This window comes from Acinetobacter sp. T_3_1 (assembly GCF_025377055.1).
GTDB classification, from domain to species: Bacteria; Pseudomonadota; Gammaproteobacteria; order Pseudomonadales; family Moraxellaceae; genus Acinetobacter; species Acinetobacter kookii.
Genome location: NZ_JACHVD010000003.1, coordinates 1 through 57,671, shown reverse-complemented (window position 1 = coordinate 57,671; position 57,671 = coordinate 1). Strand labels below are relative to the sequence as shown.

54 protein-coding genes, 8 tRNA genes, 1 other RNA gene, 1 pseudogene and 1 riboswitch are annotated in these 57,671 nt (G+C 43.9%); of the genes and pseudogenes, 41 read left to right on the top strand and 23 right to left on the bottom strand.

The window, feature by feature from the left end; translation table 11 throughout:
* Positions 1–468: 468 nt before the first annotated feature.
* Together H4I94_RS05160 and H4I94_RS05155 are read left to right on the top strand one after the other, a co-directional pair.
* Positions 469–2,094 (top strand): NAD+ synthase, encoded by a 1,626-nt coding sequence (locus H4I94_RS05160; RefSeq protein ID WP_261182053.1) that lies wholly within the window; start codon positions 469–471, stop codon positions 2,092–2,094.
* Positions 2,087–3,112 carry a hypothetical protein gene (locus tag H4I94_RS05155; protein ID WP_261182051.1) on the top strand — a complete coding sequence of 342 codons (1,026 nt, stop codon included), beginning with the start codon at positions 2,087–2,089 and terminating at the stop codon, positions 3,110–3,112. Before H4I94_RS05160 ends, H4I94_RS05155 begins: the two co-directional genes overlap by 8 nt.
* Positions 3,113–3,237: 125 nt before the next feature.
* On the opposite strand, the gene H4I94_RS05150 is transcribed toward H4I94_RS05155, so the two are convergent.
* Positions 3,238–3,314, bottom strand: a tRNA-Met gene (locus H4I94_RS05150).
* A 324-nt stretch (positions 3,315–3,638) separates the two neighbouring features.
* On the opposite strand from H4I94_RS05150, the gene H4I94_RS05145 reads away from it, so the two are divergent.
* The gene (locus H4I94_RS05145; RefSeq protein ID WP_261182050.1) at positions 3,639–4,046 is read left to right on the top strand and encodes a hypothetical protein; all 408 of its coding nucleotides are present in this window, start codon (positions 3,639–3,641) and stop codon (positions 4,044–4,046) included.
* A 211-nt stretch (positions 4,047–4,257) separates the two neighbouring features.
* Here H4I94_RS05145 and H4I94_RS05140 read toward each other — a convergent pair.
* From H4I94_RS05140 to coaD, 4 genes are all read right to left on the bottom strand, one after another.
* Positions 4,258–4,334, bottom strand: a tRNA-Met gene (locus H4I94_RS05140).
* A 72-nt stretch (positions 4,335–4,406) separates the two neighbouring features.
* Positions 4,407–4,790: RNase P RNA component class A (rnpB, locus tag H4I94_RS05135), an RNA gene on the bottom strand.
* Between the two features lie 26 nt (positions 4,791–4,816).
* Positions 4,817–5,080 (bottom strand): YfhL family 4Fe-4S dicluster ferredoxin, encoded by a 264-nt coding sequence (locus tag H4I94_RS05130; RefSeq protein ID WP_261182049.1) that lies wholly within the window; start codon positions 5,078–5,080, stop codon positions 4,817–4,819.
* Between the two features lies 1 nt (position 5,081).
* Entirely contained in the window at positions 5,082–5,573 is a 492-nt protein-coding gene (gene coaD, locus H4I94_RS05125) for a pantetheine-phosphate adenylyltransferase (protein WP_092819719.1), read from the bottom strand.
* Between the two features lie 140 nt (positions 5,574–5,713).
* On the opposite strand from coaD, the gene smpB reads away from it, so the two are divergent.
* Complete coding sequence (smpB, locus tag H4I94_RS05120) at positions 5,714–6,190, top strand: SsrA-binding protein SmpB (RefSeq protein WP_092819720.1); 477 nt, start codon at positions 5,714–5,716, stop codon at positions 6,188–6,190.
* A 49-nt stretch (positions 6,191–6,239) separates the two neighbouring features.
* Here the strand turns inward: smpB and H4I94_RS05115 are convergent, their stop codons facing one another.
* Genes H4I94_RS05115 through rluD form a run of 3 tightly spaced genes read right to left on the bottom strand, consistent with a single transcriptional unit; the run spans position 6,240 to position 8,675 of the window.
* Positions 6,240–6,791, bottom strand: a complete 552-nt coding sequence (locus H4I94_RS05115) for a flavodoxin family protein (RefSeq protein ID WP_092819721.1) — start codon at positions 6,789–6,791, stop codon at positions 6,240–6,242.
* Positions 6,792–6,830: 39 nt separating this feature from the next.
* A complete protein-coding gene (gene pgeF / locus H4I94_RS05110) occupies positions 6,831–7,571 on the bottom strand; it encodes a peptidoglycan editing factor PgeF (protein ID WP_261182044.1) in 741 nt (246 codons plus the stop codon).
* Between the two features lie 51 nt (positions 7,572–7,622).
* Entirely contained in the window at positions 7,623–8,675 is a 1,053-nt protein-coding gene (rluD, locus tag H4I94_RS05105) for a 23S rRNA pseudouridine(1911/1915/1917) synthase RluD (RefSeq protein ID WP_131274080.1), read from the bottom strand.
* Between the two features lie 71 nt (positions 8,676–8,746).
* Here rluD and H4I94_RS05100 point away from each other — a divergent pair, with 71 nt between their 5' ends.
* Complete coding sequence (locus H4I94_RS05100) at positions 8,747–9,778, top strand: outer membrane protein assembly factor BamD (protein WP_092819724.1); 1,032 nt, start codon at positions 8,747–8,749, stop codon at positions 9,776–9,778.
* A 197-nt stretch (positions 9,779–9,975) separates the two neighbouring features.
* Complete coding sequence (locus tag H4I94_RS05095; protein WP_261182041.1) at positions 9,976–11,883, top strand: DNA primase; 1,908 nt, start codon at positions 9,976–9,978, stop codon at positions 11,881–11,883.
* A gap of 22 nt (positions 11,884–11,905) precedes the next feature.
* On the opposite strand, the gene hemA is transcribed toward H4I94_RS05095, so the two are convergent.
* Positions 11,906–13,195, bottom strand: a complete 1,290-nt coding sequence (gene hemA / locus H4I94_RS05090; RefSeq protein ID WP_261182040.1) for a glutamyl-tRNA reductase — start codon at positions 13,193–13,195, stop codon at positions 11,906–11,908.
* A gap of 78 nt (positions 13,196–13,273) precedes the next feature.
* Between hemA and H4I94_RS05085 the strand changes: the two genes are divergently transcribed.
* The 14 genes from H4I94_RS05085 (at position 13,274) to ribB (ending at position 20,710) form a co-directional block, all read left to right on the top strand.
* Positions 13,274–14,986, top strand: coding sequence for a tetratricopeptide repeat protein (locus tag H4I94_RS05085; protein ID WP_092819856.1), 1,713 nt, complete (start codon positions 13,274–13,276; stop codon positions 14,984–14,986).
* 8 nt (positions 14,987–14,994) lie between these two features.
* Positions 14,995–15,576 carry a lipoprotein insertase outer membrane protein LolB gene (gene lolB / locus H4I94_RS05080; RefSeq protein WP_092819727.1) on the top strand — a complete coding sequence of 194 codons (582 nt, stop codon included), beginning with the start codon at positions 14,995–14,997 and terminating at the stop codon, positions 15,574–15,576.
* A 24-nt stretch (positions 15,577–15,600) separates the two neighbouring features.
* Positions 15,601–16,431, top strand: a complete 831-nt coding sequence (gene ispE, locus H4I94_RS05075; RefSeq protein ID WP_261182039.1) for a 4-(cytidine 5'-diphospho)-2-C-methyl-D-erythritol kinase — start codon at positions 15,601–15,603, stop codon at positions 16,429–16,431.
* A gap of 1 nt (position 16,432) precedes the next feature.
* Positions 16,433–16,507: transfer RNA gene (locus H4I94_RS05070), tRNA-Gln, on the top strand.
* Between the two features lie 27 nt (positions 16,508–16,534).
* Positions 16,535–16,609: transfer RNA gene (locus H4I94_RS05065), tRNA-Gln, on the top strand.
* A 27-nt stretch (positions 16,610–16,636) separates the two neighbouring features.
* Positions 16,637–16,711: transfer RNA gene (locus H4I94_RS05060), tRNA-Gln, on the top strand.
* A 41-nt stretch (positions 16,712–16,752) separates the two neighbouring features.
* Positions 16,753–16,827, top strand: a tRNA-Gln gene (locus H4I94_RS05055).
* Between the two features lie 41 nt (positions 16,828–16,868).
* Positions 16,869–16,943 (top strand) — tRNA-Gln (locus H4I94_RS05050).
* 92 nt (positions 16,944–17,035) lie between these two features.
* Positions 17,036–17,110: transfer RNA gene (locus H4I94_RS05045), tRNA-Gln, on the top strand.
* A 36-nt stretch (positions 17,111–17,146) separates the two neighbouring features.
* Positions 17,147–18,100, top strand: coding sequence for a ribose-phosphate pyrophosphokinase (locus tag H4I94_RS05040; RefSeq protein WP_086196840.1), 954 nt, complete (start codon positions 17,147–17,149; stop codon positions 18,098–18,100).
* Positions 18,101–18,199: 99 nt separating this feature from the next.
* Positions 18,200–18,496, top strand: coding sequence for a 50S ribosomal protein L25 (gene rplY, locus H4I94_RS05035; protein ID WP_131274085.1), 297 nt, complete (start codon positions 18,200–18,202; stop codon positions 18,494–18,496).
* Positions 18,497–18,515: 19 nt separating this feature from the next.
* Entirely contained in the window at positions 18,516–19,097 is a 582-nt protein-coding gene (gene pth, locus H4I94_RS05030) for an aminoacyl-tRNA hydrolase (RefSeq protein ID WP_131274086.1), read from the top strand.
* Positions 19,098–19,240: 143 nt separating this feature from the next.
* On the top strand, positions 19,241–19,621 hold the full coding sequence (panD, locus tag H4I94_RS05025) for an aspartate 1-decarboxylase (protein ID WP_086196843.1): 381 nt from the start codon (positions 19,241–19,243) through the stop codon (positions 19,619–19,621).
* Positions 19,622–19,795: 174 nt separating this feature from the next.
* Positions 19,796–19,956, top strand: a riboswitch (FMN riboswitch).
* Positions 19,957–20,050: 94 nt separating this feature from the next.
* Entirely contained in the window at positions 20,051–20,710 is a 660-nt protein-coding gene (gene ribB, locus H4I94_RS05020) for a 3,4-dihydroxy-2-butanone-4-phosphate synthase (protein ID WP_131274087.1), read from the top strand.
* A gap of 174 nt (positions 20,711–20,884) precedes the next feature.
* Here the strand turns inward: ribB and H4I94_RS05015 are convergent, their stop codons facing one another.
* Positions 20,885–21,355 carry a DUF1289 domain-containing protein gene (locus H4I94_RS05015; RefSeq protein WP_409976739.1) on the bottom strand — a complete coding sequence of 157 codons (471 nt, stop codon included), beginning with the start codon at positions 21,353–21,355 and terminating at the stop codon, positions 20,885–20,887.
* 224 nt (positions 21,356–21,579) lie between these two features.
* On the opposite strand from H4I94_RS05015, the gene H4I94_RS05010 reads away from it, so the two are divergent.
* The 4 genes from H4I94_RS05010 (at position 21,580) to H4I94_RS04995 (ending at position 24,164) form a co-directional block, all read left to right on the top strand.
* Positions 21,580–22,512 carry a rhodanese-related sulfurtransferase gene (locus H4I94_RS05010; protein WP_261182031.1) on the top strand — a complete coding sequence of 311 codons (933 nt, stop codon included), beginning with the start codon at positions 21,580–21,582 and terminating at the stop codon, positions 22,510–22,512.
* 221 nt (positions 22,513–22,733) lie between these two features.
* The gene (locus tag H4I94_RS05005) at positions 22,734–23,018 is read left to right on the top strand and encodes an FUSC family protein (protein ID WP_092819734.1); all 285 of its coding nucleotides are present in this window, start codon (positions 22,734–22,736) and stop codon (positions 23,016–23,018) included.
* An 85-nt stretch (positions 23,019–23,103) separates the two neighbouring features.
* The gene (locus H4I94_RS05000) at positions 23,104–23,721 is read left to right on the top strand and encodes a DedA family protein (RefSeq protein WP_261182030.1); all 618 of its coding nucleotides are present in this window, start codon (positions 23,104–23,106) and stop codon (positions 23,719–23,721) included.
* A gap of 29 nt (positions 23,722–23,750) precedes the next feature.
* On the top strand, positions 23,751–24,164 hold the full coding sequence (locus tag H4I94_RS04995) for an ABZJ_00895 family protein (RefSeq protein WP_261182028.1): 414 nt from the start codon (positions 23,751–23,753) through the stop codon (positions 24,162–24,164).
* 134 nt (positions 24,165–24,298) lie between these two features.
* Here the strand turns inward: H4I94_RS04995 and H4I94_RS04990 are convergent, their stop codons facing one another.
* Both H4I94_RS04990 and H4I94_RS04985 read right to left on the bottom strand, forming a co-directional pair.
* On the bottom strand, positions 24,299–24,823 hold the full coding sequence (locus H4I94_RS04990; RefSeq protein ID WP_092819737.1) for a YecA family protein: 525 nt from the start codon (positions 24,821–24,823) through the stop codon (positions 24,299–24,301).
* A gap of 68 nt (positions 24,824–24,891) precedes the next feature.
* Complete coding sequence (locus H4I94_RS04985) at positions 24,892–25,101, bottom strand: PA3496 family putative envelope integrity protein (RefSeq protein WP_086176283.1); 210 nt, start codon at positions 25,099–25,101, stop codon at positions 24,892–24,894.
* Positions 25,102–25,470: 369 nt separating this feature from the next.
* Between H4I94_RS04985 and rpoD the strand changes: the two genes are divergently transcribed.
* From rpoD to H4I94_RS04955, 6 genes are all read left to right on the top strand, one after another.
* Positions 25,471–27,357, top strand: a complete 1,887-nt coding sequence (rpoD, locus tag H4I94_RS04980) for an RNA polymerase sigma factor RpoD (protein WP_131274093.1) — start codon at positions 25,471–25,473, stop codon at positions 27,355–27,357.
* 116 nt (positions 27,358–27,473) lie between these two features.
* Positions 27,474–27,761, top strand: a complete 288-nt coding sequence (locus H4I94_RS04975; RefSeq protein ID WP_261182421.1) for a YbeD family protein — start codon at positions 27,474–27,476, stop codon at positions 27,759–27,761.
* 164 nt (positions 27,762–27,925) lie between these two features.
* A complete protein-coding gene (gene lipB, locus H4I94_RS04970) occupies positions 27,926–28,585 on the top strand; it encodes a lipoyl(octanoyl) transferase LipB (RefSeq protein WP_131274094.1) in 660 nt (219 codons plus the stop codon).
* Positions 28,586–28,662: 77 nt separating this feature from the next.
* Positions 28,663–29,196 (top strand): hypothetical protein, encoded by a 534-nt coding sequence (locus H4I94_RS04965; protein WP_131274095.1) that lies wholly within the window; start codon positions 28,663–28,665, stop codon positions 29,194–29,196.
* 1 nt (position 29,197) lies between these two features.
* Positions 29,198–30,382: an iron-containing alcohol dehydrogenase gene (locus H4I94_RS04960; RefSeq protein WP_092819741.1), complete on the top strand. Its 1,185-nt coding sequence runs from the start codon at positions 29,198–29,200 to the stop codon at positions 30,380–30,382.
* 264 nt (positions 30,383–30,646) lie between these two features.
* Entirely contained in the window at positions 30,647–32,041 is a 1,395-nt protein-coding gene (locus tag H4I94_RS04955) for an APC family permease (RefSeq protein ID WP_092819742.1), read from the top strand.
* 58 nt (positions 32,042–32,099) lie between these two features.
* Here H4I94_RS04955 and H4I94_RS04950 read toward each other — a convergent pair whose 3' ends face one another.
* The 8 genes from H4I94_RS04950 to rplU form a co-directional block, all read right to left on the bottom strand.
* Entirely contained in the window at positions 32,100–32,579 is a 480-nt protein-coding gene (locus H4I94_RS04950; protein WP_131274096.1) for a tRNA (cytidine(34)-2'-O)-methyltransferase, read from the bottom strand.
* Positions 32,580–32,775: 196 nt separating this feature from the next.
* Positions 32,776–34,149, bottom strand: a complete 1,374-nt coding sequence (cysG, locus tag H4I94_RS04945; protein ID WP_261182020.1) for a siroheme synthase CysG — start codon at positions 34,147–34,149, stop codon at positions 32,776–32,778.
* 90 nt (positions 34,150–34,239) lie between these two features.
* The gene (gene serS / locus H4I94_RS04940) at positions 34,240–35,511 is read right to left on the bottom strand and encodes a serine--tRNA ligase (RefSeq protein ID WP_261182019.1); all 1,272 of its coding nucleotides are present in this window, start codon (positions 35,509–35,511) and stop codon (positions 34,240–34,242) included.
* Positions 35,512–35,630: 119 nt separating this feature from the next.
* Positions 35,631–36,419, bottom strand: coding sequence for a DUF3298 domain-containing protein (locus H4I94_RS04935; RefSeq protein WP_261182018.1), 789 nt, complete (start codon positions 36,417–36,419; stop codon positions 35,631–35,633).
* A gap of 132 nt (positions 36,420–36,551) precedes the next feature.
* Positions 36,552–38,036, bottom strand: coding sequence for a carotenoid oxygenase family protein (locus H4I94_RS04930; RefSeq protein ID WP_261182016.1), 1,485 nt, complete (start codon positions 38,034–38,036; stop codon positions 36,552–36,554).
* Positions 38,037–38,310: 274 nt separating this feature from the next.
* Positions 38,311–39,006 (bottom strand): outer membrane lipoprotein chaperone LolA, encoded by a 696-nt coding sequence (gene lolA / locus H4I94_RS04925; RefSeq protein WP_092819747.1) that lies wholly within the window; start codon positions 39,004–39,006, stop codon positions 38,311–38,313.
* Positions 39,007–39,224: 218 nt separating this feature from the next.
* On the bottom strand, positions 39,225–39,482 hold the full coding sequence (rpmA, locus tag H4I94_RS04920) for a 50S ribosomal protein L27 (protein WP_092819748.1): 258 nt from the start codon (positions 39,480–39,482) through the stop codon (positions 39,225–39,227).
* A gap of 18 nt (positions 39,483–39,500) precedes the next feature.
* Positions 39,501–39,812, bottom strand: coding sequence for a 50S ribosomal protein L21 (rplU, locus tag H4I94_RS04915; protein WP_086196864.1), 312 nt, complete (start codon positions 39,810–39,812; stop codon positions 39,501–39,503).
* 432 nt (positions 39,813–40,244) lie between these two features.
* On the opposite strand from rplU, the gene sdsA reads away from it, so the two are divergent.
* From sdsA to H4I94_RS04875, 8 genes are all read left to right on the top strand, one after another.
* Entirely contained in the window at positions 40,245–41,222 is a 978-nt protein-coding gene (sdsA, locus tag H4I94_RS04910; protein WP_261182014.1) for an All-trans-nonaprenyl-diphosphate synthase, read from the top strand.
* Positions 41,223–41,256: 34 nt separating this feature from the next.
* Positions 41,257–43,311 (top strand): site-specific recombinase, encoded by a 2,055-nt coding sequence (locus tag H4I94_RS04905; RefSeq protein ID WP_261182012.1) that lies wholly within the window; start codon positions 41,257–41,259, stop codon positions 43,309–43,311.
* Positions 43,312–43,458: 147 nt separating this feature from the next.
* A complete protein-coding gene (locus H4I94_RS04900) occupies positions 43,459–44,064 on the top strand; it encodes a phosphatase PAP2 family protein (RefSeq protein WP_261182011.1) in 606 nt (201 codons plus the stop codon).
* A 32-nt stretch (positions 44,065–44,096) separates the two neighbouring features.
* Positions 44,097–45,365, top strand: a complete 1,269-nt coding sequence (locus H4I94_RS04895) for an efflux RND transporter periplasmic adaptor subunit (protein WP_261182010.1) — start codon at positions 44,097–44,099, stop codon at positions 45,363–45,365.
* A 12-nt stretch (positions 45,366–45,377) separates the two neighbouring features.
* Complete coding sequence (locus H4I94_RS04890; protein WP_261182009.1) at positions 45,378–48,560, top strand: efflux RND transporter permease subunit; 3,183 nt, start codon at positions 45,378–45,380, stop codon at positions 48,558–48,560.
* On the top strand, positions 48,560–50,017 hold the full coding sequence (gene adeK / locus H4I94_RS04885; protein WP_092819754.1) for a multidrug efflux RND transporter AdeIJK outer membrane channel subunit AdeK: 1,458 nt from the start codon (positions 48,560–48,562) through the stop codon (positions 50,015–50,017). Before H4I94_RS04890 ends, adeK begins: the two co-directional genes overlap by 1 nt.
* A gap of 103 nt (positions 50,018–50,120) precedes the next feature.
* Positions 50,121–50,477: a YbjQ family protein gene (locus H4I94_RS04880; protein ID WP_092819859.1), complete on the top strand. Its 357-nt coding sequence runs from the start codon at positions 50,121–50,123 to the stop codon at positions 50,475–50,477.
* 3 nt (positions 50,478–50,480) lie between these two features.
* Positions 50,481–50,915 (top strand): YbjQ family protein, encoded by a 435-nt coding sequence (locus tag H4I94_RS04875; RefSeq protein WP_261182007.1) that lies wholly within the window; start codon positions 50,481–50,483, stop codon positions 50,913–50,915.
* An 87-nt stretch (positions 50,916–51,002) separates the two neighbouring features.
* Here the strand turns inward: H4I94_RS04875 and H4I94_RS04870 are convergent, their stop codons facing one another.
* Complete coding sequence (locus H4I94_RS04870; protein ID WP_261182006.1) at positions 51,003–51,809, bottom strand: SDR family oxidoreductase; 807 nt, start codon at positions 51,807–51,809, stop codon at positions 51,003–51,005.
* Positions 51,810–51,829: 20 nt separating this feature from the next.
* Positions 51,830–52,516, bottom strand: a complete 687-nt coding sequence (locus tag H4I94_RS04865) for a hypothetical protein (protein ID WP_261182005.1) — start codon at positions 52,514–52,516, stop codon at positions 51,830–51,832.
* 184 nt (positions 52,517–52,700) lie between these two features.
* Here H4I94_RS04865 and H4I94_RS04860 point away from each other — a divergent pair, with 184 nt between their 5' ends.
* Genes H4I94_RS04860 through H4I94_RS04850 form a run of 3 tightly spaced genes read left to right on the top strand, consistent with a single transcriptional unit; the run spans position 52,701 to position 57,470 of the window.
* Positions 52,701–55,595, top strand: a complete 2,895-nt coding sequence (locus H4I94_RS04860) for a valine--tRNA ligase (protein ID WP_261182003.1) — start codon at positions 52,701–52,703, stop codon at positions 55,593–55,595.
* Between the two features lie 60 nt (positions 55,596–55,655).
* Positions 55,656–56,474: a hypothetical protein gene (locus H4I94_RS04855; protein WP_261182002.1), complete on the top strand. Its 819-nt coding sequence runs from the start codon at positions 55,656–55,658 to the stop codon at positions 56,472–56,474.
* Positions 56,475–56,477: 3 nt separating this feature from the next.
* Positions 56,478–57,470 (top strand): 5'-nucleotidase, encoded by a 993-nt coding sequence (locus tag H4I94_RS04850; protein WP_261182000.1) that lies wholly within the window; start codon positions 56,478–56,480, stop codon positions 57,468–57,470.
* Positions 57,471–57,524: 54 nt separating this feature from the next.
* Here the strand turns inward: H4I94_RS04850 and H4I94_RS04845 are convergent.
* A pseudogene (locus H4I94_RS04845) lies at positions 57,525–57,671 on the bottom strand (transposase); the annotation flags it as partial.

The following is a 57,671-nucleotide window of genomic DNA, read 5'->3' as shown; positions in this document are numbered from 1 at the left end:
TACGAAATTGCTGGGTATTCATAACGACTTGAGATGAATGGACTGATTTTTAGCCACCCCTCTACAAGCTTTAATATGTATAATTTTGTGTATAACTCTTAGCCACACCTACCTATCCAGCCTTAAACCGCCTGGCAGTTGTCCACCCGTAGCCAAGATACAAATCTTACTTCAATTAATTGATTTAAAACATTTAAAAAAATTTTCACTCCAAAATCATTTCATTCAATCATGCTAATTCATTAGCAACATGGCCATTTTTGCAGCCATGCTGTATTTTTTTGTCTAAATTCAGATTTTTTTTTGTTTTTTTCTCTACAAACGATGCAATTCGTATATAGTATCCAATTGCTAATTATTGATTAATACTTCTATTTTATTTGTCGTCACGTACACAGCATTGAACCCATAACCATAATAAATCTAGGTCTGTGTATACATCCCTATAGGTAATAGGATTAAGTTGGAATGAAAAGTTTTAAAATTGCCCTTGCACAATTCTCTCCGCATATTGGCAATATCGAAGCAAACACTCAAAAGATGCTTGAACAGATAAATGAAGCCAAAAAACAAAAAGCTGATTTAATTCTCTTCCCGGAGCTTTCCACTGTAGGCTACCCTGCTGAAGATTTATTACTCCGTCCTAGCTTGGCAAAACGCACGCAGAAAGCATTTGAGCAGCTCAGCCAAGTCAAAGATATTGTGATGGTCTTTGGTTTTGTCAATCAAACTGAAGATGGTCAGCGTTATAACGCTGCAGCAGTAATGAAAGATGGACAAGTACTGGGCGTTTACAATAAACAGAACTTGCCAAATTATAGTGTATTTGATGAAAAGCGTTATTTCAGCGAAGGCCATCAACACCTTGTTTTTGAATATTTAGGTCATAAATTTGGCGTGCTGATTTGTGAAGATATCTGGTCACTTAATACCGTTCATCAATTATCACAACTGAATGTTGAAACTGCTTTGGTGTTAAATGCTTCACCTTATGAAGTGGGCAAACCGCAACATCGCCTGACCACCATGAGCGAACTGGCGAAACAGTTGAATATTAATCTGGTGTATACCAACCAGATCGGTGGCCAAGATGACCTGATTTTTGATGGCACCAGTTTTGTGATCAATAAAGATGGCGGCATTGCTTTACAGGCAGCAAGCTTTAAAGAAGATCTTTATTACGCCGAATATGAAGCGGAACAAAAAGCCTATAAAGTCGGAACAGTGATTCCAGCTTTAGATACGCTGGCTGAAATCTATCAGGGTCTGGTTTTAGCGACTCGCGATTATGTTCAGCGCTCTGGTTTTCCTGGCGTAATTCTGGGCTTATCGGGTGGCATTGACTCGGCATTAACACTGGCAATCGCAGTTGATGCCATTGGTGCAGATAAAGTCCAGGCAGTGATGATGCCTTATACCTACACCGCGCAAATCAGTGTAGAAGATGCAGCCGCACAGGCCAAAACCATGGGTGTAACTTTCGGTATTGCTGAAATCAATCCAATCGTGAACAGCTTCATGCAAACCTTGTATCCATTCTTCGGCAACAGTCCTGCAGATGCCACTGAAGAAAACCTGCAAGCCCGTGCTCGTGGTACCTTACTGATGGGCTTGTCGAACAAGTTTGGTAATCTGGTTTTATCTACCGGCAACAAATCTGAACTTTCTGTAGGTTACTGCACCCTGTATGGCGATATGGTTGGCGGTTATGCCGTGCTGAAAGACGTGTATAAAACCATTGTGTTTGAACTGGCGAAATACCGTAACAGCATTTCAGAGACCCCGGTCATTCCAGAGCGTGTCATTACCCGCCCGCCTTCTGCAGAACTGCGTCCAGACCAGAAAGACCAGGACTCTTTACCTGCCTATGAAGTGCTGGATGCGATTCTGTATGCTTATATTGAAGAAGATATGAGCCAAGATGACATTATCGCCAAAGGCTTTGATAAAGCAGTGGTTGAAAAAGTCATTCGTCTGGTAGATCGCAATGAATATAAACGCCGTCAAGGCGCGATTGGCCCGCGTATCAGTTCACGTGCATTTACCCGTGAACGCCGTTATCCAATCATGAATGGATGGACACCAGGTGTCTAAGCAGGACTTGGCCCAACAGTTTGCTCAAGCGCTTATGCTTGAGCAAACCCGCTTTATTAAAAAACAATTATTAGCAGAACAACATAATCCCTATATTGAAAAATTTGTTCATCATATTTATACCTCTTCAGATCAGATTCTTTTAAAACAGATTATTCAACTTGAAGCGCTACAAGATGTCGTTCAAAAATATGCCTTTGAACTGAATTTAGGCGCCGAAATTTTAGAATTCATCGGGGTGGTTTCACAAAGAATTCATCATTTTGCTATTAACAGCCACACTCAAATTAATGAGCTACTGTCTGATGAATCATTTGAATTATGGATGTATAAAATCCTCGAACTGGATCAATTACGTCATTACATCCATGACAACTTGCAGCACAATCCGCAAGTCAAACATGTCAGTTTACAGCTAGCAAACCAGATTCTTGAAAGCAATACCCCATGGCTGGATCATCTGCGCAAGTTGAATACCCATCAACATGGTTTGGGTTCTAAAATTCTGGGTTTTATTCAAGACCAGCAGCAGCATATTGAACTTAAACTTGAGCAGCAACTCGCTCAGGCACTGGTCAAACAACTTGGTCATATCATCTTGCTTCCTAATGAAGAACTTGCCGATATTGCGCTGCATTTGTGGGAAGATGTAAAGCAAAGATCGCTTAAAGAAACCTACTCACAGTTCCAAGCGATCGACTTTGAAGACTTTTTTATTCTAGTTTACGAAACCTGGCGTCAGTTAAGGCAGTCTGAATACTTGCAACAGGTGGTTTTGGACGTGGTTGCCGGTTTCTATAATTATTTTGCCAACTACAACTTACAGGAACTGTTGCAATCTGTAGGGCTGAATGAAGCAGATTTACATCAAGAAGCACGACGCTTCCTGCCCTACACCCTTCAAGCTTTGGAACAACAGGGCTTATTGGATGGCATTATTCAGGAATTGATTTCACCCTTCTATTCAAGTGAAACTACCCATCAATTTATCGAGCAATACCTTCAAGAGAATTTGTAATTATTATGAAGGGTCGGTGTAGTCTATAAACGGATGATCAACAGACCTTTTTTTCTTTTAAGAATCAGTCTGACTTTTTTGATTCACAAAAAAAGAGACCATGCTGAGAGCATGGTCTATAAAAATGGTGGCTATGACGGGACTTGAACCTGTGACCCCCGCATTATGAGTGCGGTGCTCTAACCAACTGAGCTACATAGCCGTAAACTGTGTGCGCATTATCTAAATTTCGACAACTAGCGTCAAGCCCTTTATTTTACGAGTGTTCAGAGTTTGAGCGTTTTATTTTTTTTCAGTTAATATTTAAACAANATGAGTGCGGTGCTCTAACCAACTGAGCTACATAGCCGTAAACTGTGTGCGCATTATCTAAATTTCGACAACTAGCGTCAAGCCCTTTATTTTACGAGTGTTCAGAGTTTGAGCGTTTTATTTTTTTTCAGTTAATATTTAAACAAAACGGCTATTTATTCAGGCTATTTTCTGCTTTAAGCTCAAAATTAAGGTACTGAAATATTGAGATAAAATGCATCCATTCAAATTCATCGCTATCGGCTTAATGACACTCCTGAGTAGCTCGTGCCAGCTGATCTCACCCATATTCGTCGACTATAATGGGGTTCGTATGGATGTGGCACGATGGATCGACAATCAACAGCTTTTGAGCATGCAGCAAAAGCGTAGCCTTGCCCAGCTCAGCAAAGCACAACAAAAACTTTATCGAATTGAACAGATTCCGCAAGACCATAAATTAGCCATTGCCACGCAAAACCAGATTGCTCTACATTGTGCTCGGTTACATCTTACTGAAAATAAAATCGATCAATTGCAATCAATCGTTTTTGGACAAAACCGGAAACAAGAAGTTCTGCAACACTATGATCAGCAGTTCCCACAAGTTAAATTGGCTGGCAGTGCGATTCAATGTGAATAATCTATTTTAAAGACAAATTTTACCCATAAAAAAAGACCACGCTTTTAGAAACGTGGTCTATGAAAATGGTGGCTATGACGGGACTTGAACCTGTGACCCNTTCCCACAAGTTAAATTGGCTGGCAGTGCGATTCAATGTGAATAATCTATTTTAAAGACAAATTTTACCCATAAAAAAAGACCACGCTTTTAGAAACGTGGTCTATGAAAATGGTGGCTATGACGGGACTTGAACCTGTGACCCCCGCATTATGAGTGCGGTGCTCTAACCAACTGAGCTACATAGCCAAAACTGTGCGCGTATTATCTATTTCAGGCAGCTTGATGTCAAGAAATATCACGCAATAATTGTAAAAAATTTAGTGAAGTGAGCCGATAAGCCGGGTTCTGTCGTGAACGATCATTCCTCTAGGCGTACAATCACTCGTACGCTCAAGCGACCTACCCGAATCCAGCACGGGCCGTGCCTGAAGGATTCCTATTTGGTCTTGCTTCTGGTGGGGTTTACCTTGCCGTGAACTGTTACCAGACACGCGGTGCGCTCTTACCGCACCCTTTCACCCTTACCATCTCTCTTGGTCTCCCCGAAAGGAGATTGCAAAGATGGCGGTCTACTCTCTGCTGCACTTGCCGTCGGCTTTCACCGCCCAGGCGTTACCTGGCACCCTGCCCTACGAAGCCCGGACTTTCCTCCCCTGCTTCAATCACGGAGATCTCCACAGCAGCGATCGTCTGGCTCACTTCGGGGCGTATGCTAACAAATTTCAGCACTAATTACTGGTGCTTTTTTGTGCAATCAGCTTTTTATATTTTTCCATCAGTTCATCTGCCGATTCCACATGCTGGGGATCATGCGGAATACAGTCGACTGGACAGAACAATTGACACTGCGGTTCATCAAAGTGCCCCACACATTCGGTACATAAGTCCGGGTGAATTTCATAAATGACTTCACCCATGTATATCGCCTCATTCGGGCACACCGGCTCACACACATCACAATTGATGCATTCATCGGTAATATATAAAGACACGCTACCAACCTTGCTGTTGTTTCCGTTTAAAGGCCTCCACCACAGCTTGAGGGACAAACTGTGCCACATCACCATTTAAGCGGGCAATTTCACGTACCAAAGTAGATGAAATAAAAGAATATTGCTCTGAAGGGGTTAAAAATACCGCTTCAAAACCTGAGTCCAGACGGCGGTTCATATTGGCCAGTTGAAATTCGTACTCAAAATCCGATACGGCACGTAATCCACGCAGCACTGCTGTTGCTTTCTGTTCACGGAAAAAGTTGACCAACAGACCATCAAAACCCACAAATTCTACATTAGGCAAGTGACTGAGCGATTTCTTCGCCAACTCCACTCGCTCTTCCAAACTAAAGACTGGATTTTTATGATGACCGATGGCAATCGCCACCACAACTTCATCAAACATTTTCGCCGCACGTGACACCAAGTCGATATGTCCATTGGTAATTGGATCGAAAGTGCCTGGATAAATGACGCGAGATTTAGTCATCCATTTTTACTCTAGTTTTTAGTAGAGCCCTATTTTAACAAAAACTTATTTTTTTAGTGAACAATCTCCTTAATTTTGAAAAAACTTCACCTCAGCGCGAGTTTGAGGCAAAATAGAGTCAATATTGGAATATGCGTATTATGTCGAAATCAATCGTAGTTAAAAAAAATACTGGTGGCACCATTGCGCAGAACAAGCGTGCTCGCCATGATTATTTTATTGAAGAGAAATTCGAAGCCGGTCTGTCCTTACAAGGTTGGGAAGTCAAGTCCTTGCGTGCGGGGCGGATGACCATTACCGAAAGTTATATTCTTTTTAAAAACAATGAAGCGTTTTTATTTGGTGCGCAAATCCAACCCCTGTTATCGGCTTCGACACACGTGGTGCCTGAAGCCACCCGCACACGTAAATTGTTGCTTTCGCGTCGTGAAATTGAAAAGCTGCTAGGTGCGGTGAATCAGAAAGGTTATGCCTGCGTACCCTTGGCCTGTTACTGGAAAGGTCCATTGGCCAAACTGGAAATTGCCCTGGTAAAAGGTAAACAGTTACACGATAAACGCGCCACAGAAAAAGACCGTGACTGGCAACGCGACAAGGCCCGGATTTTCCACAAGTAATTTTGCACAAAAAACCTCCAGTCGGAGGTTTTTTGATATTTAAAAATGATTATTTGAATTTATTTAACAACAAGGCAATGTATTCACCAAACCAGATGGCCGTATCCAGATCCCCTTGCGGTGGTGTGACCTCTACCGGGGCATTATCCGACTGGGTCATAAGACCTAAAAAGCCCGACATCCGGTTCAGGTCCTGCGAACCACGTCCAGTCGGCATCAGCGGCAAACCTGCCCATAGCATGCCGTGCTGCATGGCAAACAGGTTAATCTGCTGCAATACCGCCAGCTTGTCACCACTCAATCCGCCACCATTGGTAAATCCTGCTGCGATCTTGCCTTGCCAGGTCCGTGCCAGCCAGCGTTTGGAAGACTGCTCCATAAATAACTTCAAGGCAGAGGTAATGCTGCCCATATATGTCGGACAACCCAACATGATGGCATCAGCCCGATCCAGAACTTCCCAATCCACCTGCTCGATGTTCATGCAATGTACCTGAATACCGGTTTGCTTGGCCCCTTGAGCAATGAAAGAAGCAACCTTTGCGGTATGGCCATAGGGGCTGTGATAAACGATGGCAAGAGATTTAGAAGATAAAGACATATCAATAAAAACAATAGATTTTAATCAAGTTTAACAGTTTCAGGCCATAAACACGAATGTCGCCATACGCCCGGTTTTGGCTGCACGGCGATAGGAAAAATATTCATCTGCCTGTGTATAGGAGCATTGGTCGCCGCCTAGCACAACTTCAACCCCATGTTGCTTTAAGATAAATCGTGCAATGGCATATAAGTCAGCAAAAAACTTGCCTGCTTTTTGACCCGCCTTAAAAGTGCTGTCCAGTTCAGGATATTTGGAACAGAAAGCTGTTTTAACTTCTTCGCCAATTTCAAAACAAGGCTGGCTAATGGCTGCGCCCAACCATGCCCAGGTCGGCTGGGTCTGCATGGCTGCAATGGTATTTTCCACAATACCATGGGCCAGACCGCGCCAGCCGGCATGCAAATTCGCTATCTCCGTTCCATCGGCATTACCCAGTACCACCGGCAAACAATCCGCAGTCATCATCATTAAGGCATGTGCTTTACGCTGAGTCACCACTCCATCCCCTTCCAGGGCGTGAAAAGGAATTTCTTCATTGATGGTATGGCAGATGGTGCTATGCGTTTGCGTCATCCAGGTGACTTTATCTACCCCGAATTCGGCAAACTGTTGCAGCAAGGCCATACGGTGCTGCTGTACACGTTTTGCATCATCACCCACATGCAAGGCCAGATTAAATCCTGCCAATTCAGCTTGTGCAGAAGGCTGAGTTTTTTCATGATGCACTCGCGTCTGCCCAACCCACACACCTGATGGAAGCCCTTTAACAAATCGCATGTCAATTTCCTTGTGCTTTTCCTTATGATTCATACCCAGCCATAAAACCGCTTAGTAGGCTTTATTTTCACTGCGCAATACCTCAATCAACTGCGCAAAATCCTCTGCCCATGGTGCTTCAAACATCATTTCTTCACCGCTACGTGGGTGAATCAGCCCAAGTTTTGCTGCATGCAAGGCCTGACGTTTAAAGCCGCGTAAAGTGTCGGCCAGTAATTCTGAAGCACCTGCCGGTACACGGACACGATTCATATAGACCTGATCACCGACCAGACCAAAGCCCAGATAACTAAAATGCACACGAATCTGATGGGTACGGCCGGTTTCCAGACGTGCCTGTACACGGGTGAAATGCTGAAAGCGTTCTTTCACGTTGTAATGGGTCACTGCATCGCGACCGCCTGGCAATACGGCCATTTTCACGCGATCGACCGGATGGCGCTTGATTGGCTCATCAATCGTGCCACCGGCAATAATGTTGCCATACACCACCAGATCATAAAGACGATATACCGATTTCTTGGCCAATTGCTTGCTTAAAGAAAACTGCGCTTCCAGATTTTTCGCCACCACCAGCAAACCGCTGGTGTCTTTATCAATACGGTGTACCAGGCCGGCACGGGCCAGTTCGGCAGATTTTGGATAATGATACAGCAACGCGTTCACCAGTGTACCGGTCGTATTTCCCGCACCCGGATGGACCACCATACCGACCGGCTTGTTAATGACAATAATATCGTCATCTTCATACACCACATTGAGGGGAATATTTTCCGGCAAACTTTTGGTTTGTACTTCCAGCTCGACATCCAGCGTGAGCAGCTCATTGCCTTCACATTTATACTTGGGTTTGACAGTGTTACCATTTACCAACAAATGGCCATCTTTCAGCCACTGCTTCAATTTTTCACGGGAAAATTCATTCCAGATGAGTGCCGCCACCTGATCGATACGTTGCCCCAAATAACTTTCATCCAATTGAAATTGCAACGATAAACGTGTTGCAGTAGAGTCTGAAGTATGGTTATCTGCATCCTCAGAATCTTCAAGTAAATTGAAATCAGTTTCAGGGAAATTAGAATTAGAAGATTGTGCTTGACTCATTTGCTCATTCAGACAAAAGTGGTTTAATAGCGCAATTGTAGCTCATTGCCAGTATTAACAGAGGAATTTTTATGTCGTTACCACGTTATAAAATGACAATGCTTGCTTTATCTTTAGGCGTTGCGTCGGCAATAGTGGGCTGTAGCAGTAATCCAAAGAAAGAAGTTGTGGACACAGGACCGCAGTCTAGCGAGCAAGTGTATATCCAAAAAGCAGAAAAAGCGCTTGAGCGCGGACAATATACCGATGCGGCCAAACATCTTGAAGCCATAGATACCTATTATCCAACAGGTGACTATGCACAGCAGGCACAACTGGAATTGTTATACGTTAAGTTTCAACAAAAAGATTATGAAGGCGCAGTTGCCCTGGCTGAGCGTTTTATCCGCTTAAATCCGCAGCATCCCAATGTGGATTATGCCTACTATGTTCGTGGTGTAGCGAACATGGAACAAAACTATGACGGTCTGCTCCGCTATACCTCGTTAAAACAGTCGCACCGTGATGTCAGCTATTTAAAAGTGGCTTATCAGAACTTTGTCGATTTCATCCGCCGCTTCCCATCAAGCACTTATGCTGTTGATGCTGCACAGCGCATGAAATTTATCGGCACGGAACTGGCTGAAAGTGAAATGAACGCGGCACGTTTTAACATTAAGCGTAAAGCATGGCTGGCTGCTATTGAGCGCTCACAATGGGTGGTAGAGCACTATCCACAAACCCCGCAGATTCCTGAAGCTTTAGCCACCATGGCTTATGGTTATGACAAATTGGGTGATCAGCAGACTTCACAGCAGTACATTGAAGTGTTAAAGCTGAATTATCCGCATCTGGTCAAAGCAGACGGTAGCGTGAATATGCGTGCCGCGCATAATGAAGGTAGCTGGGTTAACCGCGCCACTTTAGGTATTTTTGGCCGTGAAGCAAAAACCTCTACCGAGGCAGAGCAACAGCAAATTTCAGAACAGTCTGAAAAGCGCAGTCTTACCAACCGTTTAAGTTTTGGTTTGCTGGATCGTCCTAAAACTGAAAGCAGCATTCCTGCTGCACCAGAGCAACAGCCTCAAGCAGAAACGCCGACACCAGCACCCGGCGCAGAATAAGCCCGGCTTATTGTTCGCATTTTCCTGAAGGGCAAGTTATTATACTTGCCCTTTTGCGATTTCAATGCATCATATTGATCATTTTGCGCAAAAGGTATACAAATTACTTTTAACCGAATCACGCAATTTTTACTTGCGTATATTCTGACGGCTTATTGGTCACTCATTTAAATAGATTACAACCCGATTGCATACCTATGGCTATTCCTCAACACACGATTGATCAAATCCTGGATCGTACCGATATTGTCGATCTGATTGGTCAGCGCGTGAAACTCAAGAAAACCGGTCGCACCTATTCAGGTTGCTGCCCTTTTCATCAGGAAAAATCGCCATCTTTCCATGTCTATCGCGACAAGCAATATTTTCACTGTTTTGGCTGTCAGGCCAACGGCAACGCCATCCGCTTTTTAATGGACATTGACGGTCGCAACTTTATCGACGTGATGAAAGACCTATCGAGCCGTACCGGGATTGAACTGCCGAAAGACAATAACGACAGCAATAGAATTAAATATAAACGTGAAGCAGTAAAACCTGCGCCCACAGCACAGCTGAAAGAACAACCGAAAAGCACCACCGATCAAGCACCGAATGCAGCACTTGACGCACATTTTGATCCTTTTGCAGAATTTCAGGCCCAGGAAAACGACTACTATGGCGACCCTTTTGCATCCTTTGAACAGATGCCAATGGAAGAAACCCCACAAGACGGCAACCTGTTTGATCTGCTGGAAAATATTGCCCAGTATTACCAACGCCAGTTACCGCAAAGTGCCAGTGCACAGCAATATTTTAAACAACGTGGCTTAAGTGCAGAGACCATTGACTATTGGCGCTTAGGCTATGCACCTGAAGATTGGCAACACCTGGAAAAAGCTTTTCCACAGGATATTGAAGGTTTAAAACTGCTGGGTCTAATCCGCACCAGTGACAATGGCCGTGATTTTGACCTGCTGCGTGACCGGGTCATTTTCCCGATCCGTGATGCCAAAGGCCGTGTGGTCGGTTTTGGTGGCCGAGCCTTAAATGACGAAATCAAACCGAAGTACATCAACTCGCCTGACTCTGAAGTGTTTCATAAAAACCAGTTGCTCTATGGTTTATATGAAGGCCGCAAACAGAAAGCCCAAGACTGGCTGATGGTTGAAGGCTATATGGATGTGATAGCCTTGCAGCAATATGGTATCTCCGGTGCTGTAGCAACTCTGGGAACGGCGAGTAACACCGAACACCTGAATATTTTATTCAAACAAAACAACCGTATTACCATTGCTTTCGATGGTGATGCTGCCGGACAAAAAGCTGCCCGCCGTACACTCGAGATTGCCCTGCCGCTGCTGAATGATGGCCGCGAACTCAAGTTTTTTGTGCTGCCCAATGATCACGACCCGGATTCTCTGATTCGCCGTGAAGGCATTGAAAACTTCCATCGCCTGTTACAGCAAGCGCCATTACTCTCCGATTTTGTTTTTGCCCATCTCACCCAGAATCATGATGTGACCAAGCCTGAAGGCAAAAGTCAGGTCATGGGCGAATTACGCCAACTGACCGAACTGTTGCCAAAACAGGGGTCCTACCGTTATTTATTACAGCAATTTTTCCGGGAAAAATTGGGCTTTAGCCGCAAATGGCAACCGCAAGTCAATAATGACGCATCCTTAAGCTTCAGTACCAAGATTGATGCCGAAGAATATGTCATTGCGATTTTGATGAACCACCCCTATCTGTATATTCATTTTGAACCGCTACGGGCCTTAATTGCGCAGGATCAACTGCTGTTTAAAATTTTAAATATTTTCAATATCATTTTTGATGATTTACCTGATGATACCGAGCTGTCGCAGTATTATGTGTTAGGGGCTTGTGCAGCTTATCACCATGATCTGCAAAATATTTTGCTACATGCCAATGTCAGTGATTACACTTCTTCACCTGAACAAGCCGATAAACTGGCGGAAGATTTTTCCATTAAACTGCAATACCAGTGCCTGCAACAAAAACTTAAATCGAAGAAATTTGCTAGCATTGCCGAAATGCGCAATCTGAAACAGAAAATTTATGAGATTGATAAAAAACGCTCGCTCACCCTGCTGGAAGACTAAGCGAGCGGCAGTCATTTACAGCTTAAAATTCGTGTTTGGTATTACGCCGTTTGGCAAATACTTCTTCTAACTGTTCACGCATCGATTCAAAACATCCCGGATCTTCCGCCTTGGCTGCCTGTCGCAACAAGATAGAAGTCGGATGCAGTAATTTTTGTGTCAGCCGGTGCGAAAATTCCTGCAAAACCTGCTCCGGATTGTCACCCTTGGCTATACGGGACATTGCCAAAGTCAGTTCTTCTTGCCTGAGTACTTCACCCTGTGCACGATAAGCCTGAATGGTACTGCCAGCATTTTTAATTTTTTGCTGCGTGAGCAAATCCGTAGCCAACTGGTTGACCATCACCTCGGCTTCAACCGCTGCCTGACGGCGTTGGGCAAGATTGTCATCAATCACGCTCTGTAAATCATCGACGCCATAAAGATACACGCCATCCAAAGATTCTACTTTGGGATCAATATCGCGCGGAACGGCCAAATCCACCAACAGCATTTGCTGATAACGACGCTTTTTCAACGCTGTTTTAACATCTTGATAGGAAATAACCTGATGCAAACTTCCGGTACAGCTTGAAATGACATCTGCACGGTGCAAATTTGCCGCCAGTTCGGAAAACTCGATGATTTCCACATCAACACGATGGGCAATTTCCTGTGCCAGATTTTCTGCACGCGCACGGGTCCGGTTGCAAATCAGGATTTTTCCCACACCCATTTCCGCTAAATGCTTCGCCACCAGACTGTTCATTTCCCCTGCTGCGACCACCATCACAGTCAGTTTTTCAGGTTTGCTAAAAACCTGCAAGGCCAGCTGGGCAACGGCATAGCCCATCGAAACCGCATGACTCCCCACTGCGGTTTCCGAACGCACACGTTTGGCTGCATAAAAGGCATATTCAAAAATCCGGTTTAAATCCGGCGAAACGGTATGGGCATCTTTAGCCAGAGACAGTGCAGATTTTACCTGTCCCAAAATTTGCGGTTCACCCAGCATCAGTGAATCCAGGCCACTGGCCACCCGCATTAGATGGGTCACTGCCTGCGCATTTTCATAACGATATACATGATTAAACAATTGTTTAACATCTAGGCCATTTGCTTCGGCGAGCCAATTCATTACCATGTCTGCATTTTCAGACATGGCATAAACTTCGGTGCGGTTACATGTAGAGACCACTACCATATCATTCAGGTCATGGTTTTGGCTTTGCTGGGCAAGCAAGTGCATTAATTTTTCAGGATTAAATGCAATCTGCTCACGCAGTTCTACAGAGGCGGTTTGATGGTTGACACCCAATGCAAAGAAAGACATATCAGATCATCATTTCGCTAAATTTATGCTATTGTGCGGTATTGGTGTCATAAAAAGCATTACTTGGATCAAGAAAAATTGCGTCAAACAAATAGCCGGATAAACGGCACGACAATTAAGCAATATTCTACCACATTCTTACTTGTGGGTAGCATGGCTTCCAGTGCTCATATTAGAGCATCTGGAGAAATTTATCATGCCAATTCAAACTATAATGCCATAAAACAAAGCATGATTGCTGAATTTGCACTGACCTATCATGACATTCCCACAGCATTACACAACTACACCGTGCTTGCAATTAAAAGCAATTCCACCACGGTTAAACAACGCGCCTTAAATGTTGCGATTGAACAGGATGACCTGAAAGCGGCCCTGGATATTGCCACCCATTGGGTGGTACAGGAACCAAGCGACGTACCGGCTTTATTTTATCTTTCACATATTGCCTTAAAAGCCCATGAATATGAACTGGCCGCAGAAACGCTGGACAAGATTTTAAAGATTGACCCTAATGCAGACCTGGAAAAGATTTTGGTCGGGATTGCGCCAGAAGATCCTGAAGATCGCGATTATTTAATTGATGCCTTGCGGAAAAGCAAAGAACGGGACAATCCTTCGGTACTGGTACTCATTGCGGGTTTAGAAGCACAAAACGGCCAACTGGAACAAGCGCTGACCACCATTAGTCGTGCATTAAAAAAACGTGCCAATGTCACCGGCTTTATTTTAATGAAGGCCAATTTGCTCAGTGCCCTGGGAAATGATGAAGAAACCCTAAAATGGTACAACAAAGCCAGCCGCAAACATAAAAACAATATAGAGGTTCGCTTAGCTGAAATTAAATATTTGATTAAGCTAGATAAATCAGAAGAAGCACTCAATAAACTCGAAAATTTGCTAAAAAAATGGCCCCATGAAGAAGAAGCGCTGTTTATTGCCGGTTTAACCAGTATTGACTTGCAACAATATGAAAAAGCTGAAAAGTATTTAGTCGAGTTACGTTATTCTACTCAATATCAAAATGAAGCCTATTACTATCTGGCAGTCAATGCCGAAAGAAAGCAACATTTTGAAACGGCAAAAGCCTATTATCGTCTAGTGGATGGCAGCCTGTACACAGTTTCGCGCCGCAGCATGATCAATATTTTTTCCGCCCAGAACCAGCCTACCGATGCACTGCGCTTTCTGACCCAAGAACGGGTCAATTACCCGCAATATGCCAGTTTTCTATATCAGGCACAGGCCGATATTTTAAAACGCATGGACAATAAAAAAGCAGCGATACGCCTGCTCGATGAAGCCATTAAAAACATTCCGGATGATCCGGAACTGATTTACTCTGAAGTGTTATTGCTCGATGCTTTTCAAGACCGGGAAAAACTTGATAAATTATTGAAAAAATTACTCGAAATAGAGCCCAATAGCCCGACTTACCTGAATGCCTATGCCTATACGCTGGCACTGCAAAACCGGCGTTTAGATGAAGCCCGCCAGTATGTCGAACACGCCCTGGAATTTGCTCCCGAACAAGCCTCTATTTTAGATACTTTAGGCTATATCACCTTTTTACAAAACGACTTTAAAACCTCGGCTCAAGTGTTAGAGCAAGCCTATAAATTAAGTCAAAACGTGAAAATTGGAGTGCGTTATGCAAAATCTTTATACATGCAAGGTGAGCTGACAAAATTTAGTAAAGTGTTACAACAATTACAAAAAAATCATCCGAATGATCCGCAATTAGAACAATTGAAATCGTTACTGTTACCGCAACCCATGAAAAAGAGTTAACTATCTGTATGCACATTTTTTCTAAATTCAGTTTAAGCCTGATTGCAGCAAGCACGCTAATCCTGAGCGGTTGCCAACAATACACCCAACCTCAAACACCGAATGTTGCCCAGATTCCTGAAGCGGCAAAAAACTTCAATCTGCAAGGTAAAATTGGGGTAAGAACACCGGGACAGTCTGGCAGTGCATTTTTCACCTGGGTACAACAGCAGGATGAATTTGACATCGAGTTAAGCGGAATTTTGGGCGTGGGTAAAACCCAGATTTCAGGCCAACCTGGTAATGTCACCCTCAACAGTGCCAAAACAGGTCTGATTCAAGCCGACACACCTGAAGAATTATTGCAGCGTGCCACTGGCTGGCAAGCCCCTATTACCCACCTAGTCGATTGGGTACAGGCCAAACCGGCAACCACACAGGCAAAAATCAGTAAAGATGAGCAAAACCGTCCCATTCAGTTTCTGGAAGATGGCTGGACCGTTGACCTGAGTTATAACGAACAGGCGCAGCTGCCAAACAAGCTGATTCTCAAACAACTCCTTGAGTCGGGTCAGGAAAACCGTATTACAATGCTCATTCAAAACCGTTAAGCCTATTCAAAAGTTCAAAATTCTATGATTCGTGTTCCTTCTCCTGCCAAGCTTAATCTTTTTTTGCATATCACTGGTCGTCGCGAGGACGGCTATCATGAATTGCAAAGTATTTTTCAGCTGATTGACCTGTATGACTGGCTGGAATTTAGCCAAACAGCAAGTCCTGAAATTAGCATTGATGGATTAAGCAGCGTCGATTTAGAGCACAACCTGATTTTCAAGGCCACACAGATTTTAAAGCCGTATGCAAAAGCATTTTCGGGCTTAAACATCCGCATTGAAAAAAACATTCCCATGGGTGCAGGACTTGGCGGCGGCTCCTCAAATGCGGCCACCACCCTGATTGTGGTCAATCAGTTATGGCAATGTGGCTTAAACATTGAGCAGCTGGCCGAACTGGGGCTAAAACTCGGCGCCGATGTGCCCATTTTTGTTCATGGCCGGAATGCCTGGGCAGAAGGCATTGGTGAACACTTAACATTCATAGACTTAGATCAAAAACAATACATTGTGTTAAAACCTGATTGTTTTATCAGCACTCAACTGCTTTTTTCACAAAAAACGTTGACAAGAGACACGAAGCCTACTAAATTTTGCGCCTATCAGTTAAAGCCATTTAACTTTGGAAATAACTTTGAGCCTTTGGCAAGAAGCCTATATCCTGAAGTTGATGAAGCGATGCAGTATTTAGACCAGTTCGGTATTGCAAAACTTACAGGTACAGGTGCTTGTGTTTTTACTGAAGTAACTACCGATATGAATATTGATGAGATTTTAGCTCATTCACCATGTAAAGCTTACTTGGTCAATAGTTTAAATGAATCACCATTACGTCATTTCAAGGTTATATGATAGGGGCGTCGCCAAGTGGTAAGGCACCGGGTTTTGATCTCGGCATCCGTTGGGTCGAATCCAGCCGCCCCTGCCATCATAGTCATCTGTAGATTACTGTATTAGGGGCGTCGCCAAGTGGTAAGGCTCCGGGTTTTGATCTCGGCATCCGTTGGTTCGAATCCAGCCGCCCCTGCCATCATATTCATCTGTAGATTACTGTATTAGGGGCGTCGCCAAGTGGTAAGGCACCGGGTTTTGAGCTCGGCATCCGTTGGTTCGATTCCAGCCGCCCCTGCCATTTAAACTTATGGTTTAAATCACAATATAGCAAACAAATTTAGGGGCGTCGCCAAGTGGTACGGCACCGGGTTTTGAGCTCGGCATCCGTTGGTTCGATTCCAGCCGCCCCTGCCATTTAAACTTATGGTTTAAATCACAATATAGCAAACAAATTTAGGGGCGTCGCCAAGTGGTACGGCACCGGGTTTTGAGCTCGGCATCCGTTGGTTCGAATCCAGCCGCCCCTGCCATTTTTCTCAAAAAAGACAGTACAGTATTTGCATGTTCATTTGTTAATTCACCTTGACACAGAACAGCAAAAATATTAAAGTTCTGCCGCATTAGGGGCGTCGCCAAGTGGTAAGGCACCGGGTTTTGATCTCGGCATCCGTTGGTTCGAATCCAGCCGCCCCTGCCATCTATTTTCAAACATTCCAACCGCCAAGGGTGCTTCATGCCCAATCTTGTCGTTTTTAGTGGAACTGCACATCCACAATTCGCCCAAAAAGTCGTAAGCCATCTGCACATCCCTTTAGGTGCAGCATCTGTAGGTCAATTTTCTGACGGTGAAATCGCTGTCGAAATTACTGAAAATGTCCGTGGTAAAGACGTATTCCTGGTACAACCTACTTGCGCCCCAACGAATGACAACCTGATGGAAGTCCTCGTTATGGCTGACGCTTTGCGCCGTGCAAGTGCAGGTCGTATCACTGCTGTCATCCCTTACTTCGGATATGCTCGTCAAGACCGTCGTCCTCGTTCAAGCCGCGTACCAATCACTGCAAAAGTTGTCGCAGACATGCTGACAACTGTGGGTATTGACCGCGTAGTAATGATCGACCTTCATGCTGACCAGATTCAAGGTTTCTTCGATATCCCTGTAGACAACATCTACGGTACTCCTGCATTACTTGCTGACCTTCGTCAACAGCAACACCATAACCTCATGGTTGTTTCTCCAGACGTTGGCGGTGTAGTTCGTGCCCGTGCTGTAGCAAAACAAATGGGTGATATCGATCTTGCAATCATCGATAAACGTCGTCAAAAAGCCAATGAATCACAAGTGATGCATTTGATTGGCGATGTTAAAGATCGTGACTGCGTTATCGTGGATGACATGGTGGATACAGCAGGTACCTTATGTAAAGCTGCTGATGCACTTAAACAGTTTGGTGCACGCCGTGTAGTTGCCTATGCAACTCACCCGGTACTTTCTGGTAAAGCAATTGAGAACCTGAAGAATTCTGTAATCGACGAACTCGTTGTCACAGATACCATTCCTCTGTCTCAAGAAGCCCAAGAACTTGGTAAGATTCGCCAGGTTTCAGTCGCCAGCATGGTTGCTGAAACAATTCGTCGTATTAACAACGAAGAATCTATTAGCGCAATGTTTGATTCTTATCTATAATATAGCGCTAAATTTTCAAAACCCTGCTTCAAGCAGGGTTTTCTATCGCTGAGCTGGTCGAAAACTCAGCTTAATTAAACTTAAATAGGAATGTCTATCATGGCAAACTTCGTATTAAACGCAGCAGCACGTGAAGAAGCAGTACAAGGGAAAGGTTCGAGCCGCCGCCTTCGTCTTCAAAACAAAGTGCCAGCAATCATCTACGGTGGTGCTGCTGAACCTGTAGCAGTTACTTTAGAGCTTCGTGAACTTGTTAAAGCGCTTGAAAGCAACGCTTTCTTTGAAGAAGTTGTTGAAATTAAAGTAGGTGACAAAGTTGAAAGCGTTAAAATCCAAGCTTTACAACGCCACCCAGCTAAAAACACTCCATTGCACGCTGACTTCAAACGCGCATAAGTGTTAACGGTGTAAATTAGTGTCAAAACTTTCGCTAATTGTTGGTTTGGGCAATCCTGGTAAGGAATACGCCCAAACCCGCCATAATGCAGGCTTCTGGTTTGTTGAACGCCTTGCAGAACAATATGGCATCTCTCTCAAAGCCGATCCTAAATTCTACGGAATCAGTGGTCGAGGTAATATCGAAGGTCAGGACGTTCGTCTGCTGTTACCCACAACCTTTATGAATGCCTCTGGCAAAAGTGTTGTACCCTTCGCCAAATTCTATCAAGTTGCTCCTGAATCAATGCTGATTGCACATGATGAACTGGATATGGACCCCGGTGTCATTCGCCTGAAAACAGGTGGTGGTCACGGTGGACATAACGGTTTGCGTGATATCGTTCCGCATACAGGCCCTAATTTCCATCGCTTGCGTATCGGTATTGGGCACCCGGGTTCTAAAGAACGCGTATCGGGTCATGTCCTGAGCAAAGCTCCGAGCAGCGAACAAGGTTTAATGGATGACGCTATTGCACATGCTTTATCCCGCATTAAATTGCTGGTGAACGGTGACATACAGCCAGCCATGAATCAAATTAATGCCTACAAACCGAACTGATCATTCTACAAATAATTGAATTTTCCTTCTTGCCATGTTGCTTTTTTCGGAGCAAAATGCGCTTTCTGCGGATTACTGATCCAGTAAGAAGTGATTTGATTTAACTAAGATAAAATCTTAGGTCAACTAAGGAGACGCTAGCCATGCTTTCTCGTTTATTAAAAGCTAAAATTCACCGTTGTGTCGTGACACAAGCAGAATTACATTATGAAGGTTCTTGTGCAATTGACGGCGTGTTAATGGATTTAGCCGGTATCCGTGAATATGAAGAAATTCATATGTGGAACGTGACTAATGGTAAGCGTTTTACCACTTATGCCATCCGTGGTGAAGAAAATTCAGGCATCATTTCAGTCAATGGCGGCGCTGCCCTGCAAGCGGATGTGGGCGATTTAATGATTATCGCAACATTTGGCGATTTCACCGAAGCTGAAGCGAATGCCCATAAACCTCGTCTGGTATATGCTAACCCGGACAATACAGTGAACCATACCGCCAACTGTATTCCTGTACAGGTTGCCTAAACGGATCAGGCCAGGTCAAAAATTCAAAAAGCTCGCTTCTGCGGGCTTTTTTATACCCTACATATTCATAATTATAAAATTATTCTAGAGTTATTCTTGGTTTGACTATGGATATGACTGATTGATCTATAGAAATTTGTGCCCTCCCTGCAAAACAGGTCTATACTTATGGCACATCGCTTCAGGGCGGGGTGCAATTCCCCACCGGTGGTAATTTAAAACTATATTTTTATAGGATTTAATCAGCCCACGAGCCTGTAAACCAAAGAGGGTTTACTCGCAGATTTGGTGAAAAACCAAAGCCGACGGTATAGTCCGGATGAAAGAAGACGACGTAACCGATATTTATACGTAATATATCGCTGCGACCCCATTTCTGCATCAGTCCTGAAATGTTCAACCGTATGTTTATTTTACGAGAGCGTTTCAATGTCTAGTTTGATTCAACCCGAAATTTTCTTCTCAGCCCTTCCCCCAGCTGAACAACGTATTCAAAAAGCATTAGAAGATATCCGCCAGGGCAAACCGGTTTTGGTGATGGATGACTTTGAGCGTGAAAATGAAGCCGACCTGATTGTGGCGGCAGAAACCTTAACTGTGGAAACGATGGCTCGCATGATTCGTGATGGCTCCGGCATTGTCTGTCTTTGCCTGACCGATGAGCTCGCCAATCATTTAGAACTCCCACCTATGGTGACTGACAACTCCAGCCAGTTTAAAACCGCCTTTACCGTGACCATTGAAGCCGCACAAGGGGTGACTACAGGAGTTTCTGCAAAAGACCGTACTACCACCATTAAAGCCGCAATTCAGGATGGTGCCGTGGCCAGTGACCTCAACCGTCCGGGGCATGTGTTTCCCTTGCGTGCGCGCGAAGGCGGTGTTTTGACTCGACGCGGCCATACCGAAGGCACCATTGATCTGGCACGTTTGGCTGGCCTAAAACCCGCTGGTGTTTTGTGCGAACTGACCAATCCTGACGGTACGATGGCCTCTGGCATTCAGGTTCTGTCTTATGCACAGACTCATCATTTAACCGTGATTACCATTGAAGAACTTGTACAGTACCGTTTGCAGCACAATCTCTAAACCACGCCACATAGCTTTCTACAAAAAATAAAAGTCATCTGGCTTGATCATTAAGCCTGATGACTTTTTTAAATCCGGACTTTCTTAAATCCGGACTTTCTTAAATCCAGACTATTTCACTGCATCCAAAAATGAAGGAATCTTCTTTATAAATTTTAAGAGATAAAAATGAACCTAGTCCTCTTCTTGCATACTTTGCAGCAAATGCATACTGATGCCATCCGCCCGTAAAAAGGCCAAATCATAACTGGCCGTGGCAAGAGCCAAGACACGTCGCTCAAATTCATCCCACAAAGGACGCACGTCTTTATAGTGAATACCTAAACCACTCTCATCAGTAAAATGACGATTTTTCTCACACAACTTTAACGCATGGTACAGCTTGCGTCCCTTGCTCGCGTCCGGACGCAAACGTACACGTTTGGACAAAACAAAACCTTCAACATGGGCGATATCCGCCATGGGCAACATCGGAATCAAAATCTGATCCAGTTGTGAATCCAATCGACGCCAAATGGCTATATGCTGCTCTGCTGTATAGGTATTCCACTTAATCACTTCATGATTAAAACGACGGCACCCCCGACAGACCGAATCACCAAACACCGTAGAGCAACGCCCTGCACATGGAGTCAAAGAGGCCATTTGACGATCAGTATTCAAAATAAACTCCGAAATTCAACAACATTCAGGTCTGGCGAATTCAGACCATTTTTCTGATTTAAGATGCAATGAGCACAGGCATCATACATCCCCAAACAGCAAATTAAAAACCATATTTCATACTCGGTTTTATCGCTAATTGTGCCAATTCACGTTAGAATATGCGCCTTAAATTTTGTCTTACCTAAATACATTTGGAGTTTTCCATGAACGCTACTGTAGAACAGCTTGCACCTGTAGAACAGCAAGCGACCACTGACTGGGTTGTTGCGGCACTATATCAATTTAAAGAAGTTCAAGATCCGGCCGATCTGCAGCAACGTCTTCTTGATTTGGTAAAAACCATCAATCTTTGTGGAACTCTCATTGTTGCAGGAGAAGGCATTAACGGTACTGTAGCGGGTGACCGTGCAGCAATCGATACCATTCATCAATTCCTTTTGAATGAAGGTTTTAACGCAATGGAATATAAAGAGTCTCACAGCTCTGACAAGCCATTCCGTAAAATGAAAATCAAACTGAAAAAAGAAATTGTAACTTTAGGCGTTGAAGTCAAACCGCGCGATTTAGTCGGGCACTATCTTGATCCAAAAGAATGGAATGAACTGATTGCACGTGACGACGTAATTTTGATTGATACGCGTAACGACTACGAATATAAAGCCGGAACCTTTAAAGGCGCGATTGACCCTAAAACTGAAACCTTCCGTGAATTCCCGGAATATGTCAAAAAAGAACTGGAGCAGCATAAAGACAAGAAAATTGCCATGTTCTGTACTGGCGGTATTCGCTGCGAAAAATCCACTTCATTATTGCTTCAAGAAGGTTTTAATGAAGTCTATCACTTGAAAGGCGGTATTTTAAAATATCTGGAAGAAACACCTGCCGAAGAAAGCATGTGGGAAGGTGAATGTTTCGTCTTTGATGGCCGTACTGCTGTGACTCATGGTGTAGAAGAAGGTCAAAACATTAAGTGTCATGCTTGTGGCTGGCCTTTGCTTCCCGAAGAAGTAGAACTTCCAAGCTATGAACATGGCGTGTCTTGCAAATATTGCATCGACAAAACCAGCGAAAAGCAAAAAGCCGGTTTCCGTATGCGTCAGTCACAAATTGCAGCAGCGAAACGCAAACGCCTATAATTGATGTCCTGAATCAAAGCCCTCATAAGAGGGCTTTGATTATTTACCTAAAAACAACAATAAATAAAAAAAGATCACCAAGTTTTACCATTAATGTGTGTCAAGTCACAAATAATCTGTTAATCTGAAATAAAAATTACAACAAACTTATAAACCATTAATTTTTAACGTGAAATATTTAACATATAACCTAAAAAGTAACGTGAAAAAGGAGTTAAATTATGTCAAGAACAATCAGTCGCTCAGCCCATTATACTCGACGCTTTTACCTGGTACGCGAAAGAAATCTGCAAAAAGTAGAACACATTAAACAAACTTTAGAGCAAGAATCCCATCTTTTTATTGTAATGATGGGAGCAGTGATTGGCAGTATTTTCTCCCTGTTTATTGCCTATCATCTCACACCTAATTTGCTGGAATATGCCTTGCTCGGTGTGATTCCATTTGCACTCGCCTATAGTTTAAGAAAAGTTTATATCCACACCCTGATTCATAGCCAAGAATAATCCAAAGGGATTGCTTGGCTATGCTTTACCCTGCAACAAATTAAATTTAGGATGGTGTAAATATCACTAATATTTTTATCACTTTATGAATCTGACAGAGTGGATTATTTCCATTATGGAACAATTGGGCTATCTCGGTATTGCCCTGCTCATGTTTCTTGACAATGTATTTCCTCCTATTCCTTCTGAAATCATCATGCCTTCCGCTGGCTATTCTGCATCGCAAGGCCAGCTAACTTTGTTTGGCGTCATCATTGCCGGCTGTTTCGGTTCATTGCTTGCAGCTGCTTTACTGTATTGGATTGGCTATAAGTTTAACCATGACAGCATCTTTCGTTTTGTCGACCGCTATGGCAGATATTTATTTATCAAATCGAGCGATGTTAAAAAGTCACTGGACTGGTTTGAACACTATGGACATCGCATCGTATTCTTTGGCCGCATGATTCCTGCCGTACGTTCGCTCATTAGCATTCCTGCAGGCATGAGTCGAATGCCTTTTTGGAAATTTATGTTTTACAGTGGCTTAGGTACTATTATCTGGACTACATTCCTAGCGTGTGTCGGTTTTTATTTTGGAGAAAATCAGCACTTAATGCAGCAAATTTTCAGTAAAGTCAGTTATGTGATGATGTCCATTGTAGTCATCATTCTTGGTTGGGTTGTATACCGTAGACAGCAGCGTAAAAATCGTCCATCCTGAATCAAGGTTATCCTCGGGAGGCTAAGGCAATGTCGCATTATCTTAAATATTTTGCAGTTGTTTATAGTATGGTCTTGATTCTTTTGGTCAGCCTCTCGTTTTTTTGCTTAAAGCTGAATGCCATTACCGTGCTGCCTGGGCTGATCGCTTCAGCTTTTCTAAGTGCCAGACATTTTGTCAAAAAAGAACAACGTTTACCCAATGCCAAGGAAAAAAATACACTGGTTTGGGGATCAACAGTGATTGCCATGACCATTGGTTTTATCGTGTTGTTTATCTCAATTTATATGCATCCGCGAACTGAGGAAATTCTAATCACGATGAATTATGCCGGTAGAGCCCGAAATTCATGGTTAGTCGCAGCTGCGATTGCCTTACATGGACTGATCTTTCATATTGCTTACAATGGCTATGCCCGCTATACATTAAATAAATTCAAATAGTTTTTAATGATGAATTACCCTGTCTCCTATAAAAAATCACGCCTAAAAAAAGCACCTTATGGTGCTTTTTTTATCTAAGGAATTAATTTGATATGAATACATGAACTGTGATTATTACAGTGCAAGGCGTACCATCACGCTGGCGTGTGGTACATTAAATATAATTCATTCAAATTATCTGGAATTTCTTCAGCAATTTCATCCATAAGCTGACCATTGCGACGGAAAGATTCCATTTGCGGATCTTCTTCATCCACACCACTGAACACCATCATTGGCAGAGTTAAGTCGACCAATTGCTCTTCATGTTCAGGCGTGAACCAGGCATCTTCATTTAAGAACATCGCATCGACAAAGCCAACGCTCCAGTCACCTAAACTTGAATCCACATCTGCTTCTTCAATTTCAAAAGGAAACTCGATTCCTTCTTCATTGGCCAAGCTTTGACGAATTGATTCTAACCATGCTTTTACTTGTGCAATAATTTCTGCAGGTACCTTCTTTTGATTGTTGTCAAAAAGTTCGTCCAGCCATTTATCGAATTTCGGACCAACCGCAATTGCACATAAAAAGCCATGAGTAGCCGGGAAATCTAGACCATATTCATTTTGGTCGCCATCTAGATATTCGCTCAAAAGGTCTAAATCTAAAGCACTCATTTAAAATCCAGTTTGTAAAATAACTACGGCATAGCATAGCATTTTAGCCCGCTATACAGAATCCAATTTTAGTCTTCTTCGTCATCAAAATCGTCGTCATCATCCAGATCATAATCAAAATCTTTCAGCTCGCGCTCTAAACGACGTTGTGCGAGAAGATCATCAATGAGGCGACGTTTTTCTAACGACTCTTTAGCACTAATTTTGCTTGATACTTCATCAAAACTAACATCATCATCACTGTAGCTATCATCTAGTTCAAAATCTGTAGAAGACACTAAAACTACCTCATGGTGAAAAAAAGTGAATGGGTCTAGGCGCTATTTATCCTGCTTATATGCTCTTGTCAAGTATTTTTATTTTTTTCTCTCACAAACCAGGTTTAATCTTGTTTTTCCCCCTAAAAATTGTGTATTTATTAGTACCTAGAATTTTCAGCCTGGCCCGTTAAAAACTCAGTATATTTTGAGTGTTCCACCCTATGGACTTGAAAAAAAAAATTCCAGCCCAATATTGAAAACAATTGTTAAATCAAATTCATATTTTTAAATGAGACTTGAGCAATCAATATTCAAAACAATTTTAAGCAAATTGTGCTATCATGCACGGTTTTTCACTGCCACAGATTCAACGAAGAGTAAGCAAAGATGAGCGATATGACTTCCCCTACTTCGCAAGTAGCGGCTCTGATTAGCCGAGGCAAAGAGCAAGGTTACTTAACTTACGCTGAGGTTAACGATCATCTCCCGGACTCGATCACGGAAAGCGAACAGATTGAAGACATCATTCAGATGCTTCAGGACGTGGGTATTCCAGTTCATGAACGTGCGCCTGAATCTGATGACGCCATGTTCGATGGCTCAAATGCTGAAGCTGCCGATGAAGTTGCCGAAGAAGAAGCGGCAGCCGTACTTGCTTCTGTTGAAAACGAACCTGGTCGCACCACAGATCCCGTACGCATGTACATGCGTGAAATGGGAACGGTTGAACTATTAACGCGTGAAGGCGAAATTAGCATTGCTAAACGCATTGAAGAAGGTATTCGTGACGTTCTGCACTCGATTGCCTACTGGCCGAATGCCGTTGAAGTTGTATTAAAAGAATATAACGATGTCATTGAAGGTGAACGTCGTCTAGCTGATATTTTATCGGGCTATTTAGACCCGGAATCTGATGAAGAAATTCCAGAAGTTTTAGAAGATGAAGCGGACATTGATGACGAAGAAGAATCAACCTCTAAATCAACCAAAGATGTAAAATTGGACGATGATGACGAAGAAGAATCTGAAAGTGAGGATGATTCTGAAGGTGAGTCAGGTCCTGATCCGGAAATTGCACGCGTACGTTTTGCTGAACTGGAAGAAGCCTGGAAAACAACCAAAGCTGCAATTGAAAAGCACGGTCGTAACAGTAAACAGGCAGATGAAGCGCTTCAGGCACTGGCCACCGTGTTTATGATGTTCAAGTTCACTCCACGTCTATTTGACATCATTTCTGAAATGATTCGTGGCACCCATGAACAGATTCGTACATCTGAGCGTGAAGTGATGCGTTATGCGGTACGCCGTGGCCGTATGGACCGTACCCAGTTCCGCACCTCTTTCCCGGGTCAGGAATCAAATCCAGCCTGGTTAGATGAGCAAATTGCCAAAGCACCTGCAGAGCAGAAAGCTTACCTGGAAAAAGTACGTCCAGATGTACTGGCATTCCAGCAAAAGATTGCCGACATCGAAAAAGAATTAGGCTTGAATGTTAAGGAAATTAAAGACATTTCTAAACGTATGGCAGTGGGTGAAGCCAAAGCCCGTCGTGCGAAGAAAGAAATGGTGGAAGCTAACTTGCGTCTGGTTATTTCGATTGCGAAAAAATATACCAACCGTGGTTTGCAATTCCTTGACCTGATTCAGGAAGGTAACATCGGCTTGATGAAAGCCGTAGACAAGTTTGAATACCGTCGCGGTTATAAATTCTCGACCTATGCCACCTGGTGGATTCGTCAGGCAATTACCCGTTCAATTGCCGATCAGGCACGTACCATTCGTATTCCGGTACACATGATTGAAACCATCAACAAGATCAACCGTGTATCACGTCAATTGCTTCAGGAAATGGGCCGTGAACCGACGCCTGAAGAATTGGGCGAACGTCTGGAAATGGACGAAGTCAAAGTGCGTAAAGTGCTTAAAATTGCCAAAGAGCCAATTTCTATGGAAACGCCAATTGGTGATGATGAAGATTCACATCTTGGCGACTTCATTGAAGATGGCAACATCACCTCTCCGGTAGATGCAGCAACTTCAGAAGGTCTGAAAGAAGCGACTCGAGAAGTGCTGGAAAACTTGACTGAACGTGAAGCGAAAGTCTTGAAAATGCGTTTTGGTATTGATATGCCAACCGACCATACACTGGAAGAAGTCGGTAAACAGTTTGACGTTACCCGTGAACGTATCCGTCAGATTGAAGCCAAGGCATTACGCAAATTACGTCATCCTTCCCGTTCTGAACACTTGCGTTCATTCCTGGAAAATGACTAAGCCATAGTAATACCGATGAGGGTTGAAAAGTTGTCCAATAGCCCCATCTAGTATTCAGCAACACATAACGCCTGCACTACGCAGGCGTTTGATATATAAGTGGGACTATTATGACCATGTTAGACCGTACACCATCTCGCGAACTTCAAGAACATCTTTGGGTCTTTCCTATGGATTATCCAATCAAACTGATTGGTGAAGCCTGCGAAGAGTTACATATTGCTGTTGTAGACATTTTGGTAAAACATTTCCCAGACTTTGACAGTAACAGCATTAAGGTACAACCTTCACGTACCGGGAAATATCATTCTTTGACTGCTCGAATTGTTTTTGTCGAACTGGAACAGGTACATGCTTTATATGCTGACCTGGCAGCCTGCCCATTGATTAAAACTGCGCTTTAAGAATATAAAAAACACGCTTCATGCGTGTTTTTTATATTTATAGGACAATAAAAATATTATTAATACTACAAAAAAGTTTAAATCGTGCAGCGATCATCCCCATGTTGGCATGATTTCATTATAATTCTTGCATCCTCTTAAAAACTTTTAAGGACGCACTTCACGTGACTGATGCTGTTCTAAAACCCAAACTGATTATTCGCCAATTTAACCAGCTCACTCCCTATCTCGACCGCTTTCAGGATATGAAAAACCTGACTGAAAACCGTGATGAGAATACCCCAGATGAACTGTGGATTTTGCAGCATCATGATGTGCTGACCCAAGGCCAGGCCGGCAAGCCTGAACACATTCTTATGTCCAGCAATATTCCGGTGGTACAAACGGATCGTGGTGGACAAGTGACCTGGCATGGTCCGGGTCAGCTGGTTGCCTATTTCATGTTTGATTTAAACCGCTTGGGCTGGAATGTACGCACGCTGGTGTCTTATGCTGAGAATTTAATGATTGCACTGCTGAAAAAATATGGCATTGCAGCCTATGCCAAACCGGATGCACCGGGCGTTTATGTCAATGAGCGTAAAATTGGTTCGCTGGGTTTTAAAATCCGCAAAGGACGCAGCTATCATGGACTGGCCCTGAATATTGACTGTGACCTGTCTGGTTTCCACACCATTAACCCATGTGGTTATGCAGGTTTAGAGATGGTCCGTATTCAGGACCTGGTTCCAGATTACCCAAAATTCGAGAACTTATGCATAGATATCATTGAAACTTTAAACAGCAGCGGTTACTTTAGTGAAGTTCAAATCATGCAACAATAACTTTGCTTTTGACATAAAAATAAATTAGAGTATTTACTCTAAACTAATAAAATATTTTTTAGATAAGGGATACGCGAGTGATTTCAACCAAATCCGTTAAGCCCGCTTTACAACTGACCTATGTCAAACTCATGATGGATGTGATTGGCAGAGGTTTAGTCATGGCGAGTCAAGTCGATGCCGAAGTCAAACAGGAAGTTGCAAAATTTCCTGTCGGTTTTGTGCTATCGATGAAAGTATTTCCGAATGGCCCAGCTTTTATTGCAAAAGTCACGGAAGACCATCAATTACAATTACTGCAATCTGTAGACCGCAAACCTGACCTCACCATTACTTTTAAGCATTTAAGCCATGCTTTTTTAGTGTTTTCTTTTCAGGAAAGTACTGCACAGGCTTTTGCCCACGACCGTATGATAGCCGATGGAGATATTTCATTTGCCATTCGTCTGGTACGCTGCTTAAACAAAATGGAAGCGCTGATTTTACCTAAACTCCTCGCCGAGCTTGCTGTAAAACAATACCCAACCGAATTGAGCCTAAAAGAAAAACTGATGGGAGCTGCAAATATTTATTTGAAAGTAGCTCAATCCTATTTTAAACGGAGTGCATAACATGGCTAAGCCTTATTACGAATTTTTCTGTCCAGTCAAAGTCATCGCAGGTCATGCCGCCTTAGAACATATTCCGTTTGAACTTGCTACTTTAGGTGCAAAACGCCCGCTCATCATTACCGACAAAGGCGTACGCAGCAACAATCTGCTCGCTCCTATTGAGGCTGCCTTTGAATCTACCGATGCGGTAATTGGCCATATTTTTGATGATGTTCCACCAGATTCAAGCGTACAAACCGTTCGAAATGCAGCAAAAGCTTATCGTGATCATAATTGTGATGCGATTATCGCCGTGGGTGGCGGTTCAGTCATTGATACTTCAAAGGCAACCAATATCCTGGTGACCGAAGGCGGCGATGACCTGCTTAAATATTCAGGTGCACATAACCTGCCAAAACCGTTAAAACCATTTTTCGTGATCCCAACCACATCAGGTACCGGTTCAGAAGTGACCATGGTGGCTGTGGTGTCTGATCTGGAAAAAAATGTCAAAATGCCATTTGCCTCTTATTACCTGATGCCGCATGCTGCCATTCTTGATCCGCGTATGACCCAGACCTTGCCGCCGCATTTAACTGCCATGACAGCTATGGACGCGCTGACGCATGCGGTTGAAGCCTATACCTGCATGGCAGCCAATCCGATCAGCGATGCTTATGCAACTGCTGCGATCAAAAAAGTCAGCAACAGCCTGTTCAATGTTCTGGACAACCCGACAGATGAGTTTGGTCGCCTGGAACTGGCTCAAGCTTCAACCATGGCCGGGATTGCATTTTCCAATTCCATGGTTGGTTTAGTGCATTCATTAGGACATGCCCTAGGTGCGGTTGCCCACCTGCCCCATGGCCTATGCATGAACCTGTTCCTGCCTTATGTACTTGAGTACAACAAGGAAGTGAATGGTGACAAAATTGCCGAATTGTTACTCCCTTTAGCTGGCCCAGACATTTATGCGCAAACCCCAGCACATTTACGTGCCGATAAAGCGATTGCTACAATTCTGACCATGCGTGATCGTTTATATGCACTGACTAAATTGCCACGTACTTTACGTGAAACCGGCAAGGTTTCAGAAGCGCAATTGAATGAAGTCGCAGACAAAGCATTAAATGACGGTTCTATTATTTACAATCCGAAAGAAGCCACCCTGAGTGATTTAAAAGCGATTTTAGAAAAAGCTTGGTAAATATTGAAAAATAAGTGAATATAGCCAAAAATAAGCCTGATGTTTTTTTGAGCATCAGGCTTTTACTTTATGGAAAATTAAAGCGAATCTTTTATATCAAATGGCATATTTACTGCATTAAAAATTCATAAAGATATTGGCAAAAGGTACCAAACTGGAGTAGATTGGCGCACTTTTGTTTTATTCATTTAGGGGGGATCGTTCGTCTCAAACGATCCTTGTAAACATGACTGATCCTTGATCAACGATAAGAGGATAACGCCGTTGACAAATATCTCTGGGACTCAATCGGCAGCTAAACTGCAAAAAACGCTTGGACTGTGGCACATCATTATTATTGGTTTAGCTTATATTCAGCCAATGACATTATTTGATACATTCGGTCTGGTTTCCGAAGAAAGCCATTATCACGTGCCAACTTCATACATTATTGCCCTCATTGCAATTCTGTTTACTTCTATTAGTTATGGACACATGATCCGTCGTTATCCCTCATCAGGGTCGGCATATACCTATGCTCAAAAATCGATTCACCCTAATGTCGGTTTTATGGTGGGCTGGTCATCATGGCTCGATTATCTACTGTCACCAATGGTCAACATCATTTTGGCCGTCATTTATCTGGAAGCCCTTTTCCCTGGCGTGAACCATTGGGTTTGGGTCGTTGTACTGACCGCATTTATGACCGGGGTAAACTTGCGGGGTGCCAGATTCGTTGCCAACTTCAACGGCCTGATTGTATTGGTTCAGCTGGCAGTCATCGGGTACTTCACCTGGATGGTTTATTCTCTACTTGCAGGTGGGGTCAATGCCGATGGGACATTGGCAAATGCCAAATACCAGTTGTGGAGCCTGGATCCGTTCTGGAATGAAATGACAGCTTTAGGCCCTTTAATTACCGGTGCAACATTGCTTTGTTTCTCTTTTACCGGTTTTGACTCACTCAGTTCACTGGCAGAAGAAACTAAAGATACTGAAAAGACCTTACCCAAAGCGATTTTCCTGACTGCACTTATTGCAGGTGTCATCTTTATTATTAGCACCTACTTCATGCAAATCTACTTTCCAAATGATCCGAAGACATATTTTGAAGATGTTGCTGCAACCCAGCCGGACATTCTTCAAGCCGTTGGTGGAGTAGCATTCAAAACTGTGGTGCTTTATTTCGCAATCGTTACGGTGATGGCATCCGGTATTTCTGCACATGCGGGCGTTTCACGCCTAATGTATGTGATGGGCCGTGATGGCGTGATCAACAAAAAGATTTTTGGTCATATCAGTCCGAAAAGCTACACACCGGTTTACAACATTCTGATTGTCGGTGGCGTGGCTTTAACTGCTGGTTTCATGGATCTGGACATCGTGATTTCAATGATCAGTTTCGGTGCCCTCACTGCTTTTACCTTTGTGAATCTGTCTGTAATTTCACGTTATGCATTACGTGATGGCCGTACCAAAAATATCAAAGACATTATTAGCTTTGTCGTCATTCCTTTACTCGGCTTCTTAAGTATTTTTGCCATGTGGCTAGAAATTGAAGATACCGCATTGAAATTCGGTTTATGGTGGGCAATGTTCGGTATTTTGTACCTGGGTTATAAAACCAAAGGTTTCAAACACCCTGCTCCACAGCACAACGAGTTTGATGATACGCATTAATGCCTTGATTCCATGCATAAAAAAAGACGCTCAATGCGTCTTTTTTTATGATCTGAAATTAGACCAGTTCTTTAAAACCTTGCTGACGCCATGCTTCATACAGAATAACTGCTGTAGCATTAGACAGGTTCAAACTACGAGAGTTTGCTGCCATGGGTAAACGAATCCAGTGTTTTTCCGGGAACATCATGCGTACATTTTCAGGCAGACCGCGTGTTTCAGGGCCCATCAATAAAGCCACAGGACGGTTTAAATTTGAGGTATGCGGAGTTTCAGAACCTTTGGTGGTTAAAGGATAAATAGCATCCTGATCAATGCCTTGCTCTTCTAAATGAGCTAAGCATTCTGCAAAGTTTTCCCACACTTTCATGTGTGCCCATTCATGATAATCCAGACCTGCACGTCGCAGCTTTTTATCGTCGAGCTCAAAACCCAGCGGTTTAACCAAATGAAGTTGCGCACCGGTATTGGCACATAAACGGATGATATTCCCGGTGTTGGCAGGAATTTCTGGCTCGTACAAAACAACGTGGATCACTTTTTACTCACTCTAATTTTATTTAGGCAATGTTTGGACTTTACTGATCAAGCCGGGAACTCGATAGAGGATTTCTTGGCCAAGTACCGCGTTCCGTTTGCAATTGAACAACAGCAAAAATTCGCTGCTTATCCTCTTTACTCAGGCACAGCCTTCGTCTTGCGCTCGGGCAACACGAAGTGTTGCTTATCCTCGCTCATGCCCACTGCAATTGTTCACGCAGTTTTACCACTTCACCAATAATGGTGAGCGTTGGCGCTTGAATCTGATGCTCCGTCACTTTCGATGCGATATCGGCTAAGGTTCCCACCACCACTTTCTGGTCAGGTGTAGTCCCTTTGGAAATCAGGGCAACCGGCATGTCTGGACGCTGGCCATGGGCAATCAGCTGGGCACAGATTTTTTCCAGCCCCACCAAGCCCATATACAATACTAGGGTCTGGTTTTCATACACCAGCTCATTCCATGGCAACTCTGGCGAGCCTTCCTTTAAATGCCCGGTCAAGAAGCGCACACTTTGAGCATAATCACGATGGGTTAAAGGAATACCGGCATAAGCGGAACAGCCCGAAGCTGCAGTAATTCCAGGTACCACCTGAAAAGCCACGCCTGCAGCAAACAGTTCCTGAATCTCTTCGCCACCACGGCCAAAAATAAACGGATCACCGCCTTTCAAACGGCAGACGCGCTTACCTTGAGCAGCGTATTCCACCAATAACGCATTAATGCCTTCTTGCGGCACACTATGATTGGAACGGGCTTTACCCACATAGACCTTTTCCGCATCACGGCGGCACAAGTCCATAATCGCAGGCGACACTAGACGGTCGTAAATAACAACATCTGCCTGTTGCATCAAACGCAATGCTTTTAAGGTCAACAGTTCAGGATCGCCTGGCCCCGCACCCACCAGATAGACTTCACCTTTCGGCGCTTTCCATTCCATTAAGGCTTGCTCAATCAAACGGTCGGCTTCAGCAAGATTGTCATTAAACACCTGTTCTTTGAGTGGACTGGCATATAAGTCTTCCCAAAAAATACGGCGTTCATCCGGATTTTCAATTTTGGCTTTGACCGCAGCTCGCCATTTACCTGAAAAATCGGCAAGTTTTCCCATGCCATGCGGAATGCTCGCTTCCAGCTGGGTACGGATTTGACGGGATAAAACTGGTGATTTGCCATTGGTGGCAATTGAAACCACTAAAGGAGAACGGTCGATAATGGCAGGCACCATAAAACGGCAATGCGGTAGATCATCGACACTATTCACCAGAATTTTTTCAGCTTCGCAAGCTTCAAAAACCTGAACATTGGTGGCTTTATCATTGGTTGCCGCAATCACCAGACGGTAATCACGCAACGGAATATCTGGACTAAAAGGCGCTTGGACATATTGCCCCTGGCTGGCACGAACAATCTCAACTAAATCATTTTCGATTTCAGGCGCAATCACATCAATGACTGCTCCTGCTTTTGCCAAAAGTACGGCCTTACGGTAAGCAATGCGCCCACCACCGACAATCAGACAAGGTTGCTGCTGCAACTTTAAAGAGATTGGAAAGATATCCACGAATGACCTCAATATTTTAAATCTGACTGTCTTAAGCAATTTTCATGCACAAAATTGTGCTATTCATAAATTTATTGATCAATCCGAAGATCAATCAATAAATTCCGCACCGCCCATATAAGGACGAAGCACTTCAGGAACCTCAATCGAACCGTCTGCACGTTGATAGTTTTCCATCACCGCAAGCAAGGTACGGCCAACAGCCAAACCTGAACCGTTCAGGGTATGCACAAATTCGGTTTTCTTCTGGTCAACACGGTAACGTGCTTTCATACGGCGGGCCTGGAAATCGCCCATGTTTGAACATGAAGAAATTTCACGATAGGTATTTTGGCTCGGTACCCAGACTTCAAGGTCATAGGTCTTGGTTGAACCAAAGCCCATATCGCCACCGCACAGGATGATTTTACGGTATGGCAGACCAAGTGCCTGCAAAATGCCTTCAGCATGCCCTGTCAGTTCTTCCAAAGCCTGCATCGAATCTTCAGGTTTTACAATTTGCACCATCTCGACTTTGTCGAACTGATGTTGACGAATCAGGCCACGGGTATCACGGCCATAGGAACCTGCTTCGCTGCGGAAACATGGCGTATGTGCGGCATATTTCAATGGCAAACGTTCAGGATCAATAATTTCGTCACGCACGAAATTGGTCACTGGCACTTCAGCGGTCGGAATCAGGTAATATTCTTTTTCACCCTGCAATTTGAACAAATCTTCTTCAAATTTAGGCAATTGACCTGTACCGCGTAAAGAGTCTGCATTGACCAGATAAGGCACATAAGCTTCGGTATAACCATTTTTCAGGGTATGGGTGTCCAGCATGAACTGGGTCAGCGCACGCTGTAAACGCGCCAATGGGCCTTTCAGAACACTGAAACGTGTACCGGTCAATTTGGTTGCAGTTTCAAACTCCAAACCGCCCATCCATTCACCCAGGTCAGTATGATCCTTGATTTCAAAATCGAATTGACGCGGAGTGCCCCATTTTAAAATTTCAACGTTGTCGTCTTCATCTTTACCCTCAGGTACAGATTCATGCGGCATGTTTGGAATGCTTAAAGACTTGGTTTCAATTTCAGTTTGCAATTCTGCAAGAGAAACTTCCGCTGCTTTAATTTCATCACCAATGGCAGCCATACGTGCCATGATTTCAGATGCATCACCACCAGATTTTTTAATTTGGCCAACTTGTTTTGCACCCGAATTACGCTCTGCTTGCAAAGCTTCAGTTTTCGATTGAAGCTCTTTACGGCGAGCTTCAAGGGAAGCCCACTCTTCGACATTAAGCTGTACACCACGTTTTGCCAAGGCTAAATTTACAGCCTCAATATTATTTCTGATTAATTTCGGGTCGATCATAGCCAATCTTTTACAAAGAAAAAAACTGGCTATAGTGTAAGCGCTAAACACTAAAAAAGACAGTGATCGAGCGGACAGCTGTGGCTTATTAGAGCAAATTTACCCGAATTAAGTTGAAATTAGGACGATGGATACTTGGGTAAACCTGGCAGATATTCCGCTTTAATCAGTTTAGTGAGTGCCGAATAAGGCAAGGTCAGCTCGGTCATGCCTTCTGCATAGGAAGCCAGCTCATACAAGGGATAGACAAAGACAATGCCATTGGCACCATAGTAAAAATTATCACTTAATTTCAGTTTTTCCCTGTCGATACTGTGCTGCTCCAGCCAGATGCTGTTTGAATCATACAAAGTATTCAACAATTGCTGCTCTGTGCCTTTAACCATAATATCTTGCAGTGCCAGACGCTTTTTGTTTTTCAAATCGAAATTGACAAATTCCTGATGATACATGCCATGCGCAGCACCGGATGAATAGGTATAGGTCTGAATGGCAAAGGTTGCCCGATCATACTGCTGACTGACAAAACGGATATAGGTCGAGCTTTGACTTAGATTAGGATTCGCGCCTTCGGCAGTATTGATCTTTTGATTGGGTGCTGTAGAAAATGCAATCGGATCGGCTTTTTTCACCCGATCGAGAAAATAGTCATCTACCCATTTCAGATTGGTTTTTACCGTTTGAATCTCATACTGGGTACAACCTTCCGCATCACACGCTTCCGGTTTGCTCAGTTTCACAGGAACAACCTTGGCTTGAATTAATGGAATTGCCTGAACGTTTTCCTGTTTTGCAGTACTTGCCTGTTCCGTTTTCGGGGCTGGTCGCTCCTGACAACCCGTGATGACGAGTGCTGCCAAAGAAACAGGAAGTGCCCATAGCCATTGTTTATTCGTGCGTGTTTCCATTTTATTTTTACAACCTGAGACCCTTAGAATGCTTCTGCACTATACAAAGCCAAGTGACTGAATAAAATTTAAAATATGTATCTTTAAGCATGTTTAGCCGAATAATGAAGCATTCGTATAAAAATGCCTGCTTTAAGACAGGTCCACCCAATTGCCATGAAAGCCCAGGGGCACATGTACACCCAGGATGATTTCGGCTTGAGGCTGAACATTGAGTCCTTGCGCTTTCAGAATCACCACTTTGGAAGATTCTTTATGGATATTATGCACATAAGATAACAGATAGCCCTCACCTTCAACCGCTTCAACTGATTCAGGAATAAACACCACTTCTCCCGTTACCCATTGCTCTCCAAATTCATGAGTGGTTTTTTCCAGAGTATGCATATCATGACAAAGCAAATGATTGGCTTGGGTCATGATCGAGGGATCAAAACTGACACTATAAATATAACGCTGCTTTTCACCCATATAGCGCTCATCGATTCTTGGAAACTCCTGCGCCTGTTCATCAATCACCTTGCGATCTACCATTTTCTGCTGCAGGTCAATCTGCCATCTTTCCAGTCGTGTATTTTGCTGTTCAAAGGGGCCCTGATAGGATTTTTTAAACATGCTTTGATGTACCACGACATCCAGCACAATCTGCTGTTGCTCATTTCGGTAAACATTTGCGGCATGGAAAATAAAACAAGGTTCTACAGGAATCCACTGCACTTCATCGACACATCCATATTTAGGCAAAATGCCAATTCGTGCCTTATGCTTTTCATTCCATTCATAAGGCAAAGGATTCCCCTTCATGAGTTGCTTGAAAGAGAACGTGACCGGTAAATCAAAAATTAAGACATCCTGTTCAGTAATGGCACAGTCATGAATCATGGGACCATGCTGCACAGGAATTTTAGCCCAATGCACTAAATGCCCCTGCTCATCAATCACTTCATAATAGGCATGTTTCATATCCAGCGCATCATAGCAAACTGCATGCAAATGCCCGGTATGCTTGTCTTTATGTGGATGAGCAGTAAAAGGCAGGTCTGCATCGGTATTAAAAAGGCGGTGTTCTTTTGTGTTCAGCTCCAGATCTAGACGTGCCGGCAGCGCACCTGCCTCAACACTCGCCCAGATTTGACTGGCATGATAAAAAGCGTTGGTATTGACCACATCCCCTGGACCTCGGCGAAAACCGGCTTTAACAGGCTGGTGCTTTTGCTTTTGAATGGAATCCGTTTCGATATACCGGCTCTTAAACCACACCGCTTGACCCTGTTCAATTTTTAAAGCATGCAGCATTCCGTCACCGCTAAACCAGTGATAGGCTGCTTGATGTTCAATATGAACCGGATTTGGCCCTATTCTTAACAATAGTCCAGTCAACTGCTGTGGAATTTCACCAATCACCTGAAGTTCGCGCGTTTCGACCTCATCCACAGGACCAAATATTCCATGCAGATAAGGATTTTTCGCCTTGTTTTGAGCCGTCTTTTTCGATCTTCGTTGTAGCCAGCTAAGCCCCAGCCCCATAGCTTTTTGACGATAACCATTAAATCTGGATTTTAGTTTGCTGAAATGCGGATAATCTACCGATGAAGCAGCTTTACTGATATTTTCCACTTTTTTAATTCTCCTGAGTTTTTGCCTTTTTAATTTTTCTTTATTTTAGGCAAGGCTGATCTTGCGTATGTTTATACTCAACCCTGGTTACTAAATTCTTATCTTTAAGCATTATGGATTGTAATGTCTAGGGCCGGGCTTGAACATCATTTTGCATGGCCGTACTTTTTCAGCCAAGCATCCCTGACTTTTAGCAAAATCTCCAATAAAAAAGCAGCCACGCAGGGCTGCTCTTAATTGATAAAAACTTAATTAAATATTATAAATCAATATATTATTGATCAATAATATCGGTACCTTTTGGTGGTGTGAAATTAAAGGTTGAAGAAGCAATCGATGGATTCACTTTCACATTATTGAAGCGCACATAGGTGGTTTGCCCCAATGAGTCCTGCAGAATCATCAAACTTGGTGCTTTATTTGCGCCAAAACTGATGGTCAGGCTTTGGAATGCACTGTCTTTCACTTTAGGATACAAGGTGTAATAAGTCTTGCCTTTATCTGGTTGAGTCACCCGATAAGACTTCATAATCTGGCTGGTATTGCCCGACAATAACAATGCCGGTGTATTTGCTACCTGTTCATCCAGACTTTGACGGACGGCTTGCTGTAAATCGGGATCATAAATCCAGACGGTTTTACCGGAAGTGACAATGGTCTGTTTGGCTGGACTGGTGGTTTCCCAGAAGAACTTGCCAGGACGCGCCACCTTCATCACCCCTTTAAAGGTCTGGTTCATGTGTTGTCCGGTCAAGCCTTTTTTCTGCGGGGCTTTACCCGAAGTTGCCTTGGTGGTTTGTTCAAAATTAGCGGATAAGGTCCGGATATTGCTTAACTGTTTGACCAGATTGTTCGTTGCTTGCTGCTCCGATGCTGCTACAGGTGCAGCAAAAACAGTTGTACTCATTACCGGTGCAAGCGTTGCAGCACCCAAGGTCATCGCACACAGGGTTTTACGAAGCATTTTCATATCATCACCTTTTTTATTTGCGGTATCGCAATTTGTTCAATGCGTCCATCTTAAACCAATTTTTCTTTCTAATAATTGAGAAAATAAGAAGTTTTGTATTGTTATTAATAGCCAATGTAGCCATTTCTACATCATGATGGAGAACCGGGATTGTTTTTGAGGGATTTACAGCCATAAAAAAACCCACATTAAATGTGGGTTTTTCGTACCATTAAAACTTATGCAGTTTCAACAGATACGTAGCGACGGCCAAATTGACCTTTCACTTCGAATTTGATCACGCCGTCAGCGGTAGCAAATAAAGTATGGTCACGGCCCATACCTACGTTTGCACCAGCGTGGAATTCTGTACCACGTTGACGAACGATAATGTTACCTGCAGTCACAGCTTGACCACCGTACATTTTAACGCCTAGCATTTTAGGGTTTGAGTCACGACCGTTACGTGTCGATCCACCAGCCTTTTTAGTAGCCATGTTTCATAATCCTCGTAATTAGCCTGAAATAGCAGTAATTTTCAACTCGGTAAACCATTGACGGTGACCTTGTTGTTTACGGTAATGTTTACGACGACGCATTTTAACAATACGGATTTTGTCGTGACGACCGTGGCTAACTACTTCAGCAGTTACTGTCGCACCAGCAACAACTGGAGCACCAATTTGAATGCTTTCGCCGTTTACAAGCATCAATACGTCATCAAACGTAATCGTTGTACCAGTTTCAGCTTTCAATAATTCTACTTTAAGGGTTTCACCCTCAACCACACGGTGTTGTTTACCACCGCTTTGGATTACTGCGTACATAATGTACTCCAAATATGCCCGTGTCGTCGTGCCGATAAAGGAATATATCGATCTTAAAACGAACGCCACTGGGGGGGATATATAAGGGCAAACATATTAAGTGATAATAAATCAAACAACAAGCCATTTCAGCGTTTTTTTGCACTTTGTCCGCAGTTTATTTTATAAACAATCAAGGCGCATTAAAAAAATGCTCTTTAGCGATGTAGAGCTGACATTTTGTAAATGTAATAGATTTTTAAAATCAATTCGCTAATATAAAATACCCAACGCCAGTTTCATCACACATCTGGCTGGATAATAATAATTCGACTAAATTTAAAACCATTTGCCTAATCAGGATTTAAACAACTATATTAAGATCTTCGCTTTATCTGAGTTATAGTTGTTACACTATAATAAGCAATTCAATTTTTAGAGGTTTCTCTTCATATGGCCATCGACTTTAAGCAAGACATTCTCGCTCCTGTTGCTTCAGACTTTGCTGCGATGGACACATTTATCAATGAAGGGATTACTTCAAAAGTTGCCTTGGTCATGGCGGTCAGTAAACACGTGGTTGAAGCGGGCGGCAAACGCATGCGCCCGATTATGTGCCTATTGGCGGCAAAAGCCTGTGGCGCGACCGATATCGAACGTCAGCGTAAACTGGCAGCCATTATTGAAATGCTGCATACCGCAACCCTGGTGCATGATGATGTAGTGGATGAGTCAGGCTTGCGCCGCGGTCGCCCTACAGCGAATGCCACCTGGAATAACCAGACTGCGGTTTTGGTCGGCGATTTCCTGATTTCCCGTGCTTTCGATTTGCTGGTCGACCTGAACGATATGACCCTGCTGAAAGACTTTTCTACCGGTACCTGTGAAATTGCCGAAGGTGAAGTATTGCAACTGCAAGCCCAGCATCAGCCAGAAACCACTGAAAAGACTTATCTCGACATTATTCACGGTAAAACCTCGCGCCTATTTGAGTTGGCCACTGAAGGCGCTGCCATTTTATCGGGCACACCCCAATACCGTGAACCCTTGCGCGTCTTTGCCGGTCACTTTGGCAATGCTTTCCAGATTATTGATGATATTTTAGACTATACTTCCGATGCGGAAACATTAGGTAAAAATATTGGTGATGATTTAATGGAAGGCAAACCGACTTTGCCCTTAATCTCTGCCTTGCAAAAAACCACCGATGAAGAACATGAAATTGTTCGTCGTAGTATTGCCACTGGCGGTCTTAACCAGCTAGAACGGGTGATCGAGATTGTACAAAGCTGTGGTGCGCTGGATTATTGCCGCCAACGTGCCACTGAAGAAACCCAGTTTGCACTCAACGCATTAGATGCACTTCCGGAGAGTGAATATCGCCAGGCATTGATTAATTTGGCCCAACTTGCCCTTAACCGGATTCAATAACGGGATTTGAAAAATATAGTTTTACCCCTCGCCTATGCATATAAATTTTAATGATCTATTTTTAAAAATGCAGGAGCAGCTTGAATCCAGTCAGGCTGTTCTTGATGACTCACTGCTGATCGAGCTGGTGAGCCGTATTCGACCAAATGACTCTACCAATCTCGACGAAATCAACAGCAAATTTCACGCTTTCATACAAGCGCTGCTGCTTACGCCCCATGCAGTCATTACATTTCAGAATTTTATCCTGAAACTCATTAACCAGTACAAGCAAACCAGTTTATATGCCGATACCGGCATTTTGTCTCTGGATGGTTTCTGGAATCAGCTTGCTCAGCGGCTGGGTGCGCATTTTCTTCCCCTGATTAATGATCAAAGCCAGCTGCAAGATTTAGTACGGCGTGTTTTTTATCAGCGCAGTGACAAATACTGGCTGGATAGTATTGCCGATGCAGACTGGCAAAAACTCTTTTCTCTGATCAATCAGGGTCACAGCAATCAGCAAGACAAGCTTAAAATTAAGAGCGAGCTGATTAAGGCCATTACCGTTTTGTCTTACCGGATTAGTGGCATTGGGCTTTATCCGGAATTTATTAACGCCCATCCGGAACTCACCGAATATGAATCGCCTTTCCTGGTACAAAACCGGGAAATCAATGAATTTATCCAGCATTACAAGGCACTGCATCAAAACACCGACCCGATGGCCTTAATTGCTGCTCCCGACGCTTCTCAAGCTTTGGTCATGATTGAGCAATGTCGGGATGTGGTGTTAAAAATTCGTCGCGCCACCAAAAGAATTGGCGTGAGTTTAAGCCTGACCTATCTGCTGTCATTACTGGAACAATGTCTGGACCGTATTGAACTGTTGCTTAATCTGATTATGGATGAAGACCAGCTGCGCTATGAATCTTTAGGCTTATTGCTGGTCGATATCACCCATGCCATTTATAGCGAGCGCAGTGTCCGGTCACTTTTAGCCGCCAATAGCGAACTGATTGCGTTACAGGTCACCGAGAATGCCAGCAAAACCGGTGAACATTATGTCAGTACCGACAAGCAAGGTTTCTGGTCGATGTATAAATCGGCTGCGGGTGCCGGTGTCATTATTGCCACCATGGCCACCCTAAAAATATTGGCTGCGCGACTGGCCATGGCACCCATCATGCAGGCCCTGGTGTTTAGCATGAATTATTCGTTCGGTTTTATGCTGATTCATGTCTTGCATTTTACCGTTGCTACCAAACAGCCCGCCATGACTGCCGCGGCGCTTGCAGCAACAGTACAACAGACCAAAGGCTCTAAAACCGCACAGATTGCTGAACTTGCCGCACTGATCATTAATATTATCCGCACCCAGTTCATTGCCATTCTGGGCAATATTTCCATTGCCATTCCAACCGCAGCGTTAATTACGCTGCTCTGGCAGTACGGCATGGATGAGCCGCTTTTAACGCATGCCAAGGCCAGCAACACTTTACATTCCCTCAATCCATTTACCTCGCTGGCCATTCCGCATGCAGCGATTGCCGGGGTGTGCCTATTCTTTTCCGGACTGATTGCCGGTTATTTTGACAACATGGCGGTGTACCGTAAGGTGGGTCCACGTTTACAGGCCCATGCAAACTTAAAACAGTTATTGGGGCAAGAACGCCTGAATAAATTTGCCGCCTATATCGAACGGAATTTAGGTGCTTTGGCCGGGAACTTCCTGTTCGGGATCATGCTCGGCAGTATGGGCACCATCGGTTTTATTTTAGGATTGCCTCTGGATATTCGCCACATTGCCTTCGCTTCAGCCAACTTTATTCAGGGTCTGATCTGTATTAATGGCAGTCCTGAAATTGGCCTGATTATTGTTTCATTTTTAGGGGTATTGTTAATTGGTTTGACCAACCTGTTTGTGAGTTTTAGCCTGACCATCATTGTGGCCTTGCGGGCCCGCCGGGTTCGCTTTGAACAATGGAAGCCGTTGGCCAAACTGGTACTCACCCACTTCCTGACCCGACCAAGCGACTTTTTCTGGCCACCCAAAACCCCATTAGAAGTAGAGGAATTTTCAACACCACAAAAATCGGCAATGAAGTAATTTGCTGTTTTTGTTTTACTTCGTGTTAAAAAATCGGTAAAAAGAAAAGCATAATTTACACATACTTGAAATAAAGTGTACTGATGAGTACACTTTAACCATTCATTAGTCACGCTTCAATCGGCTAAGATAACCAAGGTTCCATACATGCCTTATCTGTTGCTTGGTGTAGGATTTTTTTTATTTATTTTCAGCATATTAATGCTGGTTATGCCATCCTTGCATCACTTTGACTGGGTGATGGTTGAATGGCTGAGCCAGCATCGTAGCGTGCCTCTAAATAGAATATTCATCATGCTTTCGACTATAGGCGGTATGCCATTTGTGTTATTTTTAACCACAATCTGGTGTTTACATCAGGCATGGTATAAAAAATTTACAAATGTTGTTTTCATTGGCATAGGACTATTCGGAAGTACTGCCACGGTTTGGCTGCTTAAATATGTAATTTCAAGACCTCGCCCACCTGAAATGTATCATCTGGTCGAAAGCTATGGTGCTGCATTTCCCAGTGCACATAGCATTTATGCCGCAACTTTGGGTTGTCTTGCAATTTATCTCAGTCAAAAACATCCACAGCACATACTGGTTTGCATCTGTGCTTTTATGTGGCTGTCTGTTATGGGAATTTCCAGAGTCTATCTGGGCGTGCATTTCCCCTCTGATGTCTTGGCGGGTTGGAGCGTAAGTTTTATTTGGATCACACTACTTTATCTGCTGTATGCCAAATTGAGTAGAGAGAAAATAAATTAGTTTTTAGAGAAGAATCTAATCGAGGTGGAACAATGATGTCTGCAAAGCTATGGGCACCCGCCCTTACCGCTTGCGCATTAGCAACAAGTATTGCACTTGTTGGTTGTAGCAAAGATCCTAAGGATGCGCAGCAAGCTGCAGCAGCCCAAAAAATGCCACCGGCTGAAGTCGGTGTCATTGTTGCTCAACCACAAAGCGTCGAGCAATCGGTAGAACTTTCTGGCCGCATGACGGCATTTGAAATTTCTGAAGTCCGTCCACAAACCAGTGGCGTCATTCTTAAACGTCTGTTCACTGAAGGCAGTTATGTGCGTCAAGGACAAGCGCTGTATGAAATTGACTCGCGAACCAACCGTGAAACTGTTGCCAGTGCACGTGCTGCGCTCAACCGTCAGCAGGCCAACTTAAGCCTATTACGCGTGAAAGAAGGACGTTACCGTCAACTTGTCGGCACCAATGCCATTTCAAAACAAGAATATGATGATATTGCTGCACAAGTAAAACTGGCTGAAGCGGATGTCGCGGCAACCCAGGCTGAACTTAAAAATGCAGAAATCAACCTCGGTTACTCTACTGTTCGTTCACCTATTTCAGGCCAGACCAACCGTTCAAGCGTCACTGTAGGTGCTCTGGTTACAGCAAGCCAGGCAGAACCTTTGGTGACGGTGCAACGCCTGGACCCAATCTATGTCGACATTAACCAGTCGAGTGCCGAGCTGCTGCGTTTACGTCAACAGTTGAGTCAAGGTGATTTGGGCAGCAGCAACAATACGAAAGTGAAGCTTAAGCTTGAAGATGGTAGCTATTACCCGGTTGAAGGCCGTCTTGCATTCTCCGATGCCAGCGTGAATCCGGAAACTGGTACCGTGACTTTGCGTGCTGTGTTCCAGAACCCGAACCATTTATTGCTTCCTGGCATGTACGCAACTGCCCAAATCGTGCAAGGTGTGATTCCGAATGCCATGCTGATTCCTCAGGCAGCGATTACCCGTACCCCAACAGGTCAGGCGATTGCCATGATCGTGAATGCCAAAGGTGTGGTTGAAACACGTCCGGTAGAAACGGCTGGCGTGCAAGGCAAAGACTGGATTGTGACTAAAGGCTTGCAAACGGGTGAAAAAGTGATTGTGGATGGTATTGCCAAGGTGAAAGAAGGTGCAACTGTGGTTGCCAAACCTTACCAGCCTCAAGCTGCTATGCCTCAGGGTGCAGGCCAGCCTGCAGCAGATGCAAATAAAGCAGGCCAACCTGCCGCTCAAGCCCAACCTAAAACTGAACAAAAAGCTACTTCAAATGCATAAGGGGTAGACTGAATGGCTCACTTTTTTATTCATCGCCCGATTTTTGCCTGGGTGATTGCATTGGTGATTATGCTGGCGGGTATTTTGACCCTCAGCAAAATGCCGATTGCACAATATCCGACCATTGCACCGCCAACGGTAACCGTTGCTGCAACCTATCCGGGTGCATCTGCTGAAACTGTAGAAAATACAGTGACCCAGATTATTGAACAGCAAATGAATGGCCTGGACGGCTTACGCTATATTTCTTCAAATAGTGCCGGTAACGGTCAGGCTTCCATTGCCTTGAACTTTGAACAAGGGGTCGATCCCGATATCGCTCAGGTTCAGGTGCAAAACAAATTGCAGTCCGCAACAGCTCTTTTGCCTGAAGATGTACAGCGTCAAGGCCTCAAGGTGACCAAATCGGGTGCCAGCTTCCTGCAAGTTTTGGCATTCTATTCACCGAATGGTTCAATGACTGACGCCGACATTAAAGACTACGTCAACTCCAATATTTCTGAACCGCTGAGCCGTGTGGCTGGTGTGGGTGAAGTACAGGTGTTTGGTGGTTCTTATGCCATGCGTATCTGGCTGGACCCTGCGAAACTCAGCAGTTATCAGCTGACCCCAAGTGATGTGGTGGCTGCCCTGCGTACTCAAAACGCTCAGGTTGCCGTAGGTCAATTGGGTGGTGCGCCTGCTGTTCAAGGCCAGGTACTGAATGCCACTGTAAATGCGCAAAGCCTGTTACAAACACCTGAACAGTTCCGTGCCATTTTCCTGAAAAATGCCGGTTCGGGTGCAAAAGTCACCATTGGCGATGTGGCTAAAGTTGAATTAGGTTCTGACAACTATCAGTTCACCTCTAAATTCAACGGCAAACCTGCTGGTGGTGTCGCAATTAAACTGGCGACCGGTGCAAACGCGCTCGACACGGCAACAGCTGTTGAAGAACGCCTGCAACAACTGCGCAAAAACTATCCAGCTGATCTGAAAGACCAGTTGGCGTTTGATACCACTCCGTTTATCAAACTCTCAATTGAAAGTGTGGTTCACACCTTGATTGAAGCGGTCGTGCTGGTATTCCTGGTGATGTTCCTGTTCTTGCAGAACTGGCGTGCCACCCTGATTCCAACCATGGCCGTGCCTGTGGTGGTGTTGGGTACTTTTGCCATCATCAACCTGTTTGGCTTCTCGATTAACACGCTCACCATGTTTGCCATGGTACTGGCCATTGGTCTGCTGGTGGATGATGCGATTGTTGTGGTCGAAAACGTGGAACGTGTCATGCAGGAAGAACACCTCGATCCGGTTACCGCGACTGAAAAGTCAATGCAACAGATTTCGGGTGCCCTAGTCGGCATTACCACCGTATTGACTGCAGTATTCGTACCCATGGCATTCTTTAGCGGGACGACCGGGGTCATTTACCGCCAGTTCTCGATCACGCTTGTCACCGCGATGATTTTATCCCTGGCGATTGCCCTGACCTTTACCCCTGCCCTTTGTGCAACCTTGCTCAAACAGCATGATAAAGACAAACCGGAAAGCAATGGTGTGTTCGCGCGCTTCTTCCGCTGGTTTAACCATAGCTTTGACCGCATGTCAGGCGGTTACCAGAAGTGGGTTGGCAAACTGCTGATTCATAAAGTGATTGCCGGCGTTATTTATGCTGTGGTGATTGCGGGTCTATTGTTCATGTTCAAGAACCTGCCTAGCTCATTCCTGCCGAATGAAGACCAGGGTGTGGTGATGACACTGGTTCAATTGCCACCGAACGCCACACTGGACCGTACCGAGAAAGTTATTGATCAAATGACTGGCTTCTTTATGGAAGGTGAAAAAGCCAATGTCGATTCTGTATTCAGCGTTGCGGGCTTCTCTTTCACAGGTGTCGGTCAGAATGCCGGTCTAGCCTTCATTAAGTTAAAAGACTGGAGCGAACGGACCTCCCCTGAATCTCAAATCGGCGCCATCATCCAGCGTGGTATGGCCCTGAACGTGATTGCCAAAGATGCCTCTTACGTGATGCCGTTGCAGCTTCCTGCAATGCCGGAACTGGGTGTTTCTGCGGGCTTTAACTTGCAGTTGAAAGATGCTGCCGGTAATGGTCACGAAAAACTGATTACTGCCCGTAACATGATTCTGGGTATGGCGGCGCAAGACAAGCGTCTGGCCGGTGTACGTCCAAATGGCCAGGAAGATACGCCGCAATACAAGGTTTATGTCGATAACGAAAAAGCCAGCGCCATGGGCGTCAGCATTTCTGAAATCAACAGCACCATGAGTATTGCCTGGGGCGGTTCATACATTAATGACTTTATTGACCGCGGTCGCGTGAAAAAAGTCTATGTTCAGGCCGTACCTGATGCGCGTATGATGCCGGAAGACTTGAACAAATGGTATGTACGTAACAATCTGGGACAAATGGTGCCGTTCTCTGCCTTTGCCACAGGTGAATGGACCTATGGTTCGCCACGTCTTGAACGTTATAACGGTATTTCATCGGTCAACATTCAGGGTACCCCTGCACCGGGCGTCAGCTCTGGTGATGCAATGCTCGCCATGGAAGAAATCATTGCCAAACTGCCACAAATGGGCATGAGCGGTTTTGACTATGAATGGACAGGTTTATCTTTAGAAGAACGTGAAGCAGGTTCGCAAACTGCGGGTCTATACGGACTTTCGATGTTAATCGTGTTCCTGTGTCTGGCTGCCTTGTATGAAAGCTGGTCTATTCCATTCTCGGTACTGCTGGTGATTCCTTTGGGTATTGTGGGTGCAATTGGCTTAACGTTCCTCGGCATGATTGTGCTGAAAGATCCAAACTTGTCGAATAACATTTACTTCCAGGTTGCAATTATTGCGGTCATTGGTTTGGCCGCGAAGAATGCGATCCTGATTGTCGAATTCGCCAAGGAGCTGCAGGAAGATAAAGGCGAACCTTTACTTGAAGCCACACTTCATGCAGCGAAAATGCGTTTACGTCCAATCATTATGACCACCCTTGCCTTCGGTTTTGGTGTACTTCCGCTTGCCATTGCTTCAGGCGCAGGCGCAGGTAGCCAACACTCGGTCGGTTATGGTGTACTGGGTGGTGTAATCAGTTCAACCTTATTGGGTATCTTCTTTATTCCTGTGTTCTATGTCTGGATTCGAAGTATCTTTAAATACAAACCTAAAAACCGAAATAATCAGGAGCAAGCATCGTGATGCAAAAGGTATGGTCTATTACAGGTCGTAGCATTGCGGTATCTGCACTTGCGCTTGCTTTGACTGCATGTCAAAGCATGCGTGGCCCAGAGCCCGTAGCTCAAGCAAATATTCCAGAACAGGGTTATTTAACCGCAAGTTCCGGACCTTCAATTGCTGAACAAGGTTATAAAGACTTTTTTGCCGATCCACGCTTGCTTCAAGTGCTGGATCTGGCATTGGCCAATAACCGTGATTTGCGTACTTCGACCTTGAACATTCAGCGTGCGCAGCAACAGTATCAGATTACCCAGAACAACCAGCTTCCAACCATTGGTGCCAGCGGCAGTGTACTTCGTCAAGACACGCTCAACAGCAATGCCATGACCAGCTACAATGTCGGTCTGGGTGTGACGGCCTATGAGCTGGACTTTTGGGGCCGTGTACGCAGCCTAAAAGATAATGCTCTAGATACGTATTTAGCGACTGCAAGTGCGCGTGATGCGACTCAAATTGCATTAATTGGCCAGGTTGCTCAAGCCTGGTTGAATTATTCGTTTGCCAATGCAAATTTAAAACTTGCCGAGCAAACGCTGAAAGCCCAGCTTGAGTCTTATAACCTCAACAAGAAACGTTTCGATGTCGGTATCGACAGTGAAGTTCCTGTTCGTCAGGCACAGATTTCTGTCGAAACGGCCCGTAACGATGTTGCCAATTACAAGACCCAGATTGCCCAGGCTCAGAACCTGCTGAACCTGCTTGTCGGTCAACCAGTTCCTGTGAATCTGCTGCCTGCGCAACGTATCACACGTATTACCAGCAGCAGTGCTTTAACTGCAGGCTTACCAAGTGACCTGTTAAATAACCGTCCCGACATTCGTGCTGCGGAATATAAATTGTCTGCGGCGGGTGCCAATATTGGTGCAGCTAAAGCACGCCTGTTCCCGACCATCAGTTTGACCGGCAACGCAGGCTATGCATCGACCAGCTTGAGCGACCTGTTTAAATCGGGTGGATTTGTCTGGTCGATTGGCCCGAGTATCGACCTGCCAATCTTCGATTGGGGTACACGTAAGGCCAACATCAAGATTTCAGAAACAGACCAGCAAATTGCCTTGTCTGACTATGAAAAATCCATTCAGTCCGCTTTCCGCGAAGTGAATGATGCCCTGGCCGTGCGTCAAAATATTGGTGACCGTCTGGCCGCGCAGCGCCGTCTGGTAGATGCAACCAATACTACTTACCGACTGTCGAATGCCCGCTTCCGTGCCGGTATTGACAGCTACCTGACGGTACTGGATGCACAACGTGCCTCATATGCAGCCGAACAGGGTTTATTGTTGCTTGAACAGGCCAACATGAACAATCAGGTTGAACTGTATAAAACCCTCGGTGGTGGCCTGAAAGCCAATACCGGTGATGCGGTTCAACAGGCACCTTCTAGTGCTGAACGCAAAGCGGCAAACAGCGCTCAATAAATCTGGATTCATAAAAAAGCCTGCGCCATGCAGGCTTTTTTATTGCTTTTTTAAACATGATTTTCTATCTTCAATAAATCCTATTTCATTTGAATATCAAAACATGCTGCTGAGTAATTTAGAAACCGTTCCGGGTCATACTATTAGCCGACAAATTGATGTGGTCTATGGCAGCACTGTGCGCAGTAAACATGTGGGTCGTGACCTGCTTGCAGGCTTAAAAAACATTGTCGGTGGTGAACTGACCGCTTATACCGAGCTGCTGGAAGAGTCGCGTCAGGAAGCCATGAACCGCATGATTGAGAAAGCAAAAGCTATGGGTGCCAATGCCGTGGTTGGCATCCGTTTTTCAACCTCGAATATTGCCCAAGGTGCATCTGAGCTATTTGTATATGGCACCGCAGTTGTGGTGGAGCCAAACCTTCCCAAACTTCCCGACCCATTTCAGGCGCAGGTTTAAGCGATGGATGGCTTGATTCTCCAGATCGTTGTTTTTGCCATTTTATTTGTAATAGGTTTTGGTTTCGGCAGATACAATGAACGCAAGCACCTGGATTCACTGGCGGAAAATGAACAGCGCCTGGCTTATATCACCCTGGATAATAGCCGCTTTAAAACGTCTTCCCAGCCAGGACAAATGATCAGTAGCAATGTGGTCATCTCGCATGATTACTTTAAATATGTCATTGCCAATATCCAGAACTTTTTGGGTGGCCGCTTAACCAGTTATGAAAGCATAGTTGAACGTGCCCGCCGTGAAGCGATTGTCCGCTTAAAGCTGGAAGCGGAAAAAATGGGCGCAACCCGGATTATGGGCTTACGTCTCAGTACTACAGAGCTGGGCATGCAAGGCGGGATGGTAGAAGTGTTTGCATATGGGACTGCAGTTCAGGGTTAAGTAAATTAAATAAGGTTTGAATTTCCTTAAATCCCCTTTTTGCAAAGGGGGACTTTAAAGCTTCCTTTAAAAAGGAGGGAGCTTTAATTATTTCACTTTAGCCTTACGGATCATTTTATACAGCGTGCTTGGCGATAAGCGCGACATCCAGACACCCAGTTTTTCTTTGGTTCCCCCGACCACAATGTATTCTTCACCGTTCAGCAGCGCACTCACCACTGTTTTGGCAAACACTTCTGGCTCTAAACCATTTTCAATCGCTTCATCCTGATGTCCTTGCGGTTTACCGGCACCATCTAAGGCATTGAAAGACACGTTGGTTTTGACAAAGCCCGGGAAAATCACCGAAACATCAACCCCGTCCTGTGCCACTTCGGCCCGCAAACTGTTGGCCCACATATGAATGGCCGCTTTTGCTGCTGAATATGAAGCACGGTACTGAGTGCCCAGCAAGCCTGCCACGCTGGAAACAAAGACAATACGACCGGACTTTTGTTTTAGAAATGTCGGCAAAACCGTTTTGGTCAGAAACACCTGCGAGAAATAATCCACTTCCATAATGGCACGTTCGGTTTGCATGGTGGTGTCGGCAATTAAGGCACGCTGGCTTAAACCGGCATTGTTGATTAGCCAGTCAATCCGCCCTTTCTGGTTTAGCACCTGTTCATAGGCATGGCGAACCTGATTTTCATTGCTAATATCGGCACTGACACAAATATGCCGGTCAGGATTGGTCAAGCTTAAACGGACTTTTTCCAGTTCATCTACACGGCGTGCGGTCAGTACCACCTGCGCCCCCTGTAAAGCACACTCTTGAGCAAGTGCCTTGCCTAAACCTGAAGATGCACCGGTAATCCATACCACTTTATTGCTTAAACTGCCCTGCTGCGCCATGTTGTCGTTCCTGTTTTGAATTAGGTTTCAGAATGGTGTGGTCTGTCATTTTTAGGCTCCTGGTTCAAAAACATCAGAAAATGATCAAGGTAACGATGCGTCTCTTGTGCATCGTAATAAGCACCCAGTTTTTCCAGACGTTTATAGCCCATTTGTGTGGTCAAACTAATGACACCGTTTAAGGTTTTATCAACCACCAAATTGAATTTCAACATTTTTTTAGGTTCACGCACCAAATAGGTCACACCTTGATCGACCATTTCGGTAAACGCTTTCAAGGCAGGCGAAACATATTGGCTATTGCCACTCTTGACTTGTTCCACACAACCTAACAGTTCCACCACCAGCACATGGTCAACCCGATAGGAAATATAGTGCTGATCATTTTTTTCATGTGCCATTTCAATCAAATAATTGACCATCGGAATGAGGCGGTCATTGCCAAAAAATGACACGGACCACGGCATATACTTACGTACTGTATCTAAAATCTGCTGCACCACCTTGTCTGACTCCCTGTCACCCGAGGTAGATAAACGCGAAATTTCGCCAAAAACCTGATCAACAATTTCACAGGAAATATCTGCCAGCACTTCACCCAGCGGTTTCGCCAGGCTTTCGGTTTTACCTTCATTCAGCTGCTGGTGAATCTGGCGGAATCTGTGGTGGGTGTCTGCTTTTAATTTTAAAGAAATCAAGTAACTCATAATCATTATCTCCTTTTAGAATTGTTCTGCGATCATCTGCGCTGTTTTTATCATACTCTCATCATAGAACCGAATTGTGTATGTGCCAAATGCTTATTTTTTGCATTTTCTTTAGCTGCCTCATCTGTGTTTTTTTTTGCTACAATAGATGCAATTTTTTATTCACTTTTGATCTGTTCGAACTATGACTGATTCAGCGCAAAATATTGCTACAACCTACGATCCGACCGAGATCGAGAAAAAATGGTACCAAACGTGGGAAGAGCGTGGTTACTTTAAGCCGTCTGAAAAAGGCGAGTCTTTCTGTATCATGATTCCGCCGCCAAACGTCACTGGTAGCTTGCACATGGGTCATGGTTTTAACAATGCCATCATGGATGCCTTGACGCGTTACAACCGTATGTCTGGCAAAAATACGCTTTGGCAACCGGGTACGGACCACGCCGGTATTGCAACGCAAATGGTGGTAGAGCGTCAGCTGGGTGCAGAAGGTATTAGCCGTCATGACCTGGGTCGTGAAAAGTTCATCGAAAAAGTCTGGGAATGGAAAGAACAGTCTGGCGGTAACATTACCCGTCAAATCCGTCGTTTGGGTTCTTCTGTAGACTGGTCACGTGAACGCTTCACCATGGATGAAGGTCTATCTAACGCAGTAAAAGAAGTGTTCGTGAAACTGCATGAAGAAGGCCTCATCTACCGTGGCAAACGCCTGGTGAACTGGGACCCTAAACTGCAAACGGCGCTTTCTGACCTGGAAGTTGAGTCTGATAAAGAAGAACAAGGTTCACTGTGGCACTTCAAATATTTCTTTGAAGATAAATCACTTCGCACGCACGATGGTAAAGATTACATCGTGGTTGCAACCACGCGTCCTGAAACCTTATTAGGTGATACAGCAGTTGCCGTTGCGCTGGATGATGAACGCTATGCTCACTTGGTAGGTCAAAACATCATCCTGCCAATTACAGGTCGTGCGGTTCCTATCGTTAAAGATGAATATGTCGACAAAGAATTCGGTACCGGCTGTGTAAAAATTACCCCTGCGCATGACTTCAATGACTATGAAGTCGGTAAACGCTGCGAATTGCCAATCATCAACATCTTCAACAAAAATGCTGAAGTGTTGGCTGAGTTTGAATACATCGCGAAAGCGGGCGAGCAAATTTCTAAAACCATTCCTGCCCCTGCAGACTACATTGGTTTAGAGCGTTTTGAAGCACGTAAAAAGTTAGTCGAACAAGCAGAAGCTGAAGGCTGGTTAGACCAAATTCAACCATACACCTTGAAACCACCTCGCGGTGACCGTTCAGGTGTCATCGTTGAACCGTTATTGACGGATCAATGGTATGTAAAAATTGCACCGCTTGCGAAACCTGCGATTGAAGCGGTTCAAGACGGTCGTATCAAGTTTGTGCCTGAGCAGTACAGCAACATGTACATGGCGTGGATGAATAATATTCAAGACTGGTGTATCTCGCGTCAATTGTGGTGGGGTCACCGTATCCCTGCTTGGTACGATGCAGAAGGTAATGTTTACGTGGGTCGTAACGAAGAAGAAGTTCGTGCGAAAAACGGTATTGCCCCTGAAGTTGAATTGAACCAAGACGAAGACGTATTGGATACATGGTTCTCTTCTGGTCTTTGGACATTCTCAACTTTAGGTTGGACAGGTGACGAAGCGAAAGACAAAGAAAACTATTTCTTAAATACTTTCCACCCGACTGATGTATTGGTGACAGGTTTTGACATCATCTTCTTCTGGGTTGCTCGTATGATCATGCTTACGATGCACTTCATGAAAAATGAAGATGGCACGCCACAAGTACCATTCAAAACTGTGTATGTACACGGTTTGGTACGTGATGGCGAAGGTCAGAAGATGTCTAAATCTAAGGGTAACGTGCTTGACCCATTAGATTTGATTGACGGTGTTGATCTTGAAACTTTAGTACAAAAACGTACCACAGGTTTGATGAATCCGAAACAAGCAGCGAAGATTGAAAAATCAACCCGTAAAGAATTCCCTGAAGGGATTCAATCTTACGGTACAGATGCGGTTCGTTTCACATTCTGTGCGCTTGCGAACACAGGTCGTGACATTAAGTTCGACATGAAACGTGTTGAAGGCTACCGTAACTTTGCCAACAAAATCTGGAACGCAACCCGTTTCGTGATGATGAATGTCGAAGGTCAAACGATTGGTTCAGAAGCACGTCAAGACCTTTGGGAATTGCCTGAACAATGGATCGTGAGCCGTCTACAAAAAGCGGAACAAGCGGTGCAAACAGCATTTGCAACCTACCGTTTAGACTTGGCTGCGCAAGCGATTTACGAGTTCATCTGGAATGAATACTGTGACTGGTATGTGGAATTAACCAAACCGGTTCTGAACGATGAAAATGTGTCTGAAGAGCGTAAAGCAGAAGTGCGTCGTGTTCTTCTTGCGGTAATGGAAGCATCTTTACGTTTAGCGCATCCGTTAATGCCATATTTGACAGAAGAAATCTGGCAAACGCTTGCGCCGAAGTTAAACATTTCGGGCGAAACCATTATGTTGGCTCAGTACCCTGTTGCTGACCAAGCGCTTATCAATGAACAGGCTGAAGCGGATATGCAATGGCTGCAAGGTTTGATTGGTGCAGTACGTAACATTCGTGGTGAGATGGGCTTAGGTAATGCACGTTTGTTACCTGTTCTTCTGCAAAACACGACGGATGCTGAAAAAGCGCAAATCGCACGTATTGAACCGTTGTTCAAAGCCTTGGCAAAAGTTGAAAACATTACCTTCTTGGCTGATGGCGAACAACCACCATTGTCTTCTTCTTCTGTCGTGGGTCACGTATCTGTATTCGTTCCAATGAAGGGCTTAATTGACCCGAAAGCGGAATTGGGTCGTCTACAAAAAGACTTAGACAAGGTTCAAAAGCAGCACGACCAAATTGCAACTAAACTTTCTAACGAAGGTTTTGTGGCGAAAGCACCTGCTGCTGTGGTTGAAGGCGAGAAAGTAAAACTTGCTGAGTTTGCTGACCAGTTAGCGAAGATTAAAGCGAATATGGAGCAGATTGCGGCGCTTTAATGTGTTGTTAATTCAACCAATTTTGTGTATAAAGGGCTGATTATTCAGCCCTTTATATTTATGCAAAAAAGTTTTTCTTCACTCCTCCGCAAAAGCATTGAATCTGAATCAATCTTGCAAAATAGATTTCAAAATAAAGAACTCTCTGAACAAGAGCGTCGTTTCAAGCGTATCTATGAAGTTGCAATTGAAACTAGAAATTTTGAAATAACTCAATTAGTACACCGCAATAATTTTTTCATGATATTTCAAGGAGTATTAATAGCTTGTATCATTAACTCCAATAATACTGTTCCTTTGATACACACCTTAATATGTTTAGTTGGTATAGGTATTTCCTTTTATCAAATGCAAGCTGCATCAGGTGCTAAATTTTGGCAAGAATACTGGGAAATAGAAGTTAATAAATCAGAAAAAAAATTAAAGTTATTTTATGAAAATCAGGGTAAGGAATTTCATCAACTTTTTGATAAAAAAACAGAAATAGTTCAAAAAGAAGTGTATGAAAAATTACACATCAAACAAATTAATAAATTCAGCTTATTTTGCTCAAAATACTATTCTACAAACCCATATAAATTCTTCCGAACTTATAACCCTTTTACTTTTACTAGAAATCGTATTCTCACAAAACCATCAGTGAGTAAAATTCCTATTCAAGTTGGAAGATTTTTACTATGTATTTGGCTTATAACTTTATTTACGACTACTAAATGGGGTGCCAATAGTTATGAGTACTTAAAAAATACAGGTATCATTAATGGTTTACCAGGAAAATCAATAACTAACATTGATATCAGAAATCAAGCTATTCCAAACAGGCAAGATGGTTTCGATGATCCCGATGACATAAAGAAATTAAACATTCAGGATAAGTAAATTATGAGCGGATATGATTTAGAACACAAACTTGTTATAGGTTTAGCTTCAAGTGCTTTATTTGACTTAGAAGATTCAGATGCAGTTTATAGAACTCAGGGCGAGTTAGCGTATCGAGAATACCAACGTGAACATGAAAATACTCTTTTAGATCCAGGTGTAGCGTTCCCATTTATTCAACGTTTACTTAGTTTAAATAGTATTTTCCCAAAAGATAAGCCATTTGTAGAAGTCATTTTGCTTTCTCGAAATGATCCTAACACGGGTTTACGTGTTATGAATTCAATAGAACACTATGGATTAGGTATTAAAAGAGCTATCTTCTTACAAGGTCGTACACCTTATAAGTATATTGATGCTTTAAATATTAGTTTATTCCTTTCAGCAAATGAAACAGATGTGAATCAAGCGATTACAGCAGGCTATCCCGCTGGTCTAATTTTGAAAGGACAAATATTTGATGTAGCACATGATGAAGAACTTCGTATTGCTTTCGACTTTGATGGAGTTATTGCTGATGATTCATCAGAACAAGTCTACAAAGAAAGTGGTCTTGGCGCATTTATTGAAAATGAGAAAAATCTTGCAGACCAACCTGCTAACGAAGGCCCACTTCATAAACTTTTGAAAGAACTTTCTACTTTACAAAAAGCAGAACTAAAATATCAGTCCGAAAATTTAGATTATAAAAGTCGTTTACGAATTTCTATTGTTACTGCTCGCAATGCACCTGCTCATAAACGTGTAATTAATTCTTTACGCTCATGGGGAATAGAAACAGTTAATGAAGCCTTTTTCTTAGGTGGAATCGAAAAACGTAAAGTTCTAGAAATTTTGCAACCTCACATATTCTTTGACGATCAAGTTACTCACCTTGAAAGAACCGCTGAAAGTATTGCTTCTGTACATATTCCATTTGGAATAGCTAATAAAAAAACTGAGGCTACTCAATCCACAACATCTGAAGATATTACTGAACAAGCTACTCAAGCGTAGCTAATTATCCCTCACCCCAGCCCTCTCCCAGAGGGCATAGGTATCTACACATCTTTAGGTACCTAATGCAATGGTTGCGATTTCATTCAGTTCATCTATTGAATATTCTGAGAGCAGTTGAAGGGTGCTCAGTAAAATGGAAAGTCCTGCCAATATGGCAGGCGCACTTTCTATCTTGCCTCTTTTCTGCTGTCTGCCTGA

What these genes read in the sequence shown, in the direction of transcription:
- rpmA (WP_092819748.1), bottom strand. Translation starts at nt 39,482, where the DNA reads ATGGCTACTAAAAAGGCTGGTGGATCGACACGTAACGGTCGTGACTCA.
- serS (WP_261182019.1), bottom strand. Translation starts at nt 35,511, where the DNA reads ATGATCGACCCGAAATTAATCAGAAATAATATTGAGGCTGTAAATTTA.
- H4I94_RS05005 (WP_092819734.1), top strand. Translation starts at nt 22,734, where the DNA reads ATGTCAAGAACAATCAGTCGCTCAGCCCATTATACTCGACGCTTTTAC.
- coaD (WP_092819719.1), bottom strand. Translation starts at nt 5,573, where the DNA reads ATGACTAAATCTCGCGTCATTTATCCAGGCACTTTCGATCCAATTACC.
- H4I94_RS05160 (WP_261182053.1), top strand. Translation starts at nt 469, where the DNA reads ATGAAAAGTTTTAAAATTGCCCTTGCACAATTCTCTCCGCATATTGGC.
- H4I94_RS04860 (WP_261182003.1), top strand. Translation starts at nt 52,701, where the DNA reads ATGACTGATTCAGCGCAAAATATTGCTACAACCTACGATCCGACCGAG.
- H4I94_RS04890 (WP_261182009.1), top strand. Translation starts at nt 45,378, where the DNA reads ATGGCTCACTTTTTTATTCATCGCCCGATTTTTGCCTGGGTGATTGCA.
- panD (WP_086196843.1), top strand. Translation starts at nt 19,241, where the DNA reads ATGCTTTCTCGTTTATTAAAAGCTAAAATTCACCGTTGTGTCGTGACA.
- H4I94_RS05010 (WP_261182031.1), top strand. Translation starts at nt 21,580, where the DNA reads ATGAACGCTACTGTAGAACAGCTTGCACCTGTAGAACAGCAAGCGACC.
- hemA (WP_261182040.1), bottom strand. Translation starts at nt 13,195, where the DNA reads ATGTCTTTCTTTGCATTGGGTGTCAACCATCAAACCGCCTCTGTAGAA.
- rplY (WP_131274085.1), top strand. Translation starts at nt 18,200, where the DNA reads ATGGCAAACTTCGTATTAAACGCAGCAGCACGTGAAGAAGCAGTACAA.
- H4I94_RS04995 (WP_261182028.1), top strand. Translation starts at nt 23,751, where the DNA reads ATGTCGCATTATCTTAAATATTTTGCAGTTGTTTATAGTATGGTCTTG.
- H4I94_RS04975 (WP_261182421.1), top strand. Translation starts at nt 27,474, where the DNA reads ATGTTAGACCGTACACCATCTCGCGAACTTCAAGAACATCTTTGGGTC.
- H4I94_RS05040 (WP_086196840.1), top strand. Translation starts at nt 17,147, where the DNA reads ATGCCCAATCTTGTCGTTTTTAGTGGAACTGCACATCCACAATTCGCC.
- H4I94_RS04895 (WP_261182010.1), top strand. Translation starts at nt 44,097, where the DNA reads ATGATGTCTGCAAAGCTATGGGCACCCGCCCTTACCGCTTGCGCATTA.
- sdsA (WP_261182014.1), top strand. Translation starts at nt 40,245, where the DNA reads ATGGCCATCGACTTTAAGCAAGACATTCTCGCTCCTGTTGCTTCAGAC.
- smpB (WP_092819720.1), top strand. Translation starts at nt 5,714, where the DNA reads ATGTCGAAATCAATCGTAGTTAAAAAAAATACTGGTGGCACCATTGCG.
- pgeF (WP_261182044.1), bottom strand. Translation starts at nt 7,571, where the DNA reads ATGCGATTTGTTAAAGGGCTTCCATCAGGTGTGTGGGTTGGGCAGACG.
- H4I94_RS05100 (WP_092819724.1), top strand. Translation starts at nt 8,747, where the DNA reads ATGTCGTTACCACGTTATAAAATGACAATGCTTGCTTTATCTTTAGGC.
- H4I94_RS05145 (WP_261182050.1), top strand. Translation starts at nt 3,639, where the DNA reads ATGCATCCATTCAAATTCATCGCTATCGGCTTAATGACACTCCTGAGT.
- H4I94_RS05015 (WP_409976739.1), bottom strand. Translation starts at nt 21,355, where the DNA reads ATGGCCTCTTTGACTCCATGTGCAGGGCGTTGCTCTACGGTGTTTGGT.
- adeK (WP_092819754.1), top strand. Translation starts at nt 48,560, where the DNA reads ATGCAAAAGGTATGGTCTATTACAGGTCGTAGCATTGCGGTATCTGCA.
- rplU (WP_086196864.1), bottom strand. Translation starts at nt 39,812, where the DNA reads ATGTACGCAGTAATCCAAAGCGGTGGTAAACAACACCGTGTGGTTGAG.
- H4I94_RS04960 (WP_092819741.1), top strand. Translation starts at nt 29,198, where the DNA reads ATGGCTAAGCCTTATTACGAATTTTTCTGTCCAGTCAAAGTCATCGCA.
- H4I94_RS04870 (WP_261182006.1), bottom strand. Translation starts at nt 51,809, where the DNA reads ATGGCGCAGCAGGGCAGTTTAAGCAATAAAGTGGTATGGATTACCGGT.
- H4I94_RS04850 (WP_261182000.1), top strand. Translation starts at nt 56,478, where the DNA reads ATGAGCGGATATGATTTAGAACACAAACTTGTTATAGGTTTAGCTTCA.
- H4I94_RS05095 (WP_261182041.1), top strand. Translation starts at nt 9,976, where the DNA reads ATGGCTATTCCTCAACACACGATTGATCAAATCCTGGATCGTACCGAT.
- lolA (WP_092819747.1), bottom strand. Translation starts at nt 39,006, where the DNA reads ATGAAAATGCTTCGTAAAACCCTGTGTGCGATGACCTTGGGTGCTGCA.
- H4I94_RS05115 (WP_092819721.1), bottom strand. Translation starts at nt 6,791, where the DNA reads ATGTCTTTATCTTCTAAATCTCTTGCCATCGTTTATCACAGCCCCTAT.
- H4I94_RS04900 (WP_261182011.1), top strand. Translation starts at nt 43,459, where the DNA reads ATGCCTTATCTGTTGCTTGGTGTAGGATTTTTTTTATTTATTTTCAGC.
- ribB (WP_131274087.1), top strand. Translation starts at nt 20,051, where the DNA reads ATGTCTAGTTTGATTCAACCCGAAATTTTCTTCTCAGCCCTTCCCCCA.
- H4I94_RS04935 (WP_261182018.1), bottom strand. Translation starts at nt 36,419, where the DNA reads ATGGAAACACGCACGAATAAACAATGGCTATGGGCACTTCCTGTTTCT.
- rpoD (WP_131274093.1), top strand. Translation starts at nt 25,471, where the DNA reads ATGAGCGATATGACTTCCCCTACTTCGCAAGTAGCGGCTCTGATTAGC.
- ispE (WP_261182039.1), top strand. Translation starts at nt 15,601, where the DNA reads ATGATTCGTGTTCCTTCTCCTGCCAAGCTTAATCTTTTTTTGCATATC.
- H4I94_RS04865 (WP_261182005.1), bottom strand. Translation starts at nt 52,516, where the DNA reads ATGAGTTACTTGATTTCTTTAAAATTAAAAGCAGACACCCACCACAGA.
- H4I94_RS05000 (WP_261182030.1), top strand. Translation starts at nt 23,104, where the DNA reads ATGAATCTGACAGAGTGGATTATTTCCATTATGGAACAATTGGGCTAT.
- lolB (WP_092819727.1), top strand. Translation starts at nt 14,995, where the DNA reads ATGCACATTTTTTCTAAATTCAGTTTAAGCCTGATTGCAGCAAGCACG.
- rluD (WP_131274080.1), bottom strand. Translation starts at nt 8,675, where the DNA reads ATGAGTCAAGCACAATCTTCTAATTCTAATTTCCCTGAAACTGATTTC.
- H4I94_RS04880 (WP_092819859.1), top strand. Translation starts at nt 50,121, where the DNA reads ATGCTGCTGAGTAATTTAGAAACCGTTCCGGGTCATACTATTAGCCGA.
- H4I94_RS04855 (WP_261182002.1), top strand. Translation starts at nt 55,656, where the DNA reads ATGCAAAAAAGTTTTTCTTCACTCCTCCGCAAAAGCATTGAATCTGAA.
- H4I94_RS04990 (WP_092819737.1), bottom strand. Translation starts at nt 24,823, where the DNA reads ATGAGTGCTTTAGATTTAGACCTTTTGAGCGAATATCTAGATGGCGAC.
- H4I94_RS04905 (WP_261182012.1), top strand. Translation starts at nt 41,257, where the DNA reads ATGCATATAAATTTTAATGATCTATTTTTAAAAATGCAGGAGCAGCTT.
- H4I94_RS04875 (WP_261182007.1), top strand. Translation starts at nt 50,481, where the DNA reads ATGGATGGCTTGATTCTCCAGATCGTTGTTTTTGCCATTTTATTTGTA.